The sequence below is a fragment of the Amycolatopsis pretoriensis genome (assembly GCF_900107925.1).
In the GTDB taxonomy this organism is placed as follows: domain Bacteria; phylum Actinomycetota; class Actinomycetes; order Mycobacteriales; family Pseudonocardiaceae; genus Amycolatopsis; species Amycolatopsis pretoriensis.
Genome location: NZ_FNUJ01000004.1, coordinates 280,997 through 337,540 on the forward strand (window position 1 = coordinate 280,997; position 56,544 = coordinate 337,540).

Genomic DNA, 56,544 nt, shown 5'->3' on the forward strand with positions numbered 1-56,544 from the left:
TCCACACGCGGGTGTCGGACTCCCGCCTCCTCGACGGCACCGGCCGGCCCCACCCGCACCGGTTCGCGGTGGGCCCGCACACGAGCGCCCGCTCGGCGGCGGCGTTCACGCGCCCTCGCACGAACGCGGCGAGCTTCCGCCAGAACGACGCCGTGGCGCGCGAGATCCTGGCGCTGGTCAGCCCGCCCAGCTGACGATCTCGGCCAGGACCTGGTCCGGCGACGGCATTCCCGCGATCTCGGCGGCGATGCCCCGGGCGATTTCGAGTGGTTTCGGGTCGGTGAGCAGCTCGCGCGCCGCCGTCTCGATCGCGGGGATCCGGATCGCGTCGCCGACCAAAGCGCGTGCGGCGCCGAGGGTGGACAACGTCTCGGCGTTGGCGAACTGGTCGGCGCCCTGCGGCAGGATCAGCTGCGGCAGCCCGGCCGCGAGCGTGGCGAGCACCGTGCCCGTGCCGCCGTGGTGCACGACCAGACCCGCGTGTTTCAGGACCTCGGCCTGCGGCACGAAACCGGCGACCTGGACGCGAGCCGGCAGCTCACCCAACGCCGCGGGATCGCCGGGACCCAGCGCCACCAGCACGTCGACGTCGAGGCTCGACAACGCGCGGATCGCGCCGCGCAGGACGTCCGTCGCGCCGAAGACCACCGTGCCCAGCGTCAGGTAGACGAAACCGTCTTCGGGCAGGGGCGGCAGCGGGACGTCCGGGTCGTACGGCGTCGGGCGCATCCGGAACACCTTCGGGATGCCCGCGGTGCCCGGGTCGCGGACGCTGTCCGGCCAGACGTCGACGCAGGCGTCGCCGAACAGGGCGTCCGAAGGCAGTGTTCCCCAGAGCGGCCGCAGCCGTTCCGCGGCGACGGCCAGGACCTCCGGCGGCATGGACCGCCCGATCACGACAGAGACGGCGGGGATGCCGGCGCGGCGGGCGGCGATCCCGGCGCCGACGTCGCTCATCTCGTAGACCACCAGGTCGGGACGCAGCTCCGGGAGCAGCGGCGTCAGGTCGTCGAGCAGCGACTGCGGCAGCAGCTCGGCGAACATCGTGATGCCGACGTCGAGGAAGCCCGCGTCCTCACCGTGGCGTTTCTTGGCTTCGGCCTCCGCCTCGCCGATGCCGATCCCGGCGCGGTGGACTTCGAAACCCAGGTCGCGCACCTTGGGCACGAACGCCTCTCCGGTGCCGAACACGACGTCGTGCCCGGCCGCTTTCGCCGCGTTCGCGAGCGGCAGCAGGGGAAACAGGTGGCCGTACGCCGGGCGGCACGTGAAGAGGATGCGCACGCACCCGAGCGTACTGCTCAGCCCTTCACGACCGGAGCGATTTGCTGAGCCCACTGCTGCGGCGCGGACGTCCCGCCGGGCAGGGAGTTGAAGTACTCCCAGCCGTCGATGCCGCCGAAGTCCGCGTACTTGCTCTTGAGGCTGCGCACGGTCGACTGGAGGGTCGACATGGCGACGTACCCACTGCAGTTGGCGGGGTTGGTGACGGTCCCGGCGACGACCTTGCTCGCCGGCACGATCCCGCGGCGGATGATGTTGTCGTAGCCGGAGGTGCTGCTCAGGGACCCCCAGCCGCAGTAGAACTGCGCGTTGAACCAGGAGATCTGCGCGCCGCGGTCGCGGTAGAGGGTGTCGTAGTTGAGGCCGGAGAGCCCGCCGCCGCCGCTGAGTTCGGTGGCGACCGGGGCGAGGGTGACGAGGAACGAGCTGCCGAAGTCGGCCCGGAGCGCGTCGATCAGCTTGTTCAGGGCGGCGTTCGACATGTGCTCTTCGACGTCGAGGTCGATGCCGGAGAGCGAGTAGGTGCGGATGAGGTTCCGCAGCAACGGGTAGTAGGTGTCGAACTGGGTTTCGAGCCGCTGGAAACTGCCCGCGGCGGCCCCGCCGACGAACGCGAGGACGTGCACGCCCTGGCTGCGCAGGGTGGCGAGGTCCTGCCACATCCGCGTGAACTTGGCGGCGTTCGGCGGATCGTCGTTGAGGTGGACGACGCTGTTGGTATCGAGGTGGATGGCCCCGACGATGACGTCCGTGGCCCCGGCGTCGCGCAGCGGGAGCGGCGAGACGTAGGTGGAGCCGTTGTAGATGGTCTGGTAGTAGAGGACAACCCTCCGCCCGGCGGCGGCCGAGGTCGGCACCGCACCCGAAATCATCAGCACCAAGGCCACGAAGGCCACGCCGATCCTCCGCATGGTCCAGACCATACGTCGCTCAGCGCAGTGGGAAAAGCACTCACCGTCGATCCTGTCCGGTTTCTGTCTCAGCCCACCTCTTGGACCGACCGCCCGGGAATCGCGGCCAGCAGTTCCTTCGTGTACTCCGCCCGTGGCTCCTCCAACACTTGCGCCACCGGTCCCAGCTCCTCCAGCTTGCCCGCGCGCATCACGCCGACCTGGTCCGCGAGCTGCCGCACCACGGCCAGGTCGTGGGAAATGAACAGGTACGACAACCCGAGTTCGGCTTGCAAATCCGCCAGCAACGCCAAGATCTGCGCCTGCACCGAAACGTCCAGCGCCGACACCGGTTCGTCGCACACCACCAAGTCCGGCCGCAACGCCAGCGCCCGGGCGATCGCCACCCGCTGGCGCTGACCTCCCGACAGCTCCGCCGGCTTGCGGCGCGCCACCGACGACGGCAAAGCCACCTGGTCCAGTAACGACGGGACCCGGTCGCGCGGCAGCTTGAACGCCCGCAGCGGCTCCGCCACCACCTCCTCGACCGAAAACTTCGGGTTCAGCGACGCGTACGGGTTCTGGTACACGATCTGCATCCTCCGCCGCAACCGGCGCAGCTCCTCGCCCGACAACCCAGTGATGTCCTGGCCGTCGAACGACACCGATCCGGACGACGGCGTTTCCAAGCGCAGCAGGAGACGCGCCGTCGTCGACTTGCCCGAGCCCGACTCGCCCACCAGAGCCAGCGTCTGGCCGCGAGGGATGTCGAACGAGACCCCGTCGACGGCGCGAATTCCGTCGAACGACTTCGCCAGGTCCCGCACCGACACCAGCGGCTCAGTCGGAGGTGCGGGCGGCCGAAGCGTGCTCGACAAGCTCGGCGCCGCCGCGATCAGTTGCCGCGTGTACGGGTGTGTCGGCGCGCTGACCACCGACGTCCCCTCTTCGACGACCGACCCCTGCGACAGCACCACGATCCGCGACGCGCGGTCTGCCGCGACGCCGAGGTCGTGCGTGATCAGCAGGATCGCCGTGCCGGACTCGGACGCCAGCGACGTCAGGTGGTCGAGGATCCGGCGCTGGACCGTGACGTCCAGCGCCGACGTCGGCTCGTCCGCGATGATCAGCTTCGGCCGCCCGGCCAGCGCCGACGCGATCAGCACCCGCTGCCGCAGCCCGCCCGACAGCTGGTGCGGGTACTGCCGGGCGCGCAGCTCAGGCGAGGGGACACCCGCGCGTTCCAGCAAGGAAATCGCCTCCAGGGAAGCCGAACGCCGGTCCGCGAGGCCGTGGATCTTCAGCACCTCCGCGACCTGGTCGCCGATCCGGTGCACCGGGTTCAGCGACACCGCCGGGTCCTGCGGCACCAGCGCGATCTCTCGCCCGCGCACCGATCGCCACCGCCTTGGCGACAGCGACAGCAGATCCCGGCCGTCGAAGGTGATCGAACCGCCGTCGACGCGACCGCCGCGCGGGAGCAGGCCGATCGCCGCGTGCGCCGTCGTCGACTTGCCCGAACCCGATTCGCCGACAACGGCGACCACTTCGCCCGCGTCGACGTCGAACCCGACGTCACGCACGGCCGGCACTCCCCGGTACGACACGGCCAGGTCCGAAATCCGCAGCAGGCTCATCGGTCTCCTCCGTCCAGCGCGCGGGACAGCCGGTTCGCGGCGAGGACCACCGCCGCGACCGTCAGGCCCGGGAACGTCGTCATCCACCACGCGGTGGCCAGGAAGCCGCGCCCGCCCGCGACGAGCGAGCCCCACTCCGGCGTCGGCGGCGTCGCGCCGAAGCCGAGGAAGCTCAGCGCCGACACCTCGAGCACGGCCGTGCCGAGGGTCAACGTCGCCAGCGCGAGCACCGGGCCGGCCGCGTTCGGCAGGACGTGCCGCAGCAGCACGCTCGACCAGCGCACGCCGGAAGCCCGCGCCGCCTCGACGAACACGCCGTTTCGCACGCGCAGCACCTCCGCGCGCATGACCCGCGCGAAGGACGCCAGGTTCGCGATGCCGACGGCGATCGCGACGTTCGTCGTGCCGAAGCCCAGCGCGGTGACCAGCGCCAGCGACAGCAGGATCGGCGGGATGGCCAGGAAGACGTCGACGACCCGCATGATCACCGTGTCCGCCCAGCCGCCGCGGAACCCGGCGAGCAGACCGAGCGCCGAGCCCGCGGCCAGCGCCACGAGCACGGCGATCGCGGTCGCCCGCAGCGAGAGCGACGCGCCGTGGATCACCCGCGCGTAGACGTCCCGGCCGGTCTCGTCGGTGCCGAACAGGTGGTGCGGCGACGGCCCTTGCAGCCGCTCGGCCGGGACGCCGGTGATCGGGTCGTACCCGGTCAGCAGCCCCGGCACGAAGGCGGCGAGCAGCACGAACACCAGCACCACCACCGCCAGCACCAGTCCAGGCGGAGCTTTCACGTGAAAGCTCCGCTTTGGAACGGCGAGGTCAACCACGGGCCACCTCCGGCGTCCGGGCGATGCGCGGGTCGAGCAGCGGGTACAGCAGGTCGACGACCAGGTTGAGCACCACGAACACCAGCGCGGCCAGCACGATCACCGCCTGCACGACCGGGACGTCCTGCGCGGTGACGGCGGCCGCGGTGATCCGGCCGACGCCGTCGCGCGAGAAGACCGTTTCGGTGATCACCGACCCCGCGACGAGGTTGCCCGCCACCACGCCGGCGACGGTCAGCGTCGGCACGGCGGCGTTGCGCAGCAGATGTCCGAAGTGGACACGCCAGCGGCTCGCGCCCTTCGCCGCCGCGATCTCCGCGTACGGCTCGTCTTGCTGCGTCGCCAGGCTCTTCGCCAGCACCTGGCCGATGATCGCGCCGGTCGGCAGGGCCAGGGTGATCGCGGGCAGGATGATCGTCGCGAAGCCATCAGTGCCCAGCGCCGGCAGCAGTCGCAGCCGGAACGAGAAGAACTGGATCAGCAGCAGCCCGACCCAGAACGGCGGCAGCGAGATCGCCAGCGACGGCAGGGACAGCAGGGCCTGCCGCAGCCAGCGGAACGGCGTGAACGTGCCGAGGAACGCCGAGCCGCCGCCGAACAGCACCGCGAACACCAGTGCCAGCCCGGTGACCGCGAGCGTCGGCGGCAACGCCGTCACGACCATGTGCGACGCCTCGTCGCCGGTCGCGACGCTGCGGCCGAAGTCGCCGTGCAGGGCCGAGACCAGGCGTTTCAAGTACTGGACAGGCAGCGGCGAGTCGAGGCCGTACTCCGCGCGAGCGGCGGCGAGCTGCTCGGGCGTCGCCGACGAACCCGCCTCCCCGCTGGCGAGCTTCGCCGATACGGCGTCGCCCGGCAGCAGGTAGAGGATCAGGAACGACAGCGTGAACGCCGCCCACAGCACGAACACCGCCTGCCCGACGCGGCGGAGGAGGTAGCGCCTCACGACAGCCACGCGTCGAACAGCTGAAGCCGTGACGACGCTTCGAAGTCGACGGCGTGCGCCTTCGAGCTCAGCGCGACGACCTGGGTCAGTTCGAACACCGGGACCGCGTAGGCGTGGTCGATGATGAGCTTCTGGGCCTCGTCGGCGGACGGCTTGCGCTTGGCGGTGTCCACAGTGGACGACTGCGCGTCGAGTGCGATGTCCAGCGGGTTGCCCGGGGTGAGCTTGCTGCGGTTGCCGGCCTTGGTGGAGAACTGGCCGCGCAGGATGTCCGGGTCGGCGCGCGTGACGTTGTACCAGAGGAAGTCGTAGTGGCCCGACAGCTGGATCTGCGTGGTCTCGGCCGTCGTGTGCTGCTCGATCCGCAGGTCGAACCCGATCTTGCGGAGCTGCTGCTGGATCAGCTCCAGCACGCTGCGGTTCTGGTTGAACACCGGCGAGAACACGACGGACGCGCTCAGCGGCTGCCCGTTCTTGACGCGGATCCCGTCGGGACCGGGCACCCAGCCGTCCCCGTCGAGCAGCGCCGCCGCGCCCTTTTGGTCGTACGCGAGCTGCTGCGAGAGGTCGCTGACCAGCGGCGTCGCCGAGCCGAGGATGCTCGTGGCCGCCTTGTAGCTCGGCGTCAGCACGGTGTTCACGACCTCGGTGCGGTCGACGCCCTTGAGCACGGCCTGGCGCACCTTCTCGTCGGCGAGCACGCCGCGGGCGGTGTTGGCGTGCAGGTTGAACACGACGCCGGGGTTGGGCCGGATGTTCTCGCTGAAGCCGTTGCCGGTGAACTGCGGCTCGTCGACCGGCTGGATGTCGGTGGCGGCGTCGAGCTGGCCGGAGGCGAGGCTGCCGGTGCGGACGCCGGGTTCGGGCACGATCTTGTAATCGATCTTGTCGAGGTAGGCCTCGCCCGGGTGCTTGAACAGCGACGAGCCCCACGCGTAGCCCTTGCGCTTGGCCAGGACGATTTCCTGGTTCTGCTTCAGGCTTTCGAAGACGAACGGACCCGAGCCGATCAGGCCGGTGCCCTGGCAGCGTTGTTCCGGCGTTTTCCGGAACGCGGCCGGCGCGAGGAGGCCGAGTGACATCGTCGAGCTGGCCTGCAGGAACTGCGCGCTGGGCGCGGAGAAGTCGAGGCGCACGGTCTGCGGGTCGAGGACCGTGGATGCCTTGTACGCGGCCAGGTAGCCGTAGCCGAGCTGGGCTTTCGTGCCGAGCGCCTTGATGGCGTCGAAGCTGGTCTTGACGGCGGCGGCGTCGACCGGGCTGCCGTCGGAGAACGTGGCGCCGGCGCGCAGGTGGAAGGTGAACGCCGTCGAATCGGCGGTGATCTCCCACTTCTCGGCCAGCCACGGCTTGATCTCGCCGGTCTTCGGGTCCTGGTCGGTCAGCGAGTCGACGAGCTGGCGGCCGACGTTGATGGACGCGTTCGTGGCGGCCTGCTGCGGGTCGATGCAGTCGGGTGCGGACGAGATGCCCAGACGCAGCGTGCCGCCGGGTTTCGGTGGCCCGGAAGCGGTTTCTTCGGTGCCGGCGGCGGCGCAGGCGGTCAGCAGCAGGGGCAGGGTGAGCAGGGCCGCGGCGTTGCGAGCGCGGAAGAGGGGGGACACCGGACGGCCTCCAGCGGGGAGCGGTTGCGTCTTCGATGAGCGACGCTAACCACGCGCTGAAGGCCGTCCCAGCAGGCGAACCGCGGTCCCAAACCGTGACACCGCAAGGATTCGCCCTTGACAGCGATCAGCAGCGGCCCAGCATGTCCGTCAGCGCCGACTTCTCCGCCGTGTTGATCGTCAGCTTGAACTTGTACTTCACCGCGACCCACATCTTCGCGTAGGTGCACCAGTACGACGTGAGCGGCGGCTTCCACTGGTCGGGCGACTTGTCGCCCTTCTCCTGGTTGACGTTGTCCGTCACGGCGATCAGCTGCGGGTCGGTGAGGTCGTTCGCGTACGCCTGGCGCTGCGCGGTCGTCCACGACGACGCGCCGGTGCGCCACGCGTCGGCCAGCGGCACGACGTGGTCGATGTCCACATCGGACGCGGCGGTCCAGGTGGCGCCGTCGTACGGGCTCTTCCACGAGCCGGACGTCGGCGCGCAGTCCGAGCCGGTGGCGACGTTCGTGCCGTCGCGCTTGAGCACCACTTCGCGGGTGTTGCAGCTGTTGCCCTGGTCGATCCAGTGCGGGAACTTGTCCCGGCTGTAGCCGGTCTGCGAACCGTCGGCCTTGACGGTCAGGGACGCGAGCTCGGTCTTCGCCGTCGAAGCCGACGGGATGCCCGGCGGAGTGGCTTCGGCGACGCTGACCAGCGTCCCGGAGAGCACGGCGGTGGCCGCGAGAATGGTGAACGAATGACGAACAGCACGCCTGGTTGGCATTTTGCTGCCTCCGGTTCAGGTGTGGGGACAGCTAACCCTGATACACCGGAGTGGCGTGTGCAACACGTATAGGTGACATGTTGCTGCCCGTTGGTGAACGCTGCGTGGCCGTAGGCCCACTCGACCGTGAAACTAGCAGGTCAGGCCGGTCCGCGAACCAGCCGAAGGTCTTGGGTGTGCCGGTACCACGTCCACTTGCCCACCGAGCGCTCGTGGACGACGTCATCGCTGACGGGCCGCGTCGGGAGGCAGCCGATCTGGAACGCGCGCGAGTAGAACGTCGTCGGCCGCTTGAAGAGGGTCCCCTTCACGACGCGGATCGCCAGGCCGGGGCCGCCCGGGTCGGGCGTCACCTCGATCGTCGAGGCCGGCCCGCGCAGCGCCACCTGCTCGTCGGCGTAGGCGACCCCGCGGACCAGCCGCAGCTCGCCGCGCCCGACGAGCACGCCGCCGACGTCGTCGCGGATCAGCGGCACCGGGTCGACCTCGCCGCGCAGCGCGAGCGCGACGGCTTGCAGCGGCGACTTCGGCAGCCCCCAGAGCGCGGCGACCGACGAGTCAGGCGACGACGGCACGTACCCGACCGACACGCCGGAGAGCGCGTCCTTCCGCAGCAGGCGCAGGACGACTGCGGCGAGGTCCGCGTCCGTGCCCGACACGACCAGGTGATCGTGTTCGCCCAGCAAGGGGTCGATTTCCGCCTTGCCGGGACGGCTGGGCACGCGGACGGATTCGACGTCGTCGACTTCTTCGAAGCCGGCCGCGTCGTCGCCACAGGCCACCACGATTCCGCGCACCCGCAGGTCCTCCGTTACAGTCATGCACCGGCATTTCGTCAGCGCCACCGGTGTCCGTCCGGGACACTAAACCTCAGTCGTCGAACACCTGGAGTGTCACATGCCGGCCATCGTGCTCATCGGTGCCCAATGGGGAGACGAAGGCAAGGGCAAGGCCACCGACCTGATGGGTGACCGCGTCCAGTGGGTCGTCCGCTACCAGGGCGGCAACAACGCCGGTCACACGGTCGTCCTGCCGAACGGCGAGAACTTCGCCCTGCACCTCATCCCTTCGGGCATCCTGACGCCGGGCGTGACGAACGTCATCGGCAACGGCGTGGTGGTCGACCCGGGTGTGCTGCTCGACGAGCTTTCGGGGCTGGAAGCGCGGGACGTCGACACGTCCAAGCTGCTGATCTCCGCCGACGCGCACTTGATCATGCCGTACCACGTGGCCATCGACAAAGTCACCGAGCGGTACCTCGGCAGCCGCAAGATCGGCACCACCGGCCGCGGCATCGGCCCGTGCTACCAGGACAAGATCGCCCGCGTCGGCGTCCGCGTGCAGGACCTGCTCGACGAGAAGATCTTCCGGCAGAAGGTCGAAGCCGCGCTGGAGTTCAAGAACCAGGTGCTGGTGAAGGTCTACAACCGCAAGGCGCTCGACGCGAACGAGGTCGCCGACGAGGTGCTGGCCGCGGGCGAGAAGTTCGCGCACCGCATCGCCGACACGCGCCTGCAGCTGAACCAGGCCCTCGAGCGCGGCGAAACCGTGCTGCTGGAGGGTTCCCAGGGCACGCTGCTCGACGTCGACCACGGCACGTACCCGTTCGTGACGTCGTCGAACCCGACGTCCGGCGGCGCGAGCGCGGGGTCGGGCATCGGCCCGGGCCGGATCACCACGGTGCTCGGCATCCTCAAGGCGTACACGACCCGCGTCGGCTCGGGCCCGTTCCCGACCGAACTGCACGACGAGTCCGGCGAGTACCTGCGCAAGCAGGGCGGCGAGTTCGGCGTGACGACGGGCCGCTCGCGGCGCACGGGCTGGTTCGACGCGGTGATCGCGCGCTACGCGGTGCGCGTCAACGGCATCACCGACTACTTCCTCACGAAGCTGGACGTGCTGTCCGGGCTGGAGAAGGTCCCGGTGTGCGTCGGCTACGAGGTCGACGGCTTCCGCACGCCGGACATGCCGATGACCCAGACCGACGTCCACCACGCGATCCCGATCTACGAAGAGCACCCGGGCTGGTTCGAGGACATCTCGGCGTGCCGCACGTTCGAGGAGCTCCCGGCGAACGCGCGCGCGTACGTCGAGCGCCTGGAAGAGCTGTCGGGCGCCCGGATTTCGGCGATCGGCGTGGGCCCGGGCCGCGACCAGACGATCGTCCGGCACCAGTTCGTCTAGGTCAGCTTGGTGCTGACCGGCGTCTCGTTGCGGAAGAGGTCGAGCACCGGGCAGTGCTCGTCGACCTCGCGCTTGAGGTCTTCGTAGCGCTCCCGGCTCGCCGGCCCGTCGAGTTCGACGGACACGCGCACGTCCCCGAATCCGGGGCGGGTGTTGAAGGAGAAGCCGAAGAAGCCGTGCAGGTCGAGGTCGCCGTCGACGGTGACCTTGACCGAGTCGAGCGGAATGCCGCGTTTCGCCGCCCAGAACTGGTAGGTGATGACCTGGCAGGACCCGAGGGCGGCGAGCGCGTACTCGACGGGGTTGGCGGCCTGGTCGGTCCCGCCGAGCGCGGGCGGCTCGTCGACGGTGAAGCTGTGGTCTCGGACCTGGACGTGGACCTCGGTCTTGGTGCCGGGCTTGAGGGTGTGGCCGACGCTGAAGGAGACGGCGGCGTTGTGCGGATCGGCGTCGACGGCCTTGCGGGTGCCTTCGATGACGTCGGTGAGCGACATGGGTGCTCCTCGGTGATCGGTATTTCGCCACAGGGTGGGCGAAACTCGCGGGGTGTGCTCGGGTTCTCAGTTCCTGGGAGCGGCGAAGCACTCGACCGGGCGACCCGGGAGCGGTAACACCGGCGGTAACAGCGCGATAACGAGAGGGACGGACACCGCAGCCATACCGCAGGAGATTTCTTTCGTGGAGACGCACAGCCGAGGCCCGATCGACGTGACCGGGGTAGCCGGGTTCCGCACCGCCACGGCCGACCCGGAGGACTTACGGCGCGCGGTGGCCGCTTCGCCGGGTTTCGCGCACGTGGATCAGCAGGCTGCGGTGCTCGAGTTGGTTCTGCAGGCGGGGACCACCCAGCCGCGCGGGCGGCTTCGGTCCCTGCGAAGGCTTCTGGGCCGCCGGCGTTGATCTCAGGTCCTGGGACGCCGGAAATCGGTGGCGGCGCTCGTTAACTTGGGTTCATGACCATCGGAGTCACGCTGCCCTCGGGCGACACCGAGTCCTCGCCGAACCTCGTCGACGAGCTGCTCGCCCAGACCCGCCAAGCCGCCGACGCCGGCCTGAAGTCCGTCTGGTTCTCGCAGCTCCCGCTCAGCCAGGACGCCATCGCGGTCGCCGCGCTGGCCGGGCGGGAAGTGCCCGGGATCGAGGTCGGGACCTCCGTCGTGCCGACCTACCCGCGGCACCCCCTGCTCGTCGCGAGTGCCGCGCAGACCGCGCAGGCCGCCACCCAAGGGAACTTCACCCTCGGCATCGGGCTCGGTTCGAAGGGCTTCCTCGGTCCCGTCTACGGCGTCGAGTACCCGCCGCCGATCCGGCACCTGCGCGAGTACCTGACCGTCCTGAAACAGGTCTTCGCCGGGGAAGCCGTCGACTTCGAGGGCGAGACCATCCAAGCCAAAACGCCCGGACCGTCCACAGTGGCCGGCGCGGCCGACATCCCGATCGTCGTCGCCGCGATGGGGCCGCAAGCCCTGAAGGTGACCGCCGAGCTGGCCGACGGCACGCTGCCCTTCCTCGCCGGCCCGAGAGCGCTTTCCGAACTGATCGTCCCGGCCATGGCCGGCAAACGCATCCTCGCCGCCGTCCCCGCCATCGTCACCGATGAGCCTGAAGAAGTCCGGGCGAAAGCCGTCGAGCAGATGTCCTTCTACGGCCAGATCCCGTCCTACCGGCGGATTCTGGACGCGGAAGGCGTCGAGCACGCCGCCGACCTCGCGATCATCGGCGACGAGAAGACCGTCCTCAAGGGCCTGCAGCGCTACTACGACGCCGGCGCCACCGACGTCCTCGTCTCGCAGACCGGCATCCGGTCGAGCGCGGAACGCAAGCGGACCTGGGAGGTCATCAGCTCAATCGGTTCGTGAGGGTCGCCGTCACCGACATCTCCTCGAGGTCCAGTTCGCGCAGCACCTTCTGCAGGATGTCGTCGTCGAGGCGGCCGGCGCGGTTCTCCTCGATCATCGCCTTGCGCTGGATGATCAGCAGCTCCCTGCGGGCCTTGGCGAACTGGGCCTGCGGGGTGCCCGGACGGTCCTCGCCCGACAGCTTGATCGTCGCTTCGGCGAACCGGTAGCGCGTGTCGACCAGCCGTTCCAGGCGCTCCTTGAGCCGCTGGACCTTCTCGGGCGGCAGGTCCAGCGACGCCAGTCGCTCGCGGCTGATCTCGCGCAGCCGGTCGTGCGCCGCCTTCTTGGCGACCTCGCGCGCGGCCAGCTCCTCGGCTTCGTCCCGCGACGCCTCCGACGGGTCCTGCACCTTCAGCGCCCGGATCAGCGGCGGCAGCGTCAGCCCCTGGATCAGCACCGTCCCGATCGCCACGGTGAACGCGAACAGCTGGATCTCCTCGCGTCCCGGCGTATCGGCGGGGACGCCGGCCGCCGCGGCCAGCGTCACGACGCCGCGCATGCCCGTCCACGAAAGCACCGCCAGTGACCGCCACGACGGGGCCGCGCGCCCGCGGCCGAACAGCCGCATCGCCCGCGGTAGGTACGCGAAGACGAACACCGCCGGGATCCGCACCACCATCGTCACCAGCAGCACGGCCACCGCGACCAGGGCCAGCGTCCCGTTGTCGCGGGCGGCGTGCGCGGCGCCGTCGAGCACGAACGGCAGCTGCAGCCCCATCAGCGCGAACACCAGCGCCTCCAGCAGGACGTCGATGGACGCCCACACCGATCTGTCCTGCATGCGCGTCGCCGGGGACGCGTACAGCGAGCGCGCCCCCAGGTAGAGGCCGGCTGCGACGACCGCCAGGACGCCGGACCCGCTGAACTCCTCCCCGAACGGGTGGAGGTGCTCCGCGGTGACGTACGCGCCGAACGGCACGATGATCCCGAACGCCGACTCCATCAGCGGGTCGTCGAGCAGGCGCCGGACCAGCACGACGGCCGCCCCGATCGCCAGGCCGACCGCGATGCCGAGCACGGTCGCCACGCCGAACACCGCGAACCCGTGCCCGGCCGAACCCGCGGTGCCCGCGACCGCGGCGAGCGCGACCTTGTAGAGCGTCAGCGCGGCGGCGTCGTTGACCAGGCTTTCCCCGGTCAGCACGGTCATCAGCCGCCGCGGCAGGCCGAGCTTGCGCCCGATCGCCACCGCCGTCACCGCGTCCGGCGGCGCCACCACCGCGCCGAGGACCAGCGCCGAGGCGAACGGCACGTCCGGCAGCAGCAGGTGCACGACGAAGGCGACGACCACCGCGGTCACCGCGACCAGCACCACCCCGAGCGCGACGATCGGCCGCAGGCTGTTCTTGAAGTGCGTCAACGAGCTTTCGAGCGACGTCGAGTAGAGCAGCGGCGGCAGCACGACGGTCAGCACCAGCTCGGGCTCCAGCTCGAACCGCGGCACGCCGGGGATCAGCGCGACCCCGAGCGCGACGACCACCACCAGCAGCGGCGCCGACAGGTTGTACCGCCGGGCGAGCGCGGTCAGGGCCAGCGAACCCGCGAGCACGCCCATCAGCGTCAGGATCTCCACCCGCGTGATCTTCCCGCAGGTAGGAGCCCTACGCTCGGCTTCCGCTCAGTGGAAGTGAGCTGGATTACGTCGTACCCCGCGTGCATACTTGTGCGCAATCCGCACACCTGTGCGGATCACGTGCACCGACGCGCAACCGGAGGTTCCCGATGTCCCCTGGCGCCCGCTCCTGGGTCGTGCCCCTGGCCTGGACCGCCGTCCTGCTCGACGGGTTCGACCTGGTCGTGCTCGGCTCCGTGCTGCCCGTGCTGCTGCGCGACCACGTCTGGGGCCTGACACCCGGTACGGCGTCGATCGTTTCGACAGTCGGGCTGGCCGGGATGATGCTGGGCGGGCTGGCGATCGGCACGATCACCGACGTCATCGGCCGCCGGAAGTCGCTGATCATCTCCGTGGCGTTGTTCTCGCTGTGCACGCTGCTGTGCGCGTTCGCGCCCTCGACGTTCGTCTTCGGCCTGCTGCGGTTCGTCGCCGGCCTGGGTCTCGGCGGCTGCCTGCCGACGGCGATCACGCTGGTCACGGAGTACGCGCGCCAAGGCAAGTCCGGCAGCGCGACGACCACGGTGATGACCGGCTACCACGTCGGCGCGGTGCTGACGGCGCTGCTGGGCATCGTGCTGATCTCGCCGCTGGGCTGGCGCGCGATGTTCGTCGCCGGCGCGATCCCGGCCGTGGTGCTGATTCCGCTGATGCTGAAGTTCCTGCCGGAGTCCGAGACGTTCCAGCGGGTCCGCGAAACCGAGCGGTCGGCCGGGCACGCCGTCGCCGGGCTGTTCCGCGGCGGCCTGCTGCGCGCGACGATCGCGTTCTGGGTGACGTCGTTCATGGGGCTGCTGCTGGTGTACGGGCTGAACACGTGGCTGCCGGAGATCATGCGCCAGGCCGGGTACCCGCTGGGCGCGGCGCTGAGCCTGCTGCTGACGCTGAACGTCGGCGGGATCGTCGGGCTGCTTGTCGCGGGGCGCGTGGCCGACCGCGTCGGCATCCGGCCGTCGGCGATCGTGTGGTTCTGCGCGGGCGCGGTGTTCTTGGCCTTGCTGAGCGTGAAGCTGCCGGCGGTCGGGCTGTACGCGGCGGTGTTCCTGACCGGCTGTTTCGTGTTCAGCGCGCAGGTGCTGGTGTACGCGTACATCGGCCGGATCTACCCGGACGCGATCCGCGCGACCGGCCTCGGCTGGTCGGCCGGCATCGGCCGCATCGGCGCGATCTCCGGCCCGATCCTCGGCGGCGCGCTGCTGACGGCGGGAATCGCGTACCCGTGGGGCTTCTACGCGTTCGCGGGGGTCGGAGCGCTGGGTGCGGCGGCCGTGACGGTGGTCCGCCCCGGCCGCCGCACCCCGGCCGACGACGTCAGCCCAGCTCCTTCAGCTCCTGCTCGACCGCAGCCAGTTCCGCCTCGGACCCCTGGACCTTCGGCCCCTTGAACCACTTCCGGGCCGAGACCACCCACCACAGCGCGGCGCCGCCGAGCACGACCAGGAACGCGATCGGGGTGTAGTTGAACGAATCCGCCGTCACCGGTGAGACCTGCGGGAGCATGAACAGCACGAAGATCACGACGACCCACGCCGTGGCGATGATGCCGACGGGCTTGCCCCAGCGGCCGAGGTGCCACGGCCCACGCTCGAACTTGTCGCCTTGGCGGACGCGGAGGAACACCGGGATCACGTAGGCGACGTACAGGCCGACGGTCGCGATCGACGTCACCGCCGCGTAGGCCGTCGTGCTCCACAGGTACGGCAGGGCCAGGATCAGCGCGCCGCCCGCGCCCAGCCAGACCGCGTTCGTCGGGGTCTGCGTGCGCTTGTTGATCTTGTGCCAGAAGTTCGACCCCGGGATGGCGCCGTCGCGGGCGAAGGCGTAGATCATCCGCGAGTTCGCCGTCACCGACGCCATGCCGCAGAACAGCTGCGCGCCGATGCAGATGAGGAGGAGGAACTTGCCGGTGACCGCGCCGGTGGCGTCGATGAAGATCTGCGCGGGCGGGACGCCGGTGGCCGAGCCGACCGCGCCGTCGTAGTCCTGGATCGCGAACGTCAGGCCGATCAGCAGGATCCAGCCCGCGACGAGCGAGACGACGATCGACATGACGATGCCGCGCGGCCCGGCCGTCGCCGCGCTCTTCGTCTCCTCCGTCATGTGTGCCGAAGCGTCGTAGCCGGTCAGCGTGTACTGCGCGACCAGCAGTCCGAGCGCGAAGACGTAGAACGCCGAACCCCAGCCCGTCTGGTTCACGAAGCTGCCGAAGACGAACGACGCGTCCTGGTGCTTGGCCGGCACGAAGACCAGCACGCCGACGATCACCAGCACGCCGATGAGGTGCCACCACACGCTGACGTTGTTGAGGATCGCGACGATCCGGACGCCGAAGGTGTTCAGCAGGCCGTGCACCACGAGGATGATCGCGAGCAGCAGGATCGTGTGGCCCGGCGTCGCGGTGAAGCCCCACTGCAGGTCGAGGAACGCGTTGAGGAACAGCGCCGCGCCGAAGTCGATGCCGGCGGTCACGGCGATCTGCCCGATCAGGTTGAACCAGCCGGTGAACCACGACCACGCGGCGCCGTTCTTCCGCGCCAGCCGCGCCGCCCAGTAGTAGAGGCCGCCCGCGGTCGGGTAGCTGGAGCAGACCTCGGCCATGCCCAGGCCGACCAGGATGACGAACACTCCGACCAGTGGCCAGCCCCAGATCATCGCGGCGGGCCCGCCGGTCTTCATGCCGAAGCCGTAGAGCGTCAGGCAGCCGGAGAGGATCGAGATGATCGTGAACGAGACGGCGAAGTTGGAGAACGCGGACATCGTCCGTTTCAGCTCTTGCGCGTAGCCCAGCTGGTGCAGGCGCGCGCTGTCGTCATCGTGGTCGGGAGTGGTCTGCTGGTCGGAAACGTCCATTCGGGCACCTCTTGAAAGGTATGCGGCCAGACCATTGAATTTGCCGAAAGTAGCCCTGGTCCCCGAGGGTGTCAAGCCTTCGTCAAATACTCGTCCAGCCGCTTGAGCAGGGGCCCGCCACCTCGGTGGTCGTTCGAGATCAGCGTCGCGGTGATGCCCGATGACGGCTGGTGGTCGCTCCGGAACGTGACGCCGTGGTCGCCGCCTTCCGACCGCACCACGCCGGGGCGCGGCAGCCAGAAGCCGAGGCCGTAGTCGTGGGGGCCTTCGCGCCGCAGCCGGTCGACCCACCTCCGCGGCACGATCCGGCCGTCGAACAGGGCGGTCCAGAACTTCCGGAAGTCCGGGGCGGTGCTGTAGATCCCGCCGTCGCCGTGGCCGACCACCGGCAGGCTGAACACGTTGGTGCGGCCGTCTTCCAGGTACCCGGTGGCCGTCCGGGCGGGCAGCGCGTCCGAGCGGAGGAACGCCGTGTCGGTCATCCCGGCGGGCTCGGTGACGCGCGTCCGGACGAGGTCGGCGAAAGGTATGCCCGCGATCCCTTCGGCGATCAAGCCGAGGACGGCGAAGGCGCCGTTGTTGTAGTTGAACCGTTCGCCCGGCGGGAACTTCTGCGGGTAGCCGTCGAGTGCGGCGAGGTAGTCGGCCGACGTGGCGAGCAGGGGCGTGGGCGGCGGATCTTCCTCTTCGTCGCAGTAGTCGCCGATGCCGGACGTGTGCGTCAGCAGGTGCTCGACCGTCACGCGGTCGTCGATCAGCGGCAGGTCGGCGCCGAGGACGTCCCGCGCTCTCGTCGACAGCTCGAGGTACCCCTCGGCGATGAGCCCGATGACGACCAGCGCCGTGAACCCCTTGGTGCCGCTGGCGATCGCGAACCGCGTGTCGACGGTGTTCTCGATGCCGTGGGCGATGTGCGCGTAACCGGACGCCTCGGCGACCAGCGTCTCGTCGCCGCGGCTGACCAGGATGACACCGGAAAAGGGCGCTTCCACGGACTCAGCGTCCACGGAAGCGCCCTTCGCGGCAACGGGATTACCGGCCCAGGAACGCGTGCAGCGACTCGAGGGCGGTGTCCGGCTGGTCGGCGAAGAAGCCGTCGACGCCGGCCTTGAGGAACGCGGCCTCCTCGGTGAAGACGTCACCGAAGGCGTCCGGCTCGGCCGACGAGCGCAGGTTCGCCGGCAGGAACGGGTTTTCGTTCCGGAACGTGTACGGCTGCACCTTCAGACCCGCCTTGTGCGCGTCCGCGACGAGCGCGGTCGGCGTGCCCAGGTTGTCGTTCGTGTCCCGCGGGATGACCTGCGCCTTGTCCGGCCCGAGGTACTTCGCGTACTTCGCGACTTCGCGCAGCCCCTGCGGCGTGACGAGGTCCGCGTACGTCCGCTTGTCGCCCTTCGCGACGAAGTCCGCCGGAGCGCCGGAAGCGGACGTCAGCTGCAGCAGCGGCGTCCGGACCTGCTTGTGCAGCTCGATCAGGTTCGAGACCTCGAACGACTGGATGATCGCGGGCGCGTCCGGCCGGTCGAGGCCGTTGCGCTTGAGGAGCGCGACCAGCTTCGGCTCGGTCGGGTTGCCGATCGTGGAGAAGAACGTCGAGTGCTTGACCTCGGGGTAGGTGCCGAGCGTCCGGTGCAGCTCCTTGCCGAGCCGCTTGGTCAGGTCGAGCACCTCCTGGAAGGTGGCGATCTGGTAGCGCCCGTTGTAGAGCGTGTTGTGCGGGCGGTTCTGCGGGATCCGCTCGACCGCGCGCAGGGTCTTCAGCTCGGCGAGCGTGAAGTCCTGGGTGAACCAGCCGGTGGTCGAGACACCGTCGATGACGAGCGTCTTCTTGCGGTTCGCGAATTCGGGGTGCTTCGCGACGTCGGTGGTGCCGCCGATCTCCGGCTCGTGCCGGGCGACGAGCTGGCCGTCCTTGGTGGGCACGAGGTCGACGTCCACGTAGCTGACGCCCATCCGGAAGGCGAGCTCGTAGGAGGCGAGGGTGTGCTCCGGCCGGTAGCCGGGGGCACCGCGGTGTCCGACGATCACGGGGTCATCGTGGCCCCGCCCGTGCGCGGCCGCATCCCCGCTTTCGGTGGCGCTGGCCGAACCAACGGCCAGCCCGGTGACGCTCAGCAACGCCAGTCCGGCGAGTGCCAGTACGCCGACACGTTTGCGCTTCATCTGGTGACCTCTTTTCACACAGGGTTGACCCTGACTACTCGCGCCACCCTCGATGTCGCAAGCGTCCGAAGTGCGTATCCGGGCGAACCGGACGGTGAACGCCGCGTGGACTCCTGCTCGCGCGGCCCGGTTGGCATGAACGACTCGTTCACTTCGCCGGGTGTGATGAACGGGTCTTTCATGACGTCTCGCGCGCTCGCGCTCGCGCGGCACCTGCCGTCCTTGGGCGGGGTTCGGGGTCCGGGGCTCCGGCAAAGTCGCGCCGGCGGGCCGGACTTGCTCTCGCGCTGCCCTCTCGCTTGGGTGAGCGGGGGCCGAGCGGCCGGGTTGGCGGGCGCTCGCGCTGCGGGCGGCCGGTCCCCACGAGCTGCCCCGCTCGCGCAGCCGCCTGCCCGTGCGGCAGCCCGCCGGCACAGCAGCCCGCCGGCACAGCAGCCCGCCGGCACAGCAGCCCGCCGGCACAGCAGCCCGCCGGCACAGCAGCCCGCCGGCACAGCAGCCCGCCGGCACAGCAGCCCGCCGGCACAGCAGCCCGCCGGCACAGCAGCCCGCCGGCACAGCAGCCCGCCCTCCCTGGGGGAACCCCCGCTTCCAGCGTATCGGCGCCCTCCGACGAAACTCCCGGATCGCCGGGGCCGGAAGCCGAGTTGTCCACACCGGTGGCGACTTGTGGACAAGCCCGTCGGCCGCCTCCCCGTCCGGCGCGGCCGGCGGCGGAATGTCCGGCTCCTCCCTGCCTGGCCGTCGCCCGTCACCCTCGGCGCGACCGTCCTCACCCGCCGTGCCGACCGACGGCGAAATGTCCGGCGCGGGACCGGCCGGATACGCTGTGCGGCGTGCGCGTACTGGTAATCGGCTCCGGCGCCCGTGAGCATGCCCTCGTCCTCGCGGCCTCCGGTGACCCCACGGTCACCGCGCTGGCCTGCGCGCCCGGCAACGCCGGGACCGCCGCCGTGGCCGAGCAGCTCGGCGTCGATGCCGCCGAGCCCGAGGCCGTCGCCGCGCTCGCCAAGAGCTGGCAGGCCGATCTCGTCGTCGTCGGGCCGGAAGTTCCGCTCGTCGCCGGGGTCGCCGACGCCGTCCGCAAGGCGGGCATCGCCTGCTTCGGGCCCTCGGCCGCCGCCGCTCGCATCGAAGGCTCGAAGGCGTTCGCTAAGGACGTCATGGCCGCCGCGAACGTGCCGACCGCGCGCAGCGAGGTGGTCGACAACCCGGCCCGCCTCGACGCCGCGCTCAGCCGCTTCGGCCCGACCTGGGTGGTCAAGGACGACGGCCTCGCCGCCGGCAAGGGCGTCGTCGTCACGACCGACTACGACGTCGCGCGCAAGCACGCCATCATGCTGCTCGACGGCGGCCACCCCGTCCTCCTGGAGTCCTTTTTGGACGGTCCGGAGGCCTCGCTCTTCTGCTTTGTCGACGGCAACACCGTCGTCCCGCTGCTGCCGGCTCAGGACTTCAAACGCGTCGGCGACGACGACGCCGGCCCGAACACCGGCGGCATGGGTGCCTACGCGCCGCTGCCCTGGGCGCCCGAAAACCTGGTCGAGGAGCTGGTCGAGCGGGTCGTCCAGCCGGTCGCCGACGAGCTGGTGAACCGGGGCGCGTCGTTCTCCGGCCTGCTCTACGCCGGGCTCGCGCTGACGTCCGAGGGCCCGCAGGTCATCGAGTTCAACTGCCGCTTCGGCGACCCGGAGACGCAGGTCGTGCTGGCCCTGCTGCGCAGCCCCATCGCCGGGCTGATGCACGCCACCGCCACCGGCAAGCTCGCCGAGCACCCGCCGCTGGAGTGGGCGGGCGGCGCCGCGGTCACCGTCGTGATCGCCGCCGACGGCTACCCCGGCAAGCCGCGCACCGGCGACGTCATCGGCGGCGCCGAGCTGGAAGGCGTGCTGCACGCGGGCACCCGCCGCCGCGACGACGGCGCCGTGGTCTCCTCCGGCGGCCGCGTGCTCTCGGTCGTCGGCACCGGCAAGACGCTCAAGTCGGCGCGCAAGCACGCGTACGAGACCGTCGAGAAGATCCACCTCGCGGGCTCGCACCACCGCACGGACATCGCCCTCAAGGCGGCGAACGGCGAGGTCGGCGCCCCGGCGAAACAGCGCGCCTGACGGGCGGAACCGGGGGCCTCCGGTCTTCGTCCAACCTCAGGCCATCGCTACACGTGGGTTGGTAACCTCGACGGGAAGTCGGCCGGTCACTGTCCGCATGACGTCAGGGGAGAGCATGTCAGGACCCTCGTACGACCTCAGCCCGGCCGTCCCCGTGGCTCCGGCCGCCGCGGACGTCCTGGTCCACCCGGACAAGCTGCTCGACGTCGCCCGGATCGTCGAAGAACAGGCCAATGCCCTCGAAGACCAGCTGCTGACCAAGCTCGGCCTGCTGCGGATCGACGCGCCGTCGGCCGACGTGATCAGCACCCAGTCCATCGAGGCCTGGAACTCCCTCATCGCCGACGGCGACCGCTCCTACGCGGGCCAGGTCCGCGAGTACGTCGCCGGTCTGAAGCGCCTCGTCTCGCAGCTGCGTGACGCCGCGAAGGACTACAAGGTCAGCGACGAGGAGAAGGCGGCAGTGTTCGGTGACCGCGGCAAGCACGGTGCGTAGCCGGACGCTGCGGATCACCGGGGGCGTGCTCGCGACGGCGGCGCTCGCCGGCTGCTCGGCGGGCACCGAAGGCACCCCGTACCCGGTCGAGACAGCCGCGACAGCGGCGTCGCAGAGCGCCAAGGCGGCCCAGCTGCCACAGCGCCCGGCCGACCTGCCGCTGCAGGGCGTCAACCTGTGCGAGCTCTTCCCGCAGGTGCAGCTCGACGCGCTGAAGATCACCAGCACCCCGCGCGAAGGACCGTCCTCCGACGGGCCGACGTGCGTGTTCGACGCCGACGGCGCCGAGCCGGTGCACGCCTACCACGTCCGGGCCGTGACGGCGGACCTCGGCGAGTGGATCACCGGCGCCCGCAAGAAGAACAGCATGACCACCGAGCCGAAGACGATCGGCGGCTACCCGGCGCTGACGAACTACCGCGCGGCCGGCGACCCCGCCGACTGCGAGGCGCTCGTCGGCGTCGCGCGCGGCCAGACGATGGCCGTCCAGACCTTCGCCATCACCCGCGGCCAGCTCACGCAGCCGCAGCTGTGCGAGATGTCGGTGCACGCCGCCGACATCGCGTTGCAGTCCTTGAAAGCACGCAACTAGGGAGGGCGCGTGGAATTCTCCGAGCTCGCGGCCGGCATCCAGAACCACCGGTTCGACGGCTGGACCAACACCGCGATCGCCGACCAGATCACGCGGATGGTCAACGGCGACGGCACCGGCAGCATCGGCACGGCCGTCGACGCGCTGAAGGCCGTCGCGACCGCCCTCGCCCACACCGACCAGACGCTGCGCGCGCAGCTGCTGAAGCTCGGCGTCGAATGGCAGAGCCAGGCGGGCGGTGCGGCCGGCCAGGTGCTGACCGAGCAGGCCGGGTTCTCCCAGGACGCCACGACGAAGGTCGCGCACGCCGCCGAAATGGTGTTCGAGCAGGGCGAGTCCTTCAACCGCACCAAGTACAAGCTGCCGGACGCCGAGACCGTCCGGAAGGGTGCGGGCGGCTACACGCTCACCGACGGCCTGCTGCTGTCCCTGATCGGCTTCGAGACCGACCACGCGCGTCAGGTCGAGGCCGCGAACAACGCGAAGGAGCAGGCGAAGCAGGCGCTCAACGAGTACGCGCAGGAAAGCGGCACGAACCTGCTTTCGACGCAGTCGCTGTCCGACCCCGAGTCGCTGAAGCTGGCCGCGCCCGGTATCGCGCCAGGCGTGCTGGACGTCGCGGGCGCCGCCGTCGCGGTGACGCCGGACGGCGGCGTGAAACCCGCTTCGGACAAGGTCCGCTCGGTGCACGTCGATCCGCCGGTGGCGCAGCCGGTGTCGCACCCGGTCCACGCCGACCCGCCGACCCCGGTCTACGGCGTCGCGGCGCAGCAGCCGTCCCGGCCCGTCGCGCAGCCGCCGCGCCAGACCGGCTCGGTGACCGCGCCGGCCGCCCAGCACACGACACCGTCGTCGTCGACGACCCCGGCGGGTGTCAAGCCGCCGACGTCGACGCCCGCGCCCGGCTGGGTCAACGCCCCGGGCCGCGGCACCGCGTCCGGCGACTCCACCCACTTCTCGCCCGGCCTCTCGGTCGGTGCCGGCGGTGACCAGTTCGTCCCGCCGGGTGCGCCCGGCTCCCTGCCGCCCGGCTCGTCCCCGGCGACGGCGCCGATCAAGTCGCTCGGCGGCGGGGGCGCGTCCGGCGGCTCGACCGGCCTCGACAGCTCGGCCGGCCGCGGCGCGGACGGGCTGCTGGCCAAGGGCCGCACGGTGGGGTCGATGCCGCAGCCGCCGCTCCCGCCCGGCCAGTTCACCGCCGAACGCGGGTTCACGGTCAAGCCCGGCGCGACCCCCGGCGAAATCGGCGCGGGCGCGGCGGCGATCGGCGCGGGCGCGGCCGGTGGCGCGCTGAGCGGCGACAAGGAGCGCCAGCGGCGCGAAAAGGGCCCGGCGAAGGGCCCGGTGCGGCCGCTGCCGGTCGGCGAGCTGCCCGAGGAAGAGGCCGCGGCCCTGCGGAAGTCGGAGCAGATCAGCCCGAAGCAGAAGCCCGGCGAGGCGAAGTTCCTCAACGAGGCGGCGCCGCGCGAGGACGACGCCGAGCACGTCCGCCGCTTCGGCGTCGACGACCAGGACCTGTTCGCCGACCAGCGGATGGTCTCGCCCGACGTCATCGGCGACCACGAAGGGGACGGGCGCTGACCGTGTCGCTGGTGCTGTCCGCGCACGAGTTCGACGTGCTCTGGGAGTCGCTCGAACTGCCCCGCCGCCACGTCGCGCTGGACGTGCCGAGCGAGGGAACCACCCACGGCGAGCGGCGGGAGCTGGTGGACGCGGCGTGGGCGTCGCTGGGTGAGCGGCGCCTGGCCCGCAACCGCCGGGTGACCGGCGAGGTGGCCGACCAGCTGCACCTGCTGGCCCGCCCGCAGTACGGCATCGACGTCTGGGTGTGGGCCGAGCGCGAGATCCGCGGCCGCGCGGTGAGCGCCCGCGGCCAGGCGGTCCTCGCGGTGGTGGACCACGGCGAGGTCTGGCTCATCCCGGCGACCGAAGACGGCCTCGCCGAGACGGCGGTCTCGGTGGCGGGCGACCTGGGCCCGGGCATCGGCCAGACGGTCAGCATCCCCTACGACGTCCTCCGGACGGCCGATTCGGCGGCGAAGGGTGACGCGAAAGCGCTGGTCACGGCGTTGGAAGACCGCGGCGTCGAACTGTTCCACGCCCAGGAGCTGTCGGGGATGCTGCTGGGCCAGGAAGCCCGCGGCCAGTTCGGCGCGGAGCGCGTCGGCCGCGACGGCGTCGTCCACCGCGCGGGCCGCGTGGTGGCGTTCTTCGACACCGACGCCGGCCGGTACCTGTTCCAGGTGGTGTCGGACCGCGAAGGCCGCGAGTGGGCCACCGTGACCCCGGCCGACAACGCCCTGCTCGCGACGCGGATCCGCGAGCTGCTGGCGGAGGCCTGAGCCCCGCCGGGTGGAAGTTGCCCGGGATCCGTACGCGCGCCCCTCGGGAAGTCATAAAGTAAGCGCGGGAACCGTCCCGGTCACGGCGACGTCTGATCGGGCGGATACGAGTTTCCGAAGGGGATGACGAGCCGTGCCTGTCTACGACACCGAATCGATGGCCATCGCGGCCGGCCAGGTGGAGAAGCTGAAGGACGAGTTCGAGAAGTCCAAGCACAAGGTCACCGGCCTGGACCACGAGAAGGAAAGCCCCTTCGGCGGGATGGACGAGACGGGCGACGCGCACGGCGCGGTCGGCAAGTTCAAGGACGGCGTGCACAGCCAGTTCGACGCCGCGGGCAAGCACATGGAGGCGCTGGGGTTCGCCATGCGCAAAGCCGCCGGGCTGATCGCCGAAACCGACCAGGTCGGCGCGAGCGACCTGACCCTCCACGTCGACAAGTGAACTGAGCAGGGGGCACGAAAGTGGGCTTGAACGGGGTCGGCGCCGGAACGCCGGACAATTGGGACGCTTTCCTCAAGAAGGTCCAGCAGGTCGAAAAGGTCGACCTGCAGAAAATCACCGACGCGGCAACGCAGTTCCGCGAGGCGGGCAAGAACGCGGGCGACCACAACGCGTCGCTGAAGACGTCCACCGATTCGCTGGACGCGAAAGTCTGGGCCGGGCCGGCCGCCGACCAGTTCTTCACCTACGTCCGCCAGGTCCGCGACGCCGGCACCAAGGTGCAGACCCACCTCGAAGACGTCGCCAAGGACCTCGACGACCTGCAGGCGAGCCTCGCGCAGATCAAGAAGAGCGTCCAGGACAAGCAGGACGGCGCCGAGAAGGCGGTCAACGCCCGCAACCAGCAGGCCCAGACCGCGATGGACGCGGCGGACCGGGCAGCCGCGGCGCACGCGCAGGACCCGAACAAGCCGGCCCCCGCCCAGAGTTCCGCGGACATCAAGGCGAAGGCCGCGACCGACATCCACGACATCACCGCGGGCTTCGACGGTGACGTGGCGGGCCTGCAGACCCAGGCCGACACAGCGATCAAGGCGTCGCAGAAGCTGATGTCCCAGCAGATCGAGGGCGGCTACGACCAGGTCCCGCTCCCGGCCAGCACCCCCGCGGCCCCGCAGAGCACCGGCGGCATCCACAGCAACGGCGCCTCCCACCACGGCGGTGGCGGTGGCGGCGGAGGAGGCGGCGGTGGCGGAGGCGGCGGCCTCGGCCCGAGCGGCGGCCCGCCGTCGTCCCCGCCCCCGGGGAACGTGCAGCAGTGGATCCAGGAGGCCATCAAGGCCTTGCAGGCCGCCGGCGTCCCGGTGACGGACGCCGACATCCCCAACATCTGGGCGATCATCCAGCACGAGTCGGGCGGGAATCCCAACGCCATCAACAACTGGGACTGCGTGCCCCTGGACACGCAGATCCTGACCCGGCGCGGCTTCCTCAAGCACGACGCGGTCGAGGTCGGCGACGAGACGATCGGCTTCAACCCGGCCACGGGACGCAGCGAGTGGACGCGGATCACCCGGGTCGTCCACCACGAGAACGCCGAGCTGGTCCGGCTGGGCAACTCCCGCTGGGAGGCGACCACGACGCCGAACCACCGCTGGCTCAACCTGCCGCGGGTGCACGTCCGGCGCACCGGCCTGCCCGTGGTATGCCCCGAGTGCGGCTGGGAACCGCGTGCGGAGCACCAGCCGGAGAACGGCATCGCGGTCCACCGGCGCAAGAAGCACGGCGTCGTTTCGCCGAAGCAGGAGAACCGGTACGAGACCGAGCCCAGCTTCGTCACGACCGGCGAAATCCGCTCGCGCGACCGGATCCTCCTGTCGGCGCCCGCCGCGACCGGGTCGACGCTGGACGTCAGCGAGACCGAAGCGGCGATCCTCGGGTGGATCGCCGGTGACGGCCACGTCGAGACCCGGCGGCACCGCCCGACCATGTCCATCGCGCAGTCGAAGCCCGAGATGGTGGCGAAGATCCGCGAGCTCCTCGACGGCGTGCCGCACGCGGTGTACGTCGACGACCGCGGCGGGTGCGGACCCCGGCACCAGTTCCGGCTGGACCACGACTACGCCCAGGACCTGCTGGCGCGGGCGGGGAACCCCAAGTCCGACGCCGTCACGCAGGTGCTGGCGATGTCCGACGGCCAGCGCGCGGCGTGGCTCGAAGCGATCATCGACGCCGAGGGCACCCGGTACCTGCGGCCCGGCTACTCCGAACCGCAGGTGGTCGTCTACCAGGCACCCGGTGCCGTCCTCGAGGCGATCGCGCTGGCCGGCTACCTGTCCGGATCGCGGCCGCGCGTGCTCCCGGTGGAGCGGGCGAACCAGCCGGAATCCTGGCAGGCCGAGTTCGCCGTGCACCTGAACAACCCGATCGTCACCGGCGCCTTCCTGCGCAAGGAAGCCGCCGGGCGGGCCGACGTGTGGTGCGTGACGACGGAACTGGGCACGTGGACGGCCCAGGAAGGTGATCACCTCTTCCTGACGGGCAATTCCAATGCCGCCGCGGGGCACCCGTCCAAGGGGCTCATGCAGTGCATCGACTCGACGTTCAACGCCCACAAGCTGCCCGGCCACGACAACATCTACAACCCGGTCGACAACATCATCGCGGGCGTCCGGTACTCCTACGACCGCTACGGCGGCCTCGGCAACGTGCCCGGCATCAAGGCCATGGCCCACGGGGGTGCCTACCAGGGCTACTAGCCTGGCCCCATGGCCGACCTCGAGGCGGGTCCCGCGCTGCGGGCCGGTGTGCCGCCCTTCCACGTCATGGACGTCCTCTCCGCGGCGGGCGCGCGGCAGCGCAGTCACGGCGATCTCGTGTCGCTCGCCGCCGGGCAGCCCTCCGCTCCCGCGCCGAAGCCCGTGCTCGAAGCCGCGCAAAAAGCTCTGCAAGACAGCACTCTCGGCTACACCGAACAGCTCGGCATCCCCGAGCTGCGCGAGGCCGTCGCCGGGCACTACCGGGGGAAGTACGGCCTGGACGTCGCCGCGCGGGACGTCGTCATGACCACCGGGTCGTCCGGCGGGTTCCTGCTGGCCTTCCTCAGCGCCTTCGACCCCGGTGCCAAGGTCGCGATGGCGCGGCCCGGCTACCCCGCCTACCGGAACCTGCTGTCGGTGCTCGGCTGCGAGGTCGTCGAGTTCGCGACCACCGCCGAGACGAACTTCCAGCCCACCGTGCAGCTGCTCGACGAGCTCGGGCCGATCGACGGGCTGATCGTCGCCAGCCCGAGCAACCCCACCGGGACCGTGCTGCCGCCCGGGGAACTCGCCGCGATCACCGGCTGGTGCTCGTCGCACGGGGTCCAGCTGATCAGCGACGAGATCTACCACGGCATCTCCTACGGTGCCGAGCTCGACTGCGCGTGGCAGTTCGGGCGCGAGCCGCTCGTGCTCGGCAGCTTCTCGAAGTACTTCGCGATGACCGGCTGGCGGCTCGGCTGGATGCTGGTGCCGCAGCGGCTGCACCGCGCGGTCGACGTCCTGACCGGGAACTTCACCATCTGCCCGCCCGCGGTTTCGCAGTACGCGGCCCTCGCCGCCTTCACGCCGGAGGCGTACGCGGAGGCCGACGCGCACGTCGAGCACTACCGCGCCAACCGCGACCGGCTCTTCGCCGGGCTCAAGGGCATCGGCCTCGACAAGCTCGCCCCCGCCGACGGCGCCTTCTACGCGTACGCCGACGTCAGCGCGTACACCGAGGACAGCCTGAGCTGGTGCCAGCGGCTGCTCGCCGACACCGGCCTCGCCATCACGCCCGGCGTCGACTTCGACCCGGTCGACGGCGGCAAGTACGTCCGGTTCTCCTTCGCCGGCAGCGCCGAGGACATCGACGAAGGCGTCCGGCGGCTCGGCGGGTGGCTGCGCCAGGGGGAACCCTGATTCATCCCTGAACGTTGGCTCGCTGAGGGGAGTTTCCCCGGCCGGGGTGCCACAGTGGAGGCATCAGGCCGGAGGGGCCACGGGAGCAATCGGAGGAAGCCATGTTCTGGAAGATCGTCGGCGGCCTGATCGTCGCCTGGGTGGCGTTCATGGTGCTGGGCGCCGTGATCGGCTTCGTGTTCAAGGCCGTCCTGTGGATCGCCATCATCGGCGGCATCGCGTTCCTCGGCGCGGCCGGCTACAAGGCCATCACCGGTGGCCGCAAGGACCCGCGCCGGATCAACCGCTACTAGGGGATCCGCGCCACGCCGCCCAGTGACGTCCAGTTGACCGGCGTCAGCGGCGCCAGGCGCGGCCCGTCCGGCCACCAGAGGTGCGGCGCGGTCAACCCGGGCTCGAGCAGGTCGAGGCCGTCGAAGAACGACGCGATTTCGGCCCGCGTGCGGTAGCGCGTGTCGAGCCCGGTGCCGCTGAACCGCCTTTCCAACGCGGTCGCGACGCCGGCCGCTTCGGAGCCGTCGTCCGGGTCGTGCTGGTGCAGCAGGATCAGGTACGAGCCCGGCGCCAGCGCGCCGACGTAGGACTTGACCACCTGCCGCGCCTGCTCGAGATCCGCGATGTGGTGGACGACCGAGCACAGCACGAGCCCGACCGGCCGGTCGAGGTCGATGAACCGCCGCACGTCCGCGAGGGTTTCGCCGGGACGCAGCAGGTCGCTGCCCGAGATGTGCGTGAAGTCGTTGTCGACGAGCAAGGCCCGGCCGTGCGCCTGCACGACCGGGTCGTTGTCGACGTAGACGACGTGCGCCTCGGGGTTGTACTTCTGCGCCACCTGGTGGGTGTTTTCGACCGTGGGCAAGCCGGAGCCGAGGTCGAGGAACTGGTCGACGCCGAGCCGTTCGGTCAGGTACCGCACGGCGCGCACGAGCCACTGCCGCACTTCCCGCGCCATCGCGGGAGCTTCCGGCGCGATCGCCAGGATTTCGCGCACCGCCGCCCGGTCGGCTTCGTAGTTGTCCTTGCCGCCCATCAGGGCGTCGAAGACGCGGGCGCTGCTCGGCCGGTCGAAGTCGACACGGGCCGACGGTCGTTCGCTCGTCATGGCGGCCTACCGGGGTCGGGGGTGCGTGCAGCCTAGGCCACGAACGATCACCACCGGTAGGCGGTCGTGCGGTGCGGGTGAGGGTCAGTCCAGCCAGGCGCGCGCCGCGTCGGCGCCGTTCCACACCTCGGCCTTCAGGCCCACCGCCCGTGCTCCGTCCACATTGGACGGCCGGTCGTCGAAGAACAGGCAGTCCGCCGGCTCCGCGCCCAGCTCGTCCAGCAGCAGGCGGAAGATCTTCGCGTCCGGCTTGACGCACCGGACGTCGCCCGAGAACACCATCACGCGGAAGTGGCTCGCCCACTCCTGCGCGCGGGCCCACTCGCCGAACACCACCGGTGCGTTCGAAAGCAGCGCCAGGTTCGCGCCCGCCCCGGCCAGCGCGTCGAGCAGTGCCGCGGACGACGGCTCCAGGTGGCCCCAGCCCGCGACGTCGATCCGGGTCAGCTCGGCCGACATCGCCTCGTCGACGGCCACGCCGAGCTCGTCGCCGACGCTCTGCCAGTACTCGAGCGGCGTGCAGCCGGCGTCGAACGGGATCCGGAGGTCCCAGTACGCCTTCTCGAACTCCGGCAGCGGCGCCCCCAGCAGCGCGGCCATCTCCGGGCGCGCGAGGCTCGGTTTGCTCAGCACGTCGCCGTAGTCGAACACGATCCAGTTCACGGTTGTCCCCAGTTGAGTCACGCGCCGGTCTTGATCCGGCGCAAAGCTTCTTCGACGTCGGCCGCGCTCAGGTCCCGGTGCGTGACGAACCGGACCCGGCCCGCCATCGGCACCGCGCGGATGCCGAGCGAGTCGAGCCAGGCGAGCGCGGTCGGGATGTCCGGGACGTCGGCGAGGACGATGTTGGTGTCCGGCTCGTTCGTCGGCCAGCCGTGCTCGCGCACGCCCTCGGCGAGCCGCTGCGCGTTCTCGTGCGACTCGGCCAGCTCGGGGATCCGGTCCAGCGCGACCAGGCAGGCCGCGGCCAGGACGCCGCCCTGCCGGACGCCGCCGCCGAGCATCTGCCGCATCCGGCGCGCCCGCTCGACGAACGCGACGCTGCCCGCGACGACCGAGCCGACCGGCGCGCCGAGGCCCTTGCTGAAGCAGGCCGACACGGTGTCGACGCCGACGGTCAGCGCGGCGGGCGGCACCTCCAGCGCGACCGCGGCCTGCCAGAGCCGGGCGCCGTCGAGGTGCACGGTCAGGCCGGCTTCCTTCGCGACGGACAGCAGCTGGGCGTGCTCGTCGGGCGGGGTCACCGCGCCGCCGGCCGCGTTGTGCGTGTTCTCGAGGCAGAGCAGCGATGTCCGTAATGTGAAGTACGGTCCGGGTTGTCCGATCGCGGCCGCGAGGGCGTCGGGCGATGGGCGGCCCGGGCCGCCGTCGTGCTCGAGGATGTCCGGCATGCCGCCGGCCAGCCACGCCGCCGAGCCCAGCTCGTTGGACAGCACGTGGGCGCCCCGCGTGGCGAGGAACCGGTCGCCCCGCTGCAGGTGGAGGCTCAGCGCGACGAGGTTCGCCATGGTCCCGCTCGGCACCCACAGCGCGGCCGGCATGCCCAGCACGTGCGCCGCGCGTTCTTCCAGCTCCTGGACGGTCGGGTCGCGTTCGAGGACGTTGTCCCCGACCTCGGCGGACGCCATGGCCGCGCGCATCGTGTCATCCGGACGGGTGACGGTGTCGGAGCGGAAGTCCAGCGGCGGCAGCGTGAAGGTCACGGAGTGATCACATCACACCCACCCGGCGGGGATCAATCAGCCCTTGAGTGGTCGAACCCCTGCAGTCCGTGCAACCGTGGACGCCCTTGCTTCCGTCCTACCCACCGACGACAACAGAGCGGAGCACGACTGCGCGTGGACCAGCGCGACGAGGAGGAGTTCGCGGAGTACTTCGCCGCCAGGCGGGACGCCGTGCGCCGGACCGCGTACATGCTCTGCGGCGACTGGCACCGGGCGGACGACCTCGCGCAGACGGCGTTCGTCGCGCTGCACCGGAGGTGGAAGAAGATCAGGGATCCCGCGGCGACCGACGCGTACGTCCGCAAGACGCTCGTCCGGGCGTCGATCGACGAATCGCGACGTCCGTGGCGGCGTGAGTGGCAGACCGAGACGCTGCCCGAGCCGGCCGACGACACACCGGGCCTCGACGAGCTCGTCGCGACCAGGGAAGACCTGCTCGCGGCGTTGAAGGAAGTGCCGCCCAAGCAGCGGGCGGTGCTGGTCATGCGGTTCTTCGAAGGACTCGACGTGACCGGTGCTGCGAAGGCGCTGGGCTGCAGCGAAGGCAACGTGAAGAGCCAGACCGCGCGCGGGCTGGCGAACCTCAGGCAGGTCCTGGAGCGGGAGGTGGAGACCAATGGATGAGCAGGAGCTGCGCTCGTTGTTCTCCGCCGCGCCGCCGGACGCGCCCGAACCGGGCTTCACGCAGGACGACGTCGTCCGCGAGTCCCACCGCCAGACCGTGCGGCGCCGCAACCGGATCACCGCCGGGGTGAGCGCCGCGGCGCTGGTGGTCGTCGGCTTCGGCGCATACGGGCTGCTGTCCGGGGGTACTCCCGAGTCGATGACGGCCGCGGGCGACGGCGCGATGTCGTCGCGATCCGCGCCGGGCTCGGGGCAACCGGGAATCAGCCCGGCACGTCCTGAGATCGGTGGGGAGTCACCGAACTTCTCGTCCGAACCACCTCGGCAGGGAGGTGACCAGGGCGGGAAGACCGGCCAGCTGGCCGAAGGCGCCTCCGGGTGCGAAGAGGTGGACGGGGAGCTCGCCATCGCCCTCGCTGGCGAGCTCCCCGGCCACGTCGCCGGTACCCCGGCCGTGCCGGGCGGCGAGGTCGCCGCGGCGGTGTACCCGAAGGGCCTCCCCGTGGTCTTCAAGTCCCAGCCGGCCGGCACGGTCACGGCCGAGGTGGCGACGGCGTCCGGCGGGAAGTTGGTGCTGGTCAGCGTGCCGTCTTCGGGCGCAGCGGCGCCGTACGCGGGGCAGGTGGAGACGTTCGCGCACGATCTCGCGGCCCGCTTCTGAGCCCGGGTTCGCCCGGTTGGCAGAATGACCGGTCATGACCGCCGCAGCCACTCCCAAAGGGGAACGACGGCGCGCCGCGCTCGTCGAGGCCGCCGCGAAGCTGCTCGTCGAGGGCGGGTTCGACGCCGTCCGGCACCGGGCGGTCGCCGAGCGCGCGGGCCTGCCGCTCGCGTCGACGACGTACTACTTCGACTCGCTGGAAGACCTGGTCGCGGCGGCCGTCGAGCACCACGGGCACGGTGAGCTGGAGACCGGCCGCCGCCGGCTCGAGGAGCTGGCGACGCGCAACCGGGGTGTCCAGGCGACCGTCGAGCTGGTGCTGGAGATGCTGCTGGGGCCGGAGACCGACGACCCGGAGGCGGACGCGGAGGCGGTGCTGCTGCGGTACGAGCGGCTGGTCGCGACCGGCCGCCGGCCGTACCTGCGGCCGTTGATGCGGACGTTGTCGGCGCAGCTCAACGAGCTGCTGACGGAGATCTTCGCCCGCTCGGGCACGCCGGTTCCCGCCGACGAACTCGAACGGCTGATCGCCCTGGTCGACGGCGCCGTCGTCAACGCGCTGATCGCGATCGACCCGGCCCCGCGCGCGGCGGCTTCGCGCATGCTCCAGAACGCACTCGACGGCACCTGATTCGTTACTGTCGTGCAGGTGGACCTGAACCTGCTGACGGCGTTGGACGCGTTGCTGGAGGAGAACTCCGTGCAGGCGGCGGCCGACCGGCTGCACCTCACCCCGCCGGCGATGAGCCGCACGCTGGCCCGGATCCGGGCGACGACCGGCGACGACATCCTGGTGCGCACCGGCCGCACGATGACCCCGACCCCGCGCGCGCTGGCGATGCGCGACGAGGTCCGCACGCTGGTGGCGCGCGCGAACCGGGTGCTGGCCCCGGCCCGCACGGTCGACCCGGCGACGCTGCGGCGCACGTTCACCATCCAGGGCCACGACGCGCTGCTGGCGGCGTTGTTCCCGGCGTTGCTGCGCACGGCGTCGGCGGAAGCACCCGGGATGAGCCTGCGGTTGCTGGCGGAGGCCCCGGTGGACACGCCCGACCTGGCGCGCGGGCACGTGGACCTGGAGCTCGGGGCGACGGTGCCGTCGTCGCCGGAAATCAGCCATCTCGTGGTGGGTGCGGACCGGCTGGTGCTGGTCACGCGCGCCGGGCGCGAGCTGGACATCGAGGAGTTCGCGGCGGCGGAGCACGTGATCGTGTCGCGGCGCGGCCGGCTGCGCGACGGCGTCGACAAGGTGCTGGCGGAGGTGGGGTTGCGCCGCCGGGTGGTGGCGGCGCTCCCGACGGCGGCCCTGGCGTTGCAGGCGATCGCGCACAGCGACGTCGTGGGGGTGATGGCCGAGCGGTCCACGGCCCAGGCCCGCGCCGACGCCGGGTTGAGTGCGGTGGAACTGCCGTTCGACCCGCCGAGCGCACCGGTGGTGCTGAGCTGGCACAGCCGTTACGACACCGACCCGGCCCACGCGTGGTTGCGCGCCCACTGCCGCACCGCGGTGACCGACGTGCTGGCGAGCGGCCGAGTCGCGGAGCCGACCTCGCCCGAATGACATGAACGACTCTTTCATGTCATCTGGCGAGGTGAACGACCCTTTCATGTCATCCGGCGAGCCGGCCGCCCACTCGCACCGGGCTCACTTGGGGAGGGCCACCAGGACTTCACCGCGGGGGCCGTCCTCGGCCGCGTCGAGCATGGCCGCCGCCACGGTCGCGTGGCTGATCATCGGCGGGAACAGCCGGCGAGGCATCGAGTCCAGCCGCACGGAACGCCGGCCGGGGCTCAGTGGTCCGCTCTTCATCGGGCCCACGTGGACCACCGTGCCGCCCATGCCGAGGATCGCCGTGTCCGCGGCCACCTTGTCCGGCAGTTCGGCCTTCAGCAGCCGCGCGACCACGGTCCGGCTCAACCAGTCGGCCGCCGAGGCCGACGGTCCGGTGCCGAGCGCGCCGACCGACACCGCCCGCGACGGTCCCGCGGCCACCACCGCGCGAGCCCCCGCCGTCAGGACCCCCGGTGGGTCGCCCTTCCGCAACCCCAGCGCGTCGAGCACGATCTCGTTGCCCCGCAACGCCTCCGCGATCCCGGCGGCGTCGTGGACGTCGGCCGCGACCGTGGTCAGCCCGTCGGTCGACGACGGCGCCGGGTTCCGGCTGATGGCCACCACCTCGTGCCCGCGTTCGAGCGCCTGCTTCACCAGTTCACTGCCCACCGCGCCCGACGCGCCGAGCACCGCCACCCGGCTCACTTCAGCACCTCCAGCGCCGCGGCGTGCAAACCCGGTGCGGCGACGAGGATGTCGGCCGAGTTGACGTCCCAAGCGCCACCCGCCAGGTCCGAAACGACCGCGCCCGCCTCAAGAGCCAGCAAGGAGCCGGCCGCGCTGCCGGGCAGGTCGGGTTCGTACTGCCAGAACACGTCGTACTGGCCGGAAGCCAGACCCAGCAACGGGAACGTCGTCGGAATCGTGTTGCGCACCAGCAACGCCTGCGAAGCCATGGCGGTGAAAGCGGCCGCGAACCGCGTGAAGACCGCCGGGGAGCTGCCCGCCTGGCTCGCCGTCACCGCGGCGGCCGACAGATCCGTCTTGGCCGACACGTGCAGGCGCGACCCGTTGAGGAACGCGCCCTGCCCGCGTGCGGCCGTGTAGGTCAGGTCGCCGATCGGCTGGCGGACGACCGTCAGCTCCGGCTGCCCGTCCGCGACCAGCGTGATCGTCACGCCCCACTCGGGCAGCCCGTGCACGTGGTTGACCGCGCCCTCGGTGCCGTCGACCACCCACCACCGCCCGGCCGGCACGACCCGGCCGCTCTCGTCCTCGTCCCACCAGCCCACGCCGTCGACGCCGTCGAGCGCCGACCGCACGATTTCCGTGGACGTCGCCTCGAGCTTCGTGCCGAGTTCGTACATCGCGGCCCGGTCCGCCGGCCGGCTCGCCGGGTCGAACGAAGCCAGCAAAGCCTGTCCGGCTTCCGAAGCCGCTTGCACCATCGTGTTCAGAACGTCAGTCATGAACCCATTACGGCACGACTCAAAGCCTGATTCAAATGCAACTTTGTTACTCGACGAGTTACCCTCGTGCAGGTTTGCGCTGAGCCTTCTCCAGGTCGTCGCGGGACTTCGTGACGAGCGCCAGCATCGCCTGCTCGGCGGCCGTCGGGTCGCCGGCGACGATCGCGTCGAACACCTTGCGGTGGCTCGGCACCGGGTCCTCCGCCGCCGACGCCCCGTGCACGAGCTTGTCGCGCTCGGCCAGCCCGATCGCGATGATCCGTTCCATCCGCATCAGGAAGTTGTTGTGGGTGGCGGTCATCAGCCGCCGGTGGAAGGCCAGGTCGGCCTGGACGCTCGCCTCGGCGTCGTCGCCCGCCGCGGCCATGTCGGCCAGCGCCTCCCGCAGCGACTCGAGGTCCTCGTCGGACGCCCGCTCGGCCGCGATCCGCGCCGCGGCCGGCTCGACGACCGCGCGGACCTCGGTCAGCTCGTCGAGCAGGCCCGGGTCGTCGGCGGCCGCGGTCTGCCAGCGCATGACGTCGGCGTCGAGCATGTTCCACTTCTCGCGCGGCTGGACGAACGTGCCGCGCTTCTGCCGCGCGTCGATCATCCCCTTCGCGGCCAGCACCTTCAGCGCCTCGCGCAGCGCGGTCAGGCTGATGTCGAGCTCTTCGCGCAGCGCGGGCAGGTCCAGGACGGTGCCCTCGCCCCACTCGTCGGAGAGGATCCGGCTGGCCAGTGCCTCCACGGTCTGGCCGTGCAGCCCGCGTGGCCGGTGTTCGGTCAATGGAGGGCCCTCTCGCCTGGCGGTTCGTGATCGGAGCCATCCTACGCTGCGACCGAAGTCGTCATAAATTATGAATACATCTTGACACCGGCGGCGCCCGGTTGCACTCTTTGGCAGCAGTCACGCCCGAGCGGGCGCCACAGACAAAGGGGTCACGACATGACGAGTGCAGGCCTGTCCCGCCGTCGTTTCCTGCGCAACGCGAGCCTGGCCGGCCTGGGCGCGATCGGGTCGTCCAGCTTCCTCGCCGCCTGCGCCACCTCCGCGAACTCCGGCCCGGTCAAGCAGGCCGCCGGCGCGGTCACCGTCCAGTCGAACCTGTCCTCGCCCGAGGCGAAGAAGGCGATCGAAGCGCTGGCCCAGGCCTTCGGCGCGAAGGGCGGCGCGACGGCGACCGTCAACACCGTCGCGTCGGAGACCTTCCGCACCCAGCTGCCCAGCTACCTGACCGCGGCCAACCCGCCGGACACCTTCACGTGGTACCCGGGTTCGCTGCTGTCCGGCTACGCGCGCAAGGGTTTGCTCCTCGACGTCGGCGACGTCTGGCAGACCATGGGCGACTACAGCGCCGCGTTCCGCGCGCTCTCCGGCGACGGCGCCGGGCACCAGGTCTTCATCCCGACGTCCTACTACTGGTGGGGCTTCTTCTACCGCAAGTCCAACTTCGCCAAGTGGGGCGTGCGGCCGCCGACCAACTGGACCGAGTTCCTCGCGCTCTGCGAGACGTTGAAGGGCAAGGGAATCGCGCCGATCGGGCTCGGCGCGGGCGGCAACACGCCGTGGACCGCGTCGGCGTGGTTCGACTACCTGAACATCCGCATCAACGGCGCGCCCTTCCACCGCGAGCTGCTGGCCGGCAAGCAGCGCTTCGACGACCCGCGCGTCAAGAAGATCTTCGACCCCTGGCGCCAGGCCCTGCCGTACTTCGACCCCAACGGCACCGCGATCGCGTTCCAGGACGCCACCACCGTGCTGCTGCAGGGCCGCACCGGCATGGTCCTGACCGGCACGTTCTTCGCCGACGCCGCCCCGAAGGACGCGCTCGACGACCTCGACTTCTTCCAGTTCCCGATCCTCGACCCGGCGGTGCCGGTCGCCGAGGAAGGCCCGACCGACGGCTTCTTCGCCAGCGCGCGCACCCCGCACGTCGCCGAGGTCAAGGAGTGGTTCAAGTACGTCGCGACGGCCGAGGCGCAGGAGCTCTACATCAAGAACTCCTCCGGCACGGTCCTGCCGACCAACCCTTCCGCCAAGGACAACGGAACTCCGCTGGTCCAAAAGGGACGCAAGATGCTCGCGGACGCCAGGGAGATCACGCAGTTCTTCAACCGCGACTCCTCCGACGCGCTGCAGCCGACCGCGGACGCCGCGCTGATCCGGTTCATCCAGAAGCCGAACGAGCTCGACTCGATCCTGAGCGACTGGCAGACCGCCGCGCAGAAGGTCTGGCAGTCCTGACATGGCGGTGCTGACCGCGCAACGACCTCGGACGGCCGCGCCGGCCCGAAAACGCCGTCGGGGGTTCTCGCCGGTGCTGCTGGCGTTCGTCCTGGTTCCCCTCGTCGTCGAGGGGTTCTGGGTGTTCTGGCCCGCACTGCAGGGCTTCTACCTGGCGCTGACGAACTGGGACGGCGTCTCGGCGCCCACGTTCGTCGGCCTGGGGAACTTCGCCGAGATGTTCTCCGACGACATCTTCAAGACCGCCGCGCTCGACACGGTGATCTGGCTCGTGCTCTTCGGCGGCCTTTCGGCCGTCGGCGGGCTCGCGCTGGCGACGCTGTTGCAGCGGGAGCGGAAAGGCGTCAGGTTCTACCGGGCCGCGCTGTTCACGCCCGTGGTGTTCTCGCTGGTCGCGACTTCGCTGATCTGGCAGGTGATCTACCAGCCGGACGGGGTCTTCAACAAGGTCCTCGGCGCGATCGGGCTCGGCAGCTGGCAGCACGCCTGGCTCGCCGACCCGAAGACGGCGCTGTACGCGGTGCTCGTCCCGGCACTGTGGCGGCAGCTCGGGTACGTGATGGTGCTGTACCTGGCCGGCCTGAAGGGAATCGACCCGGCGCTGTACGAAGCGGCCAAATTGGACGGTGCCACGGCGTGGCAGCAGTTCCGCAACGTGACGTGGCCCCAGCTGCGCAGCGTCAACTCCGTCGTCCTGTCGGTGATCATCATCGACTCGCTGCGGTCGTTCGACGTGATCTGGTCGATGACGAAGGGCGGGCCGTACCACTCGTCCGAAGTGCTCAGCACGTACATGTACTCGACGGCGTTCCAGTCGCTGCGCCTCGGCTACGCGTCCGCGCTGGCCGTGGTGATCTTCGTGCTGGCGTTCGGCGTGATCGTGACCTACCTCGTGCGCGCGTTCCGGGAGGATGACTCGTGAGGGCCCGGACTTTCGGCTTCCACCTGCTCGCGGGCGGCCTCGCGGTGCTGTGGCTGCTGCCCATCCTGCTGGTGCTGACCACGAGCGTCCGGTCCTTTTCGGACATCGCGTCGAACGGGCTCGGCGCGCTGCCGGCGTCGTTCAGCCTGGACGGCTTCGGGCAGGCGTGGGGTGAGGGCGGTGGCGGGCACGCGATGCTGAACAGCCTGCTCGTGACGATCCCGACCGTGCTGCTCGCGCTCCTGCTCAGCTCGGCGGCGGCGTTCGCGCTGAGCCGGTACGACATCCCGTTCCGCCGCACGATCATCCTGGTGATGCTGGCCGGGAACCTGCTGCCACCGCAGATCCTGCTCGTGCCGGTCGCGAAGCTGGCCGAGCTGCTGGGCATCTACGACACGCTGACGGCGCTGATCGTCGTGCAGGTCGGGTTCGGGCTCGGCTTCTACACGTTCGTGCTGCAGGGGTTCATGCGCTCGATCCCGGGCGAGATCCAGCAGGCGGCGCTGATCGACGGCGCCGGCGTCGCGCAGATCTTCTGGCGGATCATCCTGCCGATGACCCGCCCGGCGCTGGCGGCGCTCGGCGCGCTGGCGTTCACCTGGACGTTCAACGACCTGCTGTGGTCGATCACCGTGCTGCGCACCGGGACCGTGATGCCGGTGACGCCCGCGCTGCTCGGCCTGCAGGGGCAGTACGTGTCCAACTGGAACGTGATCGCGGCGGGGTCGGTCATCGCGGCCGTGCCGACCGTGGCCGTGTTCCTGCGGTTCCAGAAGCACTTCATCTCGGGCTTGGCGATCGGGGCGATCAAGTGACGTGGACCGTGACCATGAAGTCCACTTCGTACACCGTGGCACTGGACTCCACCGAGCGCTGGCTCGAATTGAAGGCCTGGGGTCCACACGGGATCGAAGACGGGCCGTCGGTGTTCACGAACGCGGGGTCGGTGCACTTCATCACCGACGTCGACGCGGCCCCGGTGGAGTACGCGCCGCTGGGCCTGCGCCCGTTCTCCGGTGCGGACGTCTCGGTGCGCGGCGGTTCGTGGTGGCGGTTCGAATCGGCGTCCTCGGACGACGACCTGCGAGTGACCTTTGTGGACGAGGTCGCCGGGCTGCGCGCGGTGCTGTGCTACCGGCCGGTGCCCGAGACGGACGTCCTGACCCGGTGGGTCGAGTTCGAGAACACCGGCTCGTCGACGCTGGAGTTCGACCGGCTGGGCTCGGCGGGTGTGTGCGTGCCGACGGTGTCCGGCGCCCGGCTGACGTACCTGACCGGCCAGTGGTCGCAGGAGTTCACGCGCCGCACGGTGGACCTGCCCGCCGGTGGGTTCCGGATGGAAAGCCGGTTCGGCGTCCCGGGTCACGCGCACGTGCCGTGGCTGGCGGTTCAGGATTCCTCCGGCGGACCGGCGTTCGGCGTTTCCCTGGAGTGGCCGGGATCGTGGTCGATCGAGGCGGACGTCGAGCCGTCGGGGCTGACGCGCGTCCGGGCCGGGCGGTTGCCTTCACCGGGTCCGGTGCTGCTGCAGCCGGGTACCTCCCTGGTGACGCCCGCGGTCGCACTGGCGTCCAGTGTGGACGGACTCGCCGGGCTGGCCTCGGTGTGGCACGACTACGACCGCGTGCTGGCCGGCTCCCGGTGGCGGCGCCCGCGTCCGGTGCTCTACAACTCCTGGGAGGCAACGGGCTTCGACGTCCGGAGCGAGCACCAGCTGGAACTGGCCAAGCGGGCGGCCGACCTCGGCGTCGAGCTGTTCGTGGTCGACGACGGCTGGTTCACCGGCCGCGACGACGACACCGGCGGCCTCGGGGACTGGACCCCGGCGGAGGAGGCGTTCGGCGAGTTCGTCGACTCGGTGCGGGAGCTGGGCCTGGAGTTCGGCCTGTGGGTCGAGCCGGAGGCGGTGAGCCCGAAGTCGCGGCTGTACGCCGAGCACCCGGACTGGGTGTACCGGATCGAGGGCCGCCCGCAGACGCTGATCCGCAACCAGCTCCTGCTGGACCTGGGCCTGCCCGAGGTCGTCGCCTTCGTGAAGTCCACTTTGGACGCGCTGCTGACGGCGTACCCGATCTCGTACCTGAAGTGGGACATGAACCGCCCGCCCACCGAACGCGGCCGCCCGGGCTCGCCGGACGCGGACCTCGACGCCGAGCACGTCGCCGGCTACCTGGCGGTGCTGGACCACCTGCGCGCCGCCCACCCGCACGTCACGATCGAGGCGTGCGCGGGCGGCGGCGGCCGGACGGACCTGGCGACGGTCGCGCGCACCGACGTCGTCTGGCCGAGCGACAACACCGGACCGCTGGACCGGCTGGCGATCCAGGACGGCTTCCTGCTGATGCACGCGCCGCACCTGATGAGCTCGTGGGTGACGGACTCCCCGGGCGTCTTCGACCCGCGGCCGCGTTCGCTGCGGTTCCGGTTCGTCACGGCGATGGCCGGGGTCCTCGGCATCGGCGCGGACCTCTCGAAGTGGGCGCCCGAGCAGCACGCGGAGGCGGCTTCGCTGGTGGCTGTGTACAAGTCGATCCGGGACGTCGTCCACCACGGCGTCGCCCGGGTCCTGGCCGACGCGACCCAGTACACCTCGGAAGACGGCGACACCGTGGTGGTGCTGGCGTGGAACACCGGCGAGCTGACCGGCGCACCACTGGTGCCGGGACGCTCGTCGCGCGTGCGTCTCGACGTGTGCCCTTCTTCGTCCTATGTGGACGAGAAGGGGACCCGGTACTCAGGCGCCCACCTGAAGTACGCGGGTCTCCCCTTCGACTGGACCGCGGACCACGACGCGGACGTCGTCGTCCTACACCGATCCGAGTAGCAGCTTCGCGGCCGCCACGGTGCCGTCGGTGCTGACGAGCGCCGCCACTTCGGCGGCGCGGTCCTTCGCGGCCAGGGCCGTCCCGAGTGCCGCCGTCAGGGACTCGATCGTCGGCACCGGGCCGTCGTGGGCGACGCCGGCGCCCAAGGCCGCGACCCGGCCCGCCCAGTACGGCTGGTCGGTGGCCTGCGGCACGACCACCTGCGGGACGCCGGCGCGCGCGGCCGTCGTCGTGGTCCCGGCGCCGCCGTGGTGCACGACCGCCGCCATCCGGGGGAACAGCGCCTGGTGGTTGACCTCGTCGACGAGGAAGACGTCGTCGCCGTCGACGGTCAGGCCCGCCCAGCCGCGCTTGAGCACCAGGCGCCGGCCGTGCGCCCGCACCGCCGCGACGGCCACCTCGGCGACGTCGGCCGCCGCGTGCATCGGCATGCTGCCGAACCCGACGTACACGGGCGGCTCGCCGTCGGCCAGGAACGCCGCGAGGTCGTCGGGCAGCGGCCGCTCGTCCGGCACGATCCACGCGCCGGTCTGGACGACGTCGAGGCCCGCGGCCGGTTCCCACGGGTCGAGGACCCGGTCGGTCGCCAGCCACGGCCGCTTCCCGACGACGAGGTCGCGGACGTCGTCCACGGCGGGCAGGCCGTGCGCGGTCCGGCTCGCGTTCAGCCCCGGCCCGAACAGCACGTTCATGCTCTCGCGGTCGACGTCCCAGAGCGCCCGGTTGTCGGTGACGCCCGCCGGGTGCGGCCGCCCGGGGTAGGCCAGCGGCGCGTGGTGCGGCGACGGCAGCGACAGCTTCTGGAACGCCACGTACTGCGCCGGGATGCCGACCAGTTCGGCGACCGACAGCGCCCCGGCCGCGGTCGGCATCATGCCGGTGGCCACCAGGACATCGCAGTCCTCGGCGGCCGCCGGCATGACGTCGAACTGGGCCGCGATCAGTTGCGCGGCCCGTTCGGGCAGCGAAGCCGGCGCCGGCGCGGCCTTCGTCAGCTCACGCGCCGACGGCCCAATCGGCACGAGCGGCACATCGACGGCAGCGAGCCGCCGCACGAAGTCCTCATCCGGCGGCGCGCACACCTTCACGTCGGCGCCCAGTTCCTTCAGCCGCACCGCGAACGCCGCCAGCGGCTCGACGTCGCCGCGGGAGCCGTAGGTGGAAAGCAGAACACGCATTCGCGCATACCCCCAGGTCGTTGATCAGTGCGCTGATTCTGCAGGGTGCACTGGGTCTTGCCGCAAGCCCCGGGGTGCGCTATACGTTGGGTACGGCGGAAGAGTCCGCTTTGGACTTCCCTCAGACCGGCAGCACGAAGGTCGGCGAGCCCGTCGGATAAGACGTCAGCTCCGCATCCCCCGAAGCCGTCAGCCTGAACGCCGTGATCGCGTCCGCCGACTGGGCCGCGACGTAACACGTGCCGTCCACCAGGGCGAAGTGCCTCGGGTTCGCGCCGCACGGCTGGTCGGTCACCGCGGCCGCGTCGTCCAGGGCGAACTCCGTCACGCAGTCCGGGCCGCGGTTCGACACGTACATGCGCGTGCCGGTCAGCTCCAGGTGGGCGACCAGGTTTGGCGTCACCGGAGACAGCGTCGACGGCGTGACCGACACCACGTCGAACGCGCCCGGCGAACTCTCGCGGACCGTCACGACAGTTCCGGCCAGCTCCCCGACGACGTACGCCAGGTCCGTGCCCGGACGGCGGACCAGCTGGCGCGGGCCCGTGCCCGGCGGGAGGGCCGACACGGCCAACAGCTCGACCGAACCGTCGGGAGCCAGTGTGTAGCTGCGGATCTCGTCGGTGCCGAGGTCGACCGCGCTCACCACCGTCCCGTCGGCTGAAGGGACGGCCATGTGGACGTGCGCGGCTTCCTGGCGATCGGTGTCCGGGCCGCTGCCCTCGTGCTGGACCAGCGCGGTCCGCGCCTCGATGGAACCGGACGGCGACAGTGAGAACACGGCCAGGCTGCCGCCGGTGTAGTTGGCGCACAACAGGAACCGGCCGTCCGCGGTGACCGCGAGGTGGCACGGGTGCGCGCCGCCCGTCTCGGCCGTGCCGAGGACCGACAGCTTGCCGGAATCGTCGAAGGAGAGCGCTGTCACCGAGCCGGCAGCCGTCTCGTTCACCGCGTACAGCACCGGCAGCGACGGGTGCCGCACCAGCCACGACGGCGACTCCAGCGGCAGCGAGGCCACTTCCGTCAACGAGCCGGTGGCGGACCGGGAGAACGTCGTGATCCCCGTGCCGTTCCCCGCTTCCCCGGTGTAGCACCCGACGAAGACCAGCTCAGCCATGCGCGCTCCTCAACAGCGTCTCGACCCGGGCGGAGATGTCCGCGGTGGTGCCGCGGGTCAGCGCCGAGCCGACCCCGCAGGCCACCGCGCCCGCTGCCAGCCAGCCTGGCACGTCGGCGGGCCCGATGCCGCCGGTGGGCACGAGCGGCGCCTGCGGGAGCGCCGCCCGCACGTCCTTGACCCACGACGGCGTCAGCGCGGACGCGGGGAAAACCTTGACGGCGTCGGCACCTTCTTCGAGTGCGCGCACGATCTCGGTGACGGAACCGGCCCCGGGCAGGGCGGCGGCCCCGTACCGGTGAGCGGTACGGATGACGCCGGCGTCCACCGACGGTGACACGAGGAACCGGGCGCCGGCGCGGATGGCGAGCACGGCTGAAGCCTCGTCGAGGACGGTGCCCGCGCCGATGGTCGCGTCCGGGTAGGCGGCGGCGAGCCCGGCGATGGCGTCGAGCGCGCCGGGGTTGGTGAGCGGCAGTTCGAGGGACCGCAGCCCGGCTTCGAGCGCGGCGCGGGCCGCGGAGACCGCCGACTCGGCGTCGTGGGTGCGCACGATGCCGATGACGCCTTGGCGCAGGACGCTTGCTGTGATCTCCCACCGGTAGCTCATCGGCCGAGCATACCCCGTGAAATCTTAATTTAGGATTTATTCTTGACGGGCGCCGAGGCGTCCCGGCATGCTGCTCCCGGCTCGCAGTTCACCGGAGAAAGGCGTCCGGCACATGCTCTTGAAGAGATCCCTCGCAGTGGTCGCCGCGGCGGTGGCGGCACTCGCGACCACGGCGATCCCCGCCCAGGCGGCCGTGGACCAAGGCGCTCCCGACTACTACGACAGCGGGGTCGCGAAGACCCCCTACATGGGCTGGAACACCTACTACGGCCTCGGTGCCCCTAGCGAGGCGTCGGTCAAGTCCGTCGCGGACTTCCTCGTCTCCAGCGGCCTGCGCGACGCCGGCTACCGCTACGTCTGGATCGACGGCGGCTGGACCGCGCCCGACCCGCGCGACGCGCGGGGGAACCTCCACGAGGACAGCGCGAAGTTCCCGAGTGGACTGTCCTCTTTGGTCAATTACCTGCACGGCAAGGGCCTCAAGGCCGGCATCTACACCGACGCGGGCGCCTCCGACGGCAAGAACTGCGCGGCCGGCTCCGGCGGCTACTACGAGCAGGACACCAAGCGGTTCGCGAGCTGGAAGTTCGACGCCGTCAAGGTCGACTTCCTCTGCGGCATCGCCCAGAACCTCAAGCCCGCCGAGGCGTTCACGCAGTTCAGCCAGGCCCTCGCCAAGGCGGGCCGGCCGATGGTGCTGAACGTCTGCAACCCGGTCACCGACGAATGGGGCACCCCGCACGGGCCCGACCAGGTCGCCGGCATCGCCTACACCTACGGCCCGCTCGTCGCCGACTCCTGGCGCACCAGCACCGACATCGCGTTCGGCACGCCGTACGAGGGCATCTGGACCGACGTCCTGCGCAACATGGACGCCAACGCCGCGCACCCCGAGGCGAACGGGCCGGGCCACTACAACGACCCCGACTACCTCATCCCGATGCGCAAGACCGAGCAGGGCACCTACGAGCTGAACGAGGAGGAGTCGACCACCCAGTTCGTCATGTGGGCGGAGATGGCCTCCCCGCTCATCCTCGGCTCGGACCCGCGCACGCTCCCCGCGTCGATGCTCAAGACGCTCAAGAACCCCGAGATCGTCGGCGTCAACCAGGACCGCCTCGGCACCCAGGGCGTCCGCGTCGCCACGGCCGGCAGCACCGACACCTACAGCAAGGTCCTTTCCCAGCGCGGCGAGCGGGCCGTCGTCCTGCTCAACCGCGGTGAGACGCCGACGCAGATGACGCTGAACTTCGCGGACGCCGGACTCAGCGGCCGGGTGGCCGTCCGCGACCTCCGCGCCCGCGCCGACCGCGGCACCGCGACCGGCTCCTACACGGTCACCGTGCCCGCGCACGGCACCGCGTTCCTCCGGCTGCACGGTACGGACCTCGTCCCCGGCGACGACGTCGGCGGCCCGGCGTCCGCCAGCCCGGCAGTCGTCCGCGCCGGCGGCAAGACGGTGACGTTCTTCCGCGACCCCGCCGGCAACCTCCAGCAGAACGGCCTCGACGGGTCGCGTCAGGTCGGCGGCAAGTTCCTCGGCCAGCCAGCCGCGGTGGCCGCGCCGACCGGCATCGACGTCTACGTCCGCGGCCTCGACAACGCCCTCTACCAGCGCAGTTACTCGAAGCGCTGGGGTGACTGGAAGCGGCTCGGCGGCACGCTCACCGACTCGCCGTCCGCGACCGGCGACGGCACGGTCTTCGTGCGCGGCGCGGACGGCCAGGTCTGGCAGCGGACCAGTGCCGGTCAGTGGTCCGGTCTCGGCGCGCCCGGCGGCAAGCCGATCTACGGCCGGCCCGGCGCGGCGACGTCCACCAGCGGCACGGTCGTCGCGGTCCGCACCGCCGACGACAGCGTCCGGGTGCGCACGAAGACCGGCGGCACCTGGTCGGACTGGACGTCCATCGGCGGCACGATCAGCAGCAGCCCGACGCTGGTCGCGCTCGGCGCGAAGGTCGCGCTCACCGCGTCCGCGAGCGACTACACGCTGTGGGCCAACGACTGGTCCGGCACCTGGGCGGGCTGGTTCAAACGGCCGGAGTACCCGAGCGGGAGCATCGTGGGAACCCTCGGCGCGGCGTCCGACGGCGCGTCGCTGTGGTTCGCCGCCCGCGGGCCGGACGACCATGTCCACGTAGCCAAGTTCTAGGAACGGGAGAAGGCGATGTCCACGCGCACCGCGGTGGTGACCGGAGCGGCGTCCGGGATCGGGCTGGCAACCGCCCGGAAGCTCCTGGACGACGGCTACCGCGTGCTGGGCGTGGACATCGCCGAACTCCCCGACGGCGTCACGCCCATCCGGGGCAGCGTCAGCGATGAAGAGACCTGGGCCGGCATCGGCGAGGTGGACGCCCTGGTCAGCAACGCCTACGTCCCGAGCACCGGGCCGCTGCACGAGATCGACCGCGCCGAGTGGCAGCGCCAGCTCGACGTCAACCTGACCGGCACGTACCTCGCCCTCAAAGCCTGCCTGCCGTCTCTTCGAAAGAAGGGCGGCGCGGTCGTGCTGGTCTCGTCGGTGCACGCGCACTTCGGCCTGCCGGGCCACCCCGCGTACGCCGCCAGCAAGGGCGCGCTGGTCGCGCTGGCCCGGCAGCTGGCCGTCGAATACGCCCCCGACGTGCGGGTCAACTCCGTCCTGCCGGGGCCCGTGCTCACCGAAGCCTGGGCGCGCATCTCGCCGGAAGACCGCGAACGCAGCGCCCAGGCGACCCCGGCCGGCCGCCTCGGCGACCCGTCCGAGGTGGCGAACGTGATCGCGTTCCTGCTCTCGGACGCGGCGTCGTTCGTCACCGGGGCCGAGCTGACCGTCGACGGCGGCTGGTCCGCCGCCAAGGATTCCGCGTAGATGGGGGACACGGGTGAAGATCACCGGGGTTGAAACGTTTCTGGTCGCGCCGCGCTGGCTGTTCCTCAAGGTCAGCACGGACGAGGGCATCAGCGGCTGGGGCGAGCCCGTGGTCGAGGGCCGCGCGGAGACCGTGCGCGCGGCCGTGCACGAGCTGTCCGAGCTGGTCATCGGCCAGGACCCGCTGCGCATCGAGGACCACTGGCAGGTGCTGCGCCGCGGCGGGTTCTACCGCGGCGGACCGGTGCTCTCCAGCGCGCTCGCCGGGTACGACCACGCGCTGTGGGACATCGCCGGCAAGGTCCGTGACGCGCCGGTGCACGAGCTGCTCGGTGGCCCGGTCCGCGACCGCGTCCGCGTCTACAGCTGGGTCGGCGGCGACCGCCCGGCCGGTATCCGCGAAGCCGTGTCGGCGCAGGTCGAGGCCGGGTTCACGGCGGTGAAGATGAACGTCGCCGGCCCGCTGACCGCGATCGCGTCCCCCGCCGAGGCCGACGCCGCGGTGGCGCGCGCGTGGGAGGCGCGGGAGGTCCTCGGCCCGCACCGCGACCTGGCGATCGACTTCCACGGCCGCGTCTCGCCCGCGATGGCGCGGCGGCTGGTTCGCCTGCTGGAGGACGTCCAGCCGATGTTCGTCGAGGAGCCGATCCTGCCGGAGACCCAAGGCGACGCGCTGCGCTCGATCGTCGAGGCCTCGACCGTGCCGATCGCGGTCGGCGAACGGCTCTACTCGCGCTGGGAGTTCAAGCCGGTGCTCGACGCGGGCGTCGCGGTGGTCCAGCCGGACCCGTCGCACGCCGGCGGCATCTCGGAGCTGCGGCGGATCGGCGCGTTGGCCGAGGTGTACGGCGCTTCGCTCGCGCCGCACTGCCCGCTCGGCCCGATTTCGCTGGCGGCGTCCATGCAGGTCGCGTTCGCGACACCGAACTTCCTGATCCAGGAACAGAGCGTCGGCATGCACTACCACGAGGGCCAGGAGCACCAGTACCTCGTGGACCCGTCGATCTTCGCGTTCCACGACGGCTACGCGGCCCGGCCGGTGAAGCCCGGACTCGGCATCGAGGTCGATGAGGCGGCCGTCCGCCGCGCGGACGAGGTCGGGCACAGCTGGCGTTCGCCGGTGTGGCGCCACGACGACGGCGGGCTCGCCGAATGGTGATCTGGCTCGACCGCGGCGACCTGCGGCTCGGCCTGGTCCCGGAACTCGGCGGCCGCTTGCTGTCGGTGCGCCACCGTGGCGTCGAACTGTTGTGGCGCAACGAAAAGCTGCTCGGCGACGACCTGCGCGGCGAGTACGCGCCGAACTCCGGCCGGATGGGTGACTGGGTCAACTACGGCGGCGACAAGACGTGGCCTGCGCCGCAGGGCTGGTCCGGCCCGCACGAATGGGCGGGCCCGCCGGACCCGGTCCTCGACTCGGGGCCGTACGCCGCGGTCGTCGACGGCGACACGGTCACCATGACCAGCGCGCCGGACCCGCGTACCGGCCTGCGCTTCACGCGCGAAATCACGATCCTCGACGACGGCTACCGGCTGGACCTGCGCGCGGAGAACACATCCGGGCGGCCGGTGCGATGGGCGTTGTGGAACGTCACGCAGCTGCCCGGCGGCGGAGCGATCACGGCGGGACTCCGGCGGCCGGACGTCGTCGCGCTGGTCGCGGGCACCGGAACACCTGAGTACACAGTGGACGGTGATCGCCTGGTCGTGCCGGCGCAGGACGTCGTCGGCAAGCTCGGCGTGCCGGGCACCGCGGGCTGGGTCACCTACGGCCCGTTGACCCTGTCGTTTGATGTCAATCCTTCGGGTGAATATCCCGACCGGGGCTCCCCGCTCGAAATCTGGCTGGAACACCCGCTTCCGGCCCCGCTCGTCGAGCTGGGCGACCTGAACCCGCCCGCGCGGATCGTCGAACTGGAAGTACTCGGTCCGGTGACGACGCTGGCGCCGGGCGAACGGTCCGCATTGATCATCCACGCCACAGTCGGAGAAAATGGGCTGTGGCCACCCCCGTCAAGAGCCTGACCGCCGCGGTGTTCGCGCTGGCGCTCTCGGTCGCCGTGCCCGGCACCGCCCGGGCCCAGGAAACGCCGGAGTGCCCGGCGAACCTGGTGTGCCGGTTCGCCGCGGCGGCCTACGAGCGGACGAGCGGCGGCGATGCCAACGCGTACGGCAACTACGACCGGGCGAACCGGCCGGCTGACGGTCAGCAGATCCAGTACATCGTCATCCACGACACCGAAGGCGTGCCCGGCAGCGGCGCGAGCCCGTACGACCAAGCCATCGCGACCTTCCGGGAGCCGTCGAGCGGGTCCAGCGCGCACTACGTGATCCGCTCCTCCGACGGTCAGGTCACGCAGATGGTGCCGACCAAGGACGTCGCCTGGCACGCCGGCAACTGGACGATGAACGAGCACTCGATCGGCATCGAACACGAGGGCATCGCCGCGCAGGGAAGCACCTGGTACACCGAGCAGATGTACCAGGCCTCGGCGAACCTGGTGAAGTACCTCGCGGCGAAGTACCACATCCCGCTCGACCGGCAGCACATCCTGGGTCACGAGGACATCACCCGGGAGCGCACGGAGAACTTCGCGGCCGCCCACTGGGACCCGGGCCCGTACTGGGACTGGCCGCACTACATGGACCTGCTCGGCGCGCCGATCGAGGCAGGCGGCCCCGCGGACAGCCCGGCTGTCATGATCAACCCCGGCCACGCGCACGGCGTGAACTTCGTCGCCTTGCACACCGCGTCGGACGCCGCGTCGCCGCTGATCACCGACCCCGTCGTGCACCCGGACGGCTCGGCGGGCACGACGGCGATCGACGACTGGAGCGACAAGGCCGTCGCGGGCCGCACCTACTCGCTTGCCGGTGAGCAAGGCGACTGGACGGCGATCTGGTACGGCGGGCAGAAGGCGTGGTTCGCGAACCCGGGCCACAGCGTGACCGTGCCCGCGAAGGCCCGGCGGGTGACCGCGGCCACCTCGGTGCCGTTGTACGGGCGAGCCTTCCCCGAGCAGTCCGAGTACCCGGCGGACATCCCGTTCGACCCGATCTGGACGGTCGGCGCCATCCCGTGGACGCTGCCCGCGGGCCAGAGCTACGTCGTCACCGGCGAGTTCCGGGCGGAGAACTACTACGCGCGCTTCGACCCGGCGGGCGTGCCGGCCAACCACACGCTGGTCACCGGCGCGACGACGTACCTCCAGCTGTCCTACAACCACCGGGTCGTCTACGTGAAGGCCGCCGACGTGCAACCCTGCTGACCAGCGCAGGTATCGTGAGGGCGTGACGGACAAGCCCCGCATTCCGAACGTGCTCGCCGCCCGCTACGCCTCGGCGGAGCTGGTCTCGCTCTGGTCGCCGGAGCAGAAGGTCGTCCTCGAGCGGCAGCTCTGGATAGCCGTCCTCAAGGCGCAGAAGGACCTCGGCGTCGACGTGCCGGACGGCGTCGTCGAGGCGTACGAGCGGGTCCTTTCGCAGGTTGACCTCGAGTCGATCGCGGAGCGCGAGCGCGTCACGCGGCACGACGTCAAGGCGCGGATCGAGGAGTTCAGCGACCTCGCCGCCCAAGAGCACATCCACAAGGGCATGACCTCGCGCGACCTCACCGAGAACGTCGAGCAGCTCCAGCTGCTGCGCTCGCTGGAGCTGATGCGCACGCGCGTCGCCGCCGTGCTGGCGCGGCTGGCCGCCCTCGCCGTCGAGCACGCCGACACCGTCATGGCCGGGCGCTCGCACAACGTCGCCGCGCAGGCCACCACGCTGGGCAAGCGGTTCGCCACGGCGGCCGACGAGCTGCTCGTCGCGTTCGAGCGGCTCGACAACCTCATCGGGCGCTACCCGCTGCGCGGCATCAAGGGCCCGGTCGGCACCGCGCAGGACATGCTCGACCTGCTCGGCGACGAGTCCACTTTGGACCAGCTCGAAGACCGCGTGATGCAGCACCTGGGGTTCAACCAGCGGTTCGTCAGCGTCGGCCAGGTGTACCCGCGCTCGCTCGACTTCGACGTGCTGTCCACTGTGGTCCAGCTCGCGGCGGCGCCGTCCAGCCTGGCCAAGACGATCCGGCTGATGGCCGGCCACGAGCTGGTCACCGAGGGCTTCAAGCCCGGCCAGGTCGGCTCGTCGGCCATGCCGCACAAGATGAACACCCGCTCGTGCGAGCGCGTGAACGGCCTCGCCGTCGTGCTGCGCGGCTACCTGTCGATGATCGGCGAGCTGGCCGGCGACCAGTGGAACGAGGGCGACGTCTCCGATTCGGTCGTCCGCCGCGTCGCGCTGCCGGACGCGTTCTTCGCGCTCGACGGCCTGCTGGAGACGTTCCTCACGGTCCTTTCGGAATTCGGTGCTTTCCCGGCGGTGATCGAGCGTGAGCTGGATCGCTATTTGCCGTTCCTCACCACGACGAAGGTGCTCATGGCGGCGGTCCGCGCGGGCGTCGGACGTGAGACGGCCCACGAAGCCATCAAGGAGAACGCCGTCGCCGTCGCGCTCGAAATGCGCGAGGGCCGCGCCGACAACGACCTCCTCGACCGCTTCGCCGCCGACGAGCGCATCCCGCTCGACAGCGGTGAGCTGGACAAACTGCTCGCCGACCGGATTTCCTTCACCGGCACGGCTGGCCGTCAGGTCGAGCAGGTCGCCGAGCGCGTGGCGCGGGTGCTGGAGCGGTTCCCGGAGGCCGCGGGCTACGCGCCGCAGCCGATCCTGTGAGCTGACGCACCCGTCCACGGATTGGAACGAATCCACCCGAACGGACGAAATCCCTAATCTCGATCGCTGACCCCGTGTTCCAACGCGTGCGACCCGCGCGCGCCCACCCATGGAAGAAGCGATGAGATCCACGCTGTCGAAAATCGCCGCGTTCGTCACCTCGGGCGCGCTGGCGCTGACCCTCGCCGCCTGCGGCTCGGACAGCGGTTCGACCACCCTGCGCGTCGGCACCCTGAGCGACGCCCCGCCGTCGATCTACCTGGAGAACGGCCGGTTCACCGGCTACGACAACGAACTGCTGCGCGACATCGCCCAGCGTGAGGGCTTCGAGGTCGAGTTCGTCGGAACGGAGTTCGCCGGCCTGCTGGCGGGCGTGGCGAACGGCAAGTTCGACATCGGCAGCTCGACGATTTCCAGTACGGAGGCGCGCAAGAAGACGGTCGCGTTCTCCAACGGCTACAACACGGGCTTCACCACGATCGTGACGGCCAAGGGCGCGAACCTGAAGGCCCCGGCGGCGCTCGCGGGCAAGCGGCTCGGCGTCGTCCAGGGCTCGGTCCAGGACGAGTTCGCGGGCAAGACCCCGGGTGCGCAGGTAGTGCGTTTTCCGGACTACAACGCGGGTTTCGCGCAGCTGAAGAACGGCACGCTCGACGGCTGGGTCGTCCCGCAGGACATCGGGCAGAAGTACCTGGACCAGAACCCGGCGGTCCCGCTGGAGCTCGGGTACACGGTCGAGGACAAGGACACCCCGTCGGCGTTCGCGGTGGCGAAGAAGAACACGGATCTGTTGAACAAGCTGAACGACGGGTTGGCGAAGGCCGTCGCCGACGGGACGGTCGCTCGTATTTACGGGCAGTTCTACAAGACCACGCCGTTGTCGAAGGAACTGCAGCAGGGTGGGCCGGGGCTGCCCGTGCGGAACGCGGGTGCCTGAGGTGAAGAAGACGCTGATCACCGCGGTCGTCGCGATGCTGCTCACCGCGTGCGGCACTTCGGACACCACGTCCGACACCCTGCGCGTCGGGACGCTCAGCGACTCGAAACCCAACGCCTATCAAGAAAACGGCACCTTCACCGGCTTCGACAACGAGCTGCTCAAGGCCATCGCCCAAAAGGAAGGCCTGAAGCTCGAGTTCGTCGCGACCGACTTCTCCGCCCTGCTCGGCCAGGTCGCCAACGGCACCTTCGCGATCGGCAGCTCGGCGATCGCGCAGACCGACGCGCGCAAGAAGACCGTTGGCTTCTCGGAGCCGTACAACTACCAAGCCCTCGGCATCGCCGCGCGCGACTCCGCCGGCGTCACCGACGAGAACTCCCTGTCCGGCAAGCGGATCGGCGTCGTCCAGGGCACGGTCTCGGACAATTGGCTGGCGTCCAACGCGCCCGCCGCGCAGGCCGTCCGGTTCCCGAACGACGCCGCCGCCTTGAGCGCGCTCAAGACCGGTGCGGTCGACGGCGCCGTGTTCGACCAGGCCACCGCCGAGGACTACGCCAAGAACAACGCCGGCCTCAAGGTCGCCAAGTCGATCGTCACGACCATCCCGCACGGGTTCGCCGTCAAGAAGGGCGACGACGAGCTGACGACCAAGCTCAACGACGGCATCAAGAAGGTCGTCGCCGACGGAACGTGGCTGAAGGTGCACGACCGGTTCGAACCCACCGCGCCCGTGCCCGCCGAATTCAAGCCGGGGCAGTAGATGGACCAGTTCCTCGACACTTTCCTGAACTGGGAGTACATCTGGCAGGTCTTCCCGGACCTGCTGAAGACCGGCCTGCTCAACACGCTCGTCCTGGCGTTGACGTCCGGGCTGATCGGCATCGTGTTCGGCATGGTCCTGGCGGTCATGGGCCTGTCCACCAAGCGGTGGCTGCGCTGGCCGGCGCGGGTCTACACCGACATCTTCCGCGGCCTGCCCGCGATCCTGACGATCCTCGTGATCGGCCAGGGTCTCGGCACGCTCGCGCGGGACGTCGTCGGCACCAACCCCTACCCGCTCGGCATCCTCGCGCTCAGCCTGATCGCGGCCGCCTACATCGGCGAGATCTTCCGGTCCGGCATCCAGAGTGTCGACAATGGACAGTTGGAAGCCAGCCGCGCGCTCGGGATGAGCTACGGCAAGGCGATGCTGCTGGTGGTCATCCCGCAGGGCGTCCGGCGCGTGCTGCCCGCGCTGGTCAACCAGTTCATCGCGCTGATCAAGGACTCCAGTCTGGTGTACTTCCTCGGCCTGCTGTCCGAGCAGCGCGAGCTGTTCCGCATCGGGCAGGACCTCGCGGCCAACACCGGCAACCTCTCGCCGCTGGTCGCCGCCGGGTTCGTCTACCTCGTGATCACCGTGCCGCTGACGCACCTGGTCAACTACATCGACAAGAAGCTCCGGACCGGCCGCAAGGTGCGCGCCGCGGAACCGGAGCCGGACCTCGTCCCCAGTGGAAAGGCCGGCTCGTGACGACGGCGGTGCGATCGTCCAGTGTGGAACTGCGGGACGTCCACGTCCGCTTCGGGACGCTGGAAGTCCTGCGTGGCGTGGACTTGCGCGTCGAACGCGGCCGGACGACGTGCGTGATCGGGCCGTCCGGCTCCGGCAAGTCGACGCTGCTGCGGTGCGTGAACCGGTTGCAGGAGCCCGATTCCGGCGACCTGCTGCTCGACGGCGAGTCCGTGGTCCGCACCGACCCGGACGCGCTGCGCCAGCGCGTCGGCATGGTGTTCCAGCACTTCAACCTCTTCGGCCACCGGAGCGTGCTGGACAACATCGTGCTGCCGCTGCGCAGCGTCAAGAAGCTGGGCAAGGAGGAGGCGACGGAGATCGCTCGCGCGCGCCTGGCCGAAGTCGGGCTCGCGGACAAGGCGCCGTACCGGCCGAGCGCGTTGTCCGGCGGTCAGCAGCAGCGCGTCGCGATCGCGCGGGCGCTGGCGATGGACCCCGAGGTGATGCTCTTCGACGAGGCCACCAGCGCGCTCGACCCGGAACTGGTCAAGGGCGTGCTGGACCTGATGGCCGGGCTCGCCTCGCGCGGTCTGACGCTGATCGTGGTCACGCACGAGATGGGCTTCGCCCGGAACGTGGCCGACGAGGTCGCGTTCATGGACGCCGGCCGCATCGTCGAGCAGGGCCCGCCGGCGCAGCTGTTCGACAACCCGCGGAGCCCTCGCCTGCAGCGATTCCTGTCACAGGTGCTCTAGAAAGGACGCGCTTCTTCGCCGGGCCCGCGGGTAGCCTGCGGGCATGGCGAGGATCGCGCGGTTGACGTACTACCCGGTCAAGGGCTGCGCCGGCACCGACGTGCCGGTGGCCGAAGTCGGGCCGGCCGGGCTGGCGCACGACCGCGTCTTCCAGGTCGTCGCGCCCGACGGCGACTTCCGCAGCCAGCGCCGCTACCCGGCGCTGGCCGCGGTCCGCCCGCGCGTCCTCGGTGACCGGCTCGCGCTGTCGGCACCCGGCCGCGACGACCTCGAGATCGACGTCCGGCGGGACGGCCCGCGCCACCCCGGTTCGACGTTTTCCTGGCACGGCGAAGGCATCCACCAGGGCGGCGAAGCCGCGGAGTGGTTCTCGGACCTGCTCGGCCTGCCGTCGGTGCTGATCGGCGTCGCGCCGGACCACGAGCGCGTGACCGGCGGCGAGACCCCCGGCACGGCCGCGTTCGCCGACGGGCACGCGCTGCTCGTCGCCAGTGAGTCCTCTTTGGATGGTCTGAACGCACGCATCCTCGAACGCGGCGGCGAGCCGGTGCCGATGGATCGCTTCCGCCCCAACGTCGTCATCTCCGGCTGGGTCGAGCCGCACACCGAAGACGAGGTCCGCGCGATGACCGCGGGCAGCGCGAAGTTCGGCTACGCCAAGCAATGCGTGCGCTGTACCGTCCCGATGGTCGACCAGGAGACGGGCGAGAAGGCCGGCCCCGAGCCGATCCGCACGCTCGCCTCCTACCGCCGGCACCCCGACGGCGGCGTGATCTTCGGGATGAAGGCGGCCGTCGTCCGCCCTGGTCAGCTCGCGGTCGGCGACGAGGTGATCGTGCACTCCTGGGCCGGCCCGAGCCCGAGCACCGCCGCGGCCGAACCGCCGTTGACGGCGACGGCCAGCCGGCCCGCGGAGTCGGTGTAGAGCACGCTCGCCCCGGCGGGCACGTCGGCGAAGGTCCGCCCGATCTCGGTGGTCACCGCGACCCGCTCGCTGTGCACGGACACCGCGCCCGACAGCCCGGACAGCTCCAGGTCCGCCGGGGTCGCCGCGAGCTGGACGTTGCCGAAGTGGTCGACCGTCAGCACCTCCGACACCAGCTTGCCGGGGAACGCCGCCACGAACGGCTCCGGCAGCTCGACCAGGTCGTCGACGCGCTCGCCGAACTCGGCCGGCGCGACGCCCAGCGCCAGGTGGGCGGCCGCGGGCGCGAAGACGTCCCGCCCGTGGAACGTCGCCGACGTGACCGGCAGCCGCAGCGACGGCTCGGCCAGCTCGTAGGCCGCCCGGACCCCGCCCAGCGCGTGCGCGGCCGGCAGCAGGACGCCGTTGTCCGGCCCGACCAGCAGCCCGCCGCCGGCGACGACGACCACGCCGAGCCGGGTCGTGCCGACGCCCGGGTCGACGACGGCGACGTGCACCGCGGCCGGCAGGAACGGCACGGTCTGGGCCAGCGCCATCGCGCCGTGCCGGATGTCCTGGGGTGGCACTTCGTGCGTCACGTCGATCACCCGCACGGCGGGCGCGAGCCGCGCGATCACGCCGCGGCAGGCCGCCACGAAGCCGTCGCGCAGGCCGTAGTCGGTCGTCACCGAGATCCAGTCGTACGCCATGTGAGCATCATCCATGGTGGCGGAGGGTGCCCGTTAGGGTTCAGCGCGTGACACCCCTCCCCACCTCCGAGC

55 protein-coding genes and 2 pseudogenes (2 of these 57 only partly in view) are annotated in these 56,544 nt (G+C 70.9%); 34 read left to right on the forward strand and 23 right to left on the reverse strand.

Translation table 11 applies throughout. The annotated features are described in order from the left end of the window. A protein-coding gene (locus BLV96_RS18810; RefSeq protein ID WP_086671839.1) for an FAD/NAD(P)-binding protein crosses the window boundary here: on the forward strand, window positions 1-194 show its 3' end. It extends 1,684 nt beyond the left edge of the window; only the last 194 of its 1,878 coding nucleotides appear in the window; the start codon falls outside the window, past its left edge; the stop codon is at window positions 192-194. Here the strand turns inward: BLV96_RS18810 and BLV96_RS18815 are convergent. The 8 genes from BLV96_RS18815 to BLV96_RS18850 form a co-directional block, all read right to left on the reverse strand. Further along, the gene (locus tag BLV96_RS18815; RefSeq protein ID WP_086671840.1) at window positions 178-1,284 is read right to left on the reverse strand and encodes a glycosyltransferase; all 1,107 of its coding nucleotides are present in this window, start codon (window positions 1,282-1,284) and stop codon (window positions 178-180) included. The two genes, BLV96_RS18810 and BLV96_RS18815, sit on opposite strands and share 17 nt — an antisense overlap. Window positions 1,285-1,301: 17 nt before the next feature. Next, the gene (locus BLV96_RS18820) at window positions 1,302-2,195 is read right to left on the reverse strand and encodes a glycosyl hydrolase family 18 protein (RefSeq protein WP_086671870.1); all 894 of its coding nucleotides are present in this window, start codon (window positions 2,193-2,195) and stop codon (window positions 1,302-1,304) included. 68 nt (window positions 2,196-2,263) lie between these two features. Further along, the gene (locus tag BLV96_RS18825) at window positions 2,264-3,811 is read right to left on the reverse strand and encodes a dipeptide ABC transporter ATP-binding protein (RefSeq protein ID WP_086671842.1); all 1,548 of its coding nucleotides are present in this window, start codon (window positions 3,809-3,811) and stop codon (window positions 2,264-2,266) included. After that, window positions 3,808-4,602: an ABC transporter permease gene (locus BLV96_RS18830; RefSeq protein WP_086671843.1), complete on the reverse strand. Its 795-nt coding sequence runs from the start codon at window positions 4,600-4,602 to the stop codon at window positions 3,808-3,810. Before BLV96_RS18830 ends, BLV96_RS18825 begins: the two co-directional genes overlap by 4 nt. Before the next feature lie 28 nt (window positions 4,603-4,630). Next, entirely contained in the window at window positions 4,631-5,584 is a 954-nt protein-coding gene (locus tag BLV96_RS18835; RefSeq protein ID WP_086671845.1) for an ABC transporter permease, read from the reverse strand. Further along, window positions 5,581-7,188, reverse strand: coding sequence for an ABC transporter substrate-binding protein (locus BLV96_RS18840; RefSeq protein WP_086671847.1), 1,608 nt, complete (start codon window positions 7,186-7,188; stop codon window positions 5,581-5,583). The genes BLV96_RS18835 and BLV96_RS18840 overlap by 4 nt, the downstream gene beginning before the upstream one ends. 127 nt (window positions 7,189-7,315) lie before the next feature. Further along, window positions 7,316-7,954 (reverse strand): HNH endonuclease family protein, encoded by a 639-nt coding sequence (locus tag BLV96_RS18845; protein WP_208608263.1) that lies wholly within the window; start codon window positions 7,952-7,954, stop codon window positions 7,316-7,318. A gap of 140 nt (window positions 7,955-8,094) precedes the next feature. Continuing rightward, window positions 8,095-8,775, reverse strand: a complete 681-nt coding sequence (locus tag BLV96_RS18850) for a hypothetical protein (protein WP_425266184.1) — start codon at window positions 8,773-8,775, stop codon at window positions 8,095-8,097. 76 nt (window positions 8,776-8,851) lie between these two features. Here BLV96_RS18850 and BLV96_RS18855 point away from each other — a divergent pair, with 76 nt between their 5' ends. Then, window positions 8,852-10,138 (forward strand): adenylosuccinate synthase, encoded by a 1,287-nt coding sequence (locus tag BLV96_RS18855; RefSeq protein WP_086684979.1) that lies wholly within the window; start codon window positions 8,852-8,854, stop codon window positions 10,136-10,138. Here the strand turns inward: BLV96_RS18855 and BLV96_RS18860 are convergent. Then, window positions 10,135-10,632, reverse strand: a complete 498-nt coding sequence (locus BLV96_RS18860) for an OsmC family protein (RefSeq protein ID WP_086684976.1) — start codon at window positions 10,630-10,632, stop codon at window positions 10,135-10,137. The genes BLV96_RS18855 and BLV96_RS18860 overlap by 4 nt on opposite strands. A gap of 459 nt (window positions 10,633-11,091) precedes the next feature. Between BLV96_RS18860 and BLV96_RS18870 the strand changes: the two genes are divergently transcribed. Further along, window positions 11,092-11,997 (forward strand): TIGR03564 family F420-dependent LLM class oxidoreductase, encoded by a 906-nt coding sequence (locus tag BLV96_RS18870; RefSeq protein WP_086684970.1) that lies wholly within the window; start codon window positions 11,092-11,094, stop codon window positions 11,995-11,997. Here the strand turns inward: BLV96_RS18870 and BLV96_RS18875 are convergent. Continuing rightward, window positions 11,978-13,612 carry a Na+/H+ antiporter gene (locus tag BLV96_RS18875; protein ID WP_086684967.1) on the reverse strand — a complete coding sequence of 545 codons (1,635 nt, stop codon included), beginning with the start codon at window positions 13,610-13,612 and terminating at the stop codon, window positions 11,978-11,980. The two genes, BLV96_RS18870 and BLV96_RS18875, sit on opposite strands and share 20 nt — an antisense overlap. 149 nt (window positions 13,613-13,761) lie before the next feature. On the opposite strand from BLV96_RS18875, the gene BLV96_RS18880 reads away from it, so the two are divergent. After that, complete coding sequence (locus BLV96_RS18880; protein WP_086684964.1) at window positions 13,762-15,036, forward strand: MFS transporter; 1,275 nt, start codon at window positions 13,762-13,764, stop codon at window positions 15,034-15,036. Here the strand turns inward: BLV96_RS18880 and BLV96_RS18885 are convergent. From BLV96_RS18885 to BLV96_RS18895, 3 genes are all read right to left on the reverse strand, one after another. Continuing rightward, the gene (locus BLV96_RS18885; protein ID WP_086684962.1) at window positions 14,963-16,501 is read right to left on the reverse strand and encodes an amino acid permease; all 1,539 of its coding nucleotides are present in this window, start codon (window positions 16,499-16,501) and stop codon (window positions 14,963-14,965) included. The genes BLV96_RS18880 and BLV96_RS18885 overlap by 74 nt on opposite strands. Before the next feature lie 71 nt (window positions 16,502-16,572). Next, window positions 16,573-17,508, reverse strand: a complete 936-nt coding sequence (locus BLV96_RS18890; protein ID WP_086684960.1) for a serine hydrolase domain-containing protein — start codon at window positions 17,506-17,508, stop codon at window positions 16,573-16,575. 25 nt (window positions 17,509-17,533) lie between these two features. Beyond that, window positions 17,534-18,664 (reverse strand): glycerophosphodiester phosphodiesterase, encoded by a 1,131-nt coding sequence (locus BLV96_RS18895; RefSeq protein ID WP_086684957.1) that lies wholly within the window; start codon window positions 18,662-18,664, stop codon window positions 17,534-17,536. An 836-nt stretch (window positions 18,665-19,500) separates the two neighbouring features. Between BLV96_RS18895 and purD the strand changes: the two genes are divergently transcribed. The 10 genes and pseudogenes from purD to BLV96_RS18945 all read left to right on the forward strand — a co-directional run bounded on the left by purD (window position 19,501) and on the right by BLV96_RS18945 (window position 28,380). After that, window positions 19,501-20,772, forward strand: coding sequence for a phosphoribosylamine--glycine ligase (purD, locus tag BLV96_RS18900; RefSeq protein WP_086675986.1), 1,272 nt, complete (start codon window positions 19,501-19,503; stop codon window positions 20,770-20,772). Window positions 20,773-20,887: 115 nt separating this feature from the next. Continuing rightward, window positions 20,888-21,268 carry a hypothetical protein gene (locus BLV96_RS18905; protein ID WP_208608264.1) on the forward strand — a complete coding sequence of 127 codons (381 nt, stop codon included), beginning with the start codon at window positions 20,888-20,890 and terminating at the stop codon, window positions 21,266-21,268. A gap of 25 nt (window positions 21,269-21,293) precedes the next feature. Beyond that, window positions 21,294-21,860 carry a DUF3558 family protein gene (locus BLV96_RS18910; protein WP_086675992.1) on the forward strand — a complete coding sequence of 189 codons (567 nt, stop codon included), beginning with the start codon at window positions 21,294-21,296 and terminating at the stop codon, window positions 21,858-21,860. Between the two features lie 9 nt (window positions 21,861-21,869). After that, window positions 21,870-23,441, forward strand: coding sequence for a hypothetical protein (locus tag BLV96_RS18915; protein ID WP_086675983.1), 1,572 nt, complete (start codon window positions 21,870-21,872; stop codon window positions 23,439-23,441). Window positions 23,442-23,443: 2 nt separating this feature from the next. After that, on the forward strand, window positions 23,444-24,202 hold the full coding sequence (locus BLV96_RS18920; protein WP_086675982.1) for an ESX secretion-associated protein EspG: 759 nt from the start codon (window positions 23,444-23,446) through the stop codon (window positions 24,200-24,202). Between the two features lie 133 nt (window positions 24,203-24,335). Next, complete coding sequence (locus BLV96_RS18925) at window positions 24,336-24,647, forward strand: hypothetical protein (protein ID WP_086675981.1); 312 nt, start codon at window positions 24,336-24,338, stop codon at window positions 24,645-24,647. Between the two features lie 20 nt (window positions 24,648-24,667). Beyond that, a pseudogene (locus BLV96_RS50735) lies at window positions 24,668-24,928 on the forward strand (WXG100 family type VII secretion target); the annotation flags it as partial. 1,761 nt (window positions 24,929-26,689) lie between these two features. Next, window positions 26,690-26,905 (forward strand): annotated as a pseudogene (locus BLV96_RS18935) (transglycosylase SLT domain-containing protein); the annotation flags it as partial. 9 nt (window positions 26,906-26,914) lie between these two features. After that, window positions 26,915-28,087, forward strand: a complete 1,173-nt coding sequence (locus tag BLV96_RS18940; protein ID WP_086675980.1) for a pyridoxal phosphate-dependent aminotransferase — start codon at window positions 26,915-26,917, stop codon at window positions 28,085-28,087. A gap of 101 nt (window positions 28,088-28,188) precedes the next feature. Next, on the forward strand, window positions 28,189-28,380 hold the full coding sequence (locus BLV96_RS18945) for a hypothetical protein (RefSeq protein WP_086675979.1): 192 nt from the start codon (window positions 28,189-28,191) through the stop codon (window positions 28,378-28,380). On the opposite strand, the gene BLV96_RS18950 is transcribed toward BLV96_RS18945, so the two are convergent. From BLV96_RS18950 to BLV96_RS18960, 3 genes are all read right to left on the reverse strand, one after another. Then, on the reverse strand, window positions 28,377-29,189 hold the full coding sequence (locus BLV96_RS18950) for an SAM-dependent methyltransferase (RefSeq protein ID WP_086675978.1): 813 nt from the start codon (window positions 29,187-29,189) through the stop codon (window positions 28,377-28,379). The genes BLV96_RS18945 and BLV96_RS18950 overlap by 4 nt on opposite strands. 84 nt (window positions 29,190-29,273) lie before the next feature. Next, window positions 29,274-29,852: an HAD-IA family hydrolase gene (locus BLV96_RS18955; protein WP_086675977.1), complete on the reverse strand. Its 579-nt coding sequence runs from the start codon at window positions 29,850-29,852 to the stop codon at window positions 29,274-29,276. A gap of 17 nt (window positions 29,853-29,869) precedes the next feature. Then, window positions 29,870-30,892: a threonine aldolase family protein gene (locus tag BLV96_RS18960; RefSeq protein WP_091389342.1), complete on the reverse strand. Its 1,023-nt coding sequence runs from the start codon at window positions 30,890-30,892 to the stop codon at window positions 29,870-29,872. 135 nt (window positions 30,893-31,027) lie between these two features. Here BLV96_RS18960 and BLV96_RS18965 point away from each other — a divergent pair, with 135 nt between their 5' ends. The 4 genes from BLV96_RS18965 to BLV96_RS18980 are packed head-to-tail and all read left to right on the forward strand — an operon-like array spanning window position 31,028 to window position 33,759. Then, a complete protein-coding gene (locus tag BLV96_RS18965) occupies window positions 31,028-31,537 on the forward strand; it encodes a SigE family RNA polymerase sigma factor (protein ID WP_086675976.1) in 510 nt (169 codons plus the stop codon). Continuing rightward, window positions 31,530-32,198 carry a hypothetical protein gene (locus BLV96_RS18970; protein ID WP_086675975.1) on the forward strand — a complete coding sequence of 223 codons (669 nt, stop codon included), beginning with the start codon at window positions 31,530-31,532 and terminating at the stop codon, window positions 32,196-32,198. Before BLV96_RS18965 ends, BLV96_RS18970 begins: the two co-directional genes overlap by 8 nt. A gap of 34 nt (window positions 32,199-32,232) precedes the next feature. After that, window positions 32,233-32,829 (forward strand): TetR/AcrR family transcriptional regulator, encoded by a 597-nt coding sequence (locus tag BLV96_RS18975; RefSeq protein WP_086675974.1) that lies wholly within the window; start codon window positions 32,233-32,235, stop codon window positions 32,827-32,829. 18 nt (window positions 32,830-32,847) lie between these two features. Beyond that, complete coding sequence (locus BLV96_RS18980; RefSeq protein ID WP_244180313.1) at window positions 32,848-33,759, forward strand: LysR family transcriptional regulator; 912 nt, start codon at window positions 32,848-32,850, stop codon at window positions 33,757-33,759. A gap of 84 nt (window positions 33,760-33,843) precedes the next feature. On the opposite strand, the gene BLV96_RS18985 is transcribed toward BLV96_RS18980, so the two are convergent. From BLV96_RS18985 to BLV96_RS18995, 3 genes are read right to left on the reverse strand one after another with little or no spacing between them, the layout of a single operon-like run. Next, window positions 33,844-34,455: an NAD(P)-dependent oxidoreductase gene (locus BLV96_RS18985; protein ID WP_086675972.1), complete on the reverse strand. Its 612-nt coding sequence runs from the start codon at window positions 34,453-34,455 to the stop codon at window positions 33,844-33,846. Further along, complete coding sequence (locus BLV96_RS18990) at window positions 34,452-35,219, reverse strand: inositol monophosphatase family protein (RefSeq protein ID WP_086675971.1); 768 nt, start codon at window positions 35,217-35,219, stop codon at window positions 34,452-34,454. The genes BLV96_RS18985 and BLV96_RS18990 overlap by 4 nt, the downstream gene beginning before the upstream one ends. Before the next feature lie 58 nt (window positions 35,220-35,277). Next, the gene (locus BLV96_RS18995) at window positions 35,278-35,988 is read right to left on the reverse strand and encodes a FadR/GntR family transcriptional regulator (protein WP_086675970.1); all 711 of its coding nucleotides are present in this window, start codon (window positions 35,986-35,988) and stop codon (window positions 35,278-35,280) included. Window positions 35,989-36,147: 159 nt separating this feature from the next. On the opposite strand from BLV96_RS18995, the gene BLV96_RS19000 reads away from it, so the two are divergent. The 4 genes from BLV96_RS19000 to BLV96_RS19015 are packed head-to-tail and all read left to right on the forward strand — an operon-like array spanning window position 36,148 to window position 41,192. Next, window positions 36,148-37,446 (forward strand): ABC transporter substrate-binding protein, encoded by a 1,299-nt coding sequence (locus BLV96_RS19000; RefSeq protein ID WP_086675969.1) that lies wholly within the window; start codon window positions 36,148-36,150, stop codon window positions 37,444-37,446. A gap of 1 nt (window position 37,447) precedes the next feature. Continuing rightward, window positions 37,448-38,368 carry a carbohydrate ABC transporter permease gene (locus tag BLV96_RS19005; RefSeq protein ID WP_086675968.1) on the forward strand — a complete coding sequence of 307 codons (921 nt, stop codon included), beginning with the start codon at window positions 37,448-37,450 and terminating at the stop codon, window positions 38,366-38,368. Continuing rightward, on the forward strand, window positions 38,365-39,183 hold the full coding sequence (locus BLV96_RS19010; protein WP_086675967.1) for a carbohydrate ABC transporter permease: 819 nt from the start codon (window positions 38,365-38,367) through the stop codon (window positions 39,181-39,183). Before BLV96_RS19005 ends, BLV96_RS19010 begins: the two co-directional genes overlap by 4 nt. Then, entirely contained in the window at window positions 39,180-41,192 is a 2,013-nt protein-coding gene (locus tag BLV96_RS19015) for an alpha-galactosidase (RefSeq protein WP_208608265.1), read from the forward strand. The genes BLV96_RS19010 and BLV96_RS19015 overlap by 4 nt, the downstream gene beginning before the upstream one ends. On the opposite strand, the gene BLV96_RS19020 is transcribed toward BLV96_RS19015, so the two are convergent. From BLV96_RS19020 to BLV96_RS19030, 3 genes are all read right to left on the reverse strand, one after another. Then, entirely contained in the window at window positions 41,175-42,371 is a 1,197-nt protein-coding gene (locus BLV96_RS19020; protein WP_086675966.1) for a glycosyltransferase, read from the reverse strand. The genes BLV96_RS19015 and BLV96_RS19020 overlap by 18 nt on opposite strands. A 121-nt stretch (window positions 42,372-42,492) precedes the next feature. Next, entirely contained in the window at window positions 42,493-43,488 is a 996-nt protein-coding gene (locus BLV96_RS19025; RefSeq protein ID WP_086675965.1) for a lactonase family protein, read from the reverse strand. Continuing rightward, window positions 43,481-44,098, reverse strand: coding sequence for a bifunctional 4-hydroxy-2-oxoglutarate aldolase/2-dehydro-3-deoxy-phosphogluconate aldolase (locus BLV96_RS19030; protein ID WP_086675964.1), 618 nt, complete (start codon window positions 44,096-44,098; stop codon window positions 43,481-43,483). The genes BLV96_RS19025 and BLV96_RS19030 overlap by 8 nt, the downstream gene beginning before the upstream one ends. A 112-nt stretch (window positions 44,099-44,210) precedes the next feature. Here BLV96_RS19030 and BLV96_RS19035 point away from each other — a divergent pair, with 112 nt between their 5' ends. The 11 genes from BLV96_RS19035 to BLV96_RS19085 all read left to right on the forward strand — a co-directional run bounded on the left by BLV96_RS19035 (window position 44,211) and on the right by BLV96_RS19085 (window position 55,783). Beyond that, window positions 44,211-46,250, forward strand: a complete 2,040-nt coding sequence (locus BLV96_RS19035; protein ID WP_086675963.1) for a DUF8189 domain-containing protein — start codon at window positions 44,211-44,213, stop codon at window positions 46,248-46,250. 15 nt (window positions 46,251-46,265) lie between these two features. Beyond that, window positions 46,266-46,949, forward strand: a complete 684-nt coding sequence (locus tag BLV96_RS19040; RefSeq protein ID WP_086675962.1) for an SDR family NAD(P)-dependent oxidoreductase — start codon at window positions 46,266-46,268, stop codon at window positions 46,947-46,949. Between the two features lie 13 nt (window positions 46,950-46,962). Then, a complete protein-coding gene (gene dgoD / locus BLV96_RS19045; RefSeq protein WP_086675961.1) occupies window positions 46,963-48,108 on the forward strand; it encodes a galactonate dehydratase in 1,146 nt (381 codons plus the stop codon). Beyond that, the gene (locus BLV96_RS19050; RefSeq protein ID WP_086675960.1) at window positions 48,102-48,974 is read left to right on the forward strand and encodes a DUF4380 domain-containing protein; all 873 of its coding nucleotides are present in this window, start codon (window positions 48,102-48,104) and stop codon (window positions 48,972-48,974) included. Before dgoD ends, BLV96_RS19050 begins: the two co-directional genes overlap by 7 nt. Continuing rightward, window positions 48,950-50,218, forward strand: a complete 1,269-nt coding sequence (locus tag BLV96_RS19055) for an N-acetylmuramoyl-L-alanine amidase (protein ID WP_244180315.1) — start codon at window positions 48,950-48,952, stop codon at window positions 50,216-50,218. The genes BLV96_RS19050 and BLV96_RS19055 overlap by 25 nt, the downstream gene beginning before the upstream one ends. A 22-nt stretch (window positions 50,219-50,240) precedes the next feature. Continuing rightward, complete coding sequence (purB, locus tag BLV96_RS19060) at window positions 50,241-51,668, forward strand: adenylosuccinate lyase (protein WP_086675959.1); 1,428 nt, start codon at window positions 50,241-50,243, stop codon at window positions 51,666-51,668. A gap of 121 nt (window positions 51,669-51,789) precedes the next feature. Beyond that, window positions 51,790-52,605, forward strand: a complete 816-nt coding sequence (locus tag BLV96_RS19065; protein WP_086675958.1) for a substrate-binding periplasmic protein — start codon at window positions 51,790-51,792, stop codon at window positions 52,603-52,605. Window position 52,606: 1 nt separating this feature from the next. Next, window positions 52,607-53,368, forward strand: a complete 762-nt coding sequence (locus BLV96_RS19070) for an ABC transporter substrate-binding protein (protein ID WP_086675957.1) — start codon at window positions 52,607-52,609, stop codon at window positions 53,366-53,368. Further along, the gene (locus BLV96_RS19075) at window positions 53,369-54,121 is read left to right on the forward strand and encodes an amino acid ABC transporter permease (protein WP_086675956.1); all 753 of its coding nucleotides are present in this window, start codon (window positions 53,369-53,371) and stop codon (window positions 54,119-54,121) included. Continuing rightward, complete coding sequence (locus BLV96_RS19080; RefSeq protein ID WP_086675955.1) at window positions 54,118-54,858, forward strand: amino acid ABC transporter ATP-binding protein; 741 nt, start codon at window positions 54,118-54,120, stop codon at window positions 54,856-54,858. The genes BLV96_RS19075 and BLV96_RS19080 overlap by 4 nt, the downstream gene beginning before the upstream one ends. A gap of 43 nt (window positions 54,859-54,901) precedes the next feature. Further along, window positions 54,902-55,783, forward strand: a complete 882-nt coding sequence (locus BLV96_RS19085) for an MOSC domain-containing protein (protein ID WP_208608266.1) — start codon at window positions 54,902-54,904, stop codon at window positions 55,781-55,783. Here BLV96_RS19085 and BLV96_RS19090 read toward each other — a convergent pair. Next, the gene (locus tag BLV96_RS19090) at window positions 55,666-56,472 is read right to left on the reverse strand and encodes an SAM hydrolase/SAM-dependent halogenase family protein (RefSeq protein WP_086675954.1); all 807 of its coding nucleotides are present in this window, start codon (window positions 56,470-56,472) and stop codon (window positions 55,666-55,668) included. The genes BLV96_RS19085 and BLV96_RS19090 overlap by 118 nt on opposite strands. 47 nt (window positions 56,473-56,519) lie before the next feature. Here BLV96_RS19090 and BLV96_RS19095 point away from each other — a divergent pair, with 47 nt between their 5' ends. Then, a protein-coding gene (locus tag BLV96_RS19095) for a phosphoribosylaminoimidazolesuccinocarboxamide synthase (protein ID WP_086675953.1) crosses the window boundary here: on the forward strand, window positions 56,520-56,544 show its start. 980 nt of this gene lie beyond the right edge of the window; only the first 25 of its 1,005 coding nucleotides appear in the window; its start codon is at window positions 56,520-56,522; its stop codon lies off the right edge, out of view.

Bases quoted from the DNA above. Each gene is read 5' to 3' on its own strand.
- BLV96_RS18950 (WP_086675978.1), bottom strand. From the start codon at position 29,189: ATGACGAGCGAACGACCGTCGGCCCGTGTCGACTTCGACCGGCCGAGC.
- BLV96_RS18885 (WP_086684962.1), bottom strand. From the start codon at position 16,501: ATGGACGTTTCCGACCAGCAGACCACTCCCGACCACGATGACGACAGC.
- BLV96_RS18850 (WP_425266184.1), bottom strand. From the start codon at position 8,775: ATGACTGTAACGGAGGACCTGCGGGTGCGCGGAATCGTGGTGGCCTGT.
- BLV96_RS19050 (WP_086675960.1), top strand. From the start codon at position 48,102: ATGGTGATCTGGCTCGACCGCGGCGACCTGCGGCTCGGCCTGGTCCCG.
- BLV96_RS18870 (WP_086684970.1), top strand. From the start codon at position 11,092: ATGACCATCGGAGTCACGCTGCCCTCGGGCGACACCGAGTCCTCGCCG.
- BLV96_RS18970 (WP_086675975.1), top strand. From the start codon at position 31,530: ATGGATGAGCAGGAGCTGCGCTCGTTGTTCTCCGCCGCGCCGCCGGAC.
- BLV96_RS19005 (WP_086675968.1), top strand. From the start codon at position 37,448: ATGGCGGTGCTGACCGCGCAACGACCTCGGACGGCCGCGCCGGCCCGA.
- BLV96_RS19065 (WP_086675958.1), top strand. From the start codon at position 51,790: ATGAGATCCACGCTGTCGAAAATCGCCGCGTTCGTCACCTCGGGCGCG.
- BLV96_RS18820 (WP_086671870.1), bottom strand. From the start codon at position 2,195: ATGCGGAGGATCGGCGTGGCCTTCGTGGCCTTGGTGCTGATGATTTCG.
- BLV96_RS18945 (WP_086675979.1), top strand. From the start codon at position 28,189: ATGTTCTGGAAGATCGTCGGCGGCCTGATCGTCGCCTGGGTGGCGTTC.
- BLV96_RS18975 (WP_086675974.1), top strand. From the start codon at position 32,233: ATGACCGCCGCAGCCACTCCCAAAGGGGAACGACGGCGCGCCGCGCTC.
- BLV96_RS19020 (WP_086675966.1), bottom strand. From the start codon at position 42,371: ATGCGTGTTCTGCTTTCCACCTACGGCTCCCGCGGCGACGTCGAGCCG.
- BLV96_RS18825 (WP_086671842.1), bottom strand. From the start codon at position 3,811: ATGAGCCTGCTGCGGATTTCGGACCTGGCCGTGTCGTACCGGGGAGTG.
- BLV96_RS19030 (WP_086675964.1), bottom strand. From the start codon at position 44,098: ATGAGCTACCGGTGGGAGATCACAGCAAGCGTCCTGCGCCAAGGCGTC.
- BLV96_RS19090 (WP_086675954.1), bottom strand. From the start codon at position 56,472: ATGGCGTACGACTGGATCTCGGTGACGACCGACTACGGCCTGCGCGAC.
- BLV96_RS18895 (WP_086684957.1), bottom strand. From the start codon at position 18,664: ATGAAGCGCAAACGTGTCGGCGTACTGGCACTCGCCGGACTGGCGTTG.
- BLV96_RS18905 (WP_208608264.1), top strand. From the start codon at position 20,888: ATGTCAGGACCCTCGTACGACCTCAGCCCGGCCGTCCCCGTGGCTCCG.
- BLV96_RS18855 (WP_086684979.1), top strand. From the start codon at position 8,852: ATGCCGGCCATCGTGCTCATCGGTGCCCAATGGGGAGACGAAGGCAAG.
- BLV96_RS18940 (WP_086675980.1), top strand. From the start codon at position 26,915: ATGGCCGACCTCGAGGCGGGTCCCGCGCTGCGGGCCGGTGTGCCGCCC.
- BLV96_RS18845 (WP_208608263.1), bottom strand. From the start codon at position 7,954: ATGCCAACCAGGCGTGCTGTTCGTCATTCGTTCACCATTCTCGCGGCC.
- BLV96_RS19075 (WP_086675956.1), top strand. From the start codon at position 53,369: ATGGACCAGTTCCTCGACACTTTCCTGAACTGGGAGTACATCTGGCAG.
- BLV96_RS18880 (WP_086684964.1), top strand. From the start codon at position 13,762: ATGTCCCCTGGCGCCCGCTCCTGGGTCGTGCCCCTGGCCTGGACCGCC.
- BLV96_RS18990 (WP_086675971.1), bottom strand. From the start codon at position 35,219: ATGACTGACGTTCTGAACACGATGGTGCAAGCGGCTTCGGAAGCCGGA.
- BLV96_RS19085 (WP_208608266.1), top strand. From the start codon at position 54,902: ATGGCGAGGATCGCGCGGTTGACGTACTACCCGGTCAAGGGCTGCGCC.
- BLV96_RS19040 (WP_086675962.1), top strand. From the start codon at position 46,266: ATGTCCACGCGCACCGCGGTGGTGACCGGAGCGGCGTCCGGGATCGGG.
- BLV96_RS19025 (WP_086675965.1), bottom strand. From the start codon at position 43,488: ATGGCTGAGCTGGTCTTCGTCGGGTGCTACACCGGGGAAGCGGGGAAC.
- BLV96_RS19035 (WP_086675963.1), top strand. From the start codon at position 44,211: ATGCTCTTGAAGAGATCCCTCGCAGTGGTCGCCGCGGCGGTGGCGGCA.
- BLV96_RS18860 (WP_086684976.1), bottom strand. From the start codon at position 10,632: ATGTCGCTCACCGACGTCATCGAAGGCACCCGCAAGGCCGTCGACGCC.
- BLV96_RS19000 (WP_086675969.1), top strand. From the start codon at position 36,148: ATGACGAGTGCAGGCCTGTCCCGCCGTCGTTTCCTGCGCAACGCGAGC.